The sequence below is a fragment of the Roseovarius sp. THAF8 genome (assembly GCF_009363735.1).
Lineage (GTDB): Bacteria > Pseudomonadota > Alphaproteobacteria > Rhodobacterales > Rhodobacteraceae > Roseovarius.
On sequence record NZ_CP045410.1, the window covers coordinates 3989995 to 4047238 of the forward strand.

General features: G+C 64.2%; 51 protein-coding genes (1 of these 51 cut by a window edge). 27 read left to right on the forward strand and 24 right to left on the reverse strand.

The genetic code is table 11. The annotated features are described in order from the left end of the window. Positions 1-29 precede the first annotated feature (29 nt). Both FIU85_RS19610 and FIU85_RS19615 read right to left on the reverse strand, forming a co-directional pair. A complete protein-coding gene (locus tag FIU85_RS19610) occupies positions 30-833 on the reverse strand; it encodes a ferritin-like domain-containing protein (RefSeq protein ID WP_152498333.1) in 804 nt (267 codons plus the stop codon). Positions 834-853: 20 nt separating this feature from the next. After that, positions 854-1330, reverse strand: a complete 477-nt coding sequence (locus FIU85_RS19615) for a peroxiredoxin (protein WP_254702958.1) — start codon at positions 1328-1330, stop codon at positions 854-856. A 93-nt stretch (positions 1331-1423) separates the two neighbouring features. On the opposite strand from FIU85_RS19615, the gene FIU85_RS19620 reads away from it, so the two are divergent. The 9 genes from FIU85_RS19620 (at position 1424) to FIU85_RS19660 (ending at position 13991) form a co-directional block, all read left to right on the forward strand. Then, positions 1424-4819: a DUF3971 domain-containing protein gene (locus tag FIU85_RS19620; protein WP_152498334.1), complete on the forward strand. Its 3396-nt coding sequence runs from the start codon at positions 1424-1426 to the stop codon at positions 4817-4819. Then, the gene (gene queA, locus FIU85_RS19625; protein ID WP_152498097.1) at positions 4816-5889 is read left to right on the forward strand and encodes a tRNA preQ1(34) S-adenosylmethionine ribosyltransferase-isomerase QueA; all 1074 of its coding nucleotides are present in this window, start codon (positions 4816-4818) and stop codon (positions 5887-5889) included. The genes FIU85_RS19620 and queA overlap by 4 nt, the downstream gene beginning before the upstream one ends. Further along, positions 5890-6180, forward strand: a complete 291-nt coding sequence (locus tag FIU85_RS19630; protein WP_152498098.1) for a hypothetical protein — start codon at positions 5890-5892, stop codon at positions 6178-6180. Positions 6181-6366: 186 nt separating this feature from the next. Then, the gene (locus FIU85_RS19635; RefSeq protein ID WP_152492746.1) at positions 6367-7626 is read left to right on the forward strand and encodes an MFS transporter; all 1260 of its coding nucleotides are present in this window, start codon (positions 6367-6369) and stop codon (positions 7624-7626) included. Between the two features lie 133 nt (positions 7627-7759). After that, complete coding sequence (locus tag FIU85_RS19640) at positions 7760-8347, forward strand: DUF924 family protein (protein ID WP_152498099.1); 588 nt, start codon at positions 7760-7762, stop codon at positions 8345-8347. A 148-nt stretch (positions 8348-8495) separates the two neighbouring features. After that, the gene (lpdA, locus tag FIU85_RS19645; protein WP_152498100.1) at positions 8496-9890 is read left to right on the forward strand and encodes a dihydrolipoyl dehydrogenase; all 1395 of its coding nucleotides are present in this window, start codon (positions 8496-8498) and stop codon (positions 9888-9890) included. Positions 9891-10064: 174 nt separating this feature from the next. Continuing rightward, positions 10065-10622 carry a methyltransferase domain-containing protein gene (locus FIU85_RS19650; protein ID WP_152498101.1) on the forward strand — a complete coding sequence of 186 codons (558 nt, stop codon included), beginning with the start codon at positions 10065-10067 and terminating at the stop codon, positions 10620-10622. A gap of 133 nt (positions 10623-10755) precedes the next feature. Next, the gene (gene uvrA / locus FIU85_RS19655) at positions 10756-13626 is read left to right on the forward strand and encodes an excinuclease ABC subunit UvrA (RefSeq protein WP_152498102.1); all 2871 of its coding nucleotides are present in this window, start codon (positions 10756-10758) and stop codon (positions 13624-13626) included. Further along, positions 13623-13991 (forward strand): hypothetical protein, encoded by a 369-nt coding sequence (locus tag FIU85_RS19660; RefSeq protein WP_152498103.1) that lies wholly within the window; start codon positions 13623-13625, stop codon positions 13989-13991. Before uvrA ends, FIU85_RS19660 begins: the two co-directional genes overlap by 4 nt. Before the next feature lie 33 nt (positions 13992-14024). Here FIU85_RS19660 and FIU85_RS19665 read toward each other — a convergent pair whose 3' ends face one another. The 6 genes from FIU85_RS19665 to FIU85_RS19690 all read right to left on the reverse strand — a co-directional run bounded on the left by FIU85_RS19665 (position 14025) and on the right by FIU85_RS19690 (position 19659). Then, a complete protein-coding gene (locus FIU85_RS19665; protein ID WP_152498104.1) occupies positions 14025-14357 on the reverse strand; it encodes an excinuclease ABC subunit A in 333 nt (110 codons plus the stop codon). Positions 14358-14548: 191 nt separating this feature from the next. Then, complete coding sequence (mmsB, locus tag FIU85_RS19670) at positions 14549-15424, reverse strand: 3-hydroxyisobutyrate dehydrogenase (RefSeq protein WP_152498105.1); 876 nt, start codon at positions 15422-15424, stop codon at positions 14549-14551. 14 nt (positions 15425-15438) lie between these two features. Continuing rightward, complete coding sequence (locus FIU85_RS19675) at positions 15439-16470, reverse strand: enoyl-CoA hydratase/isomerase family protein (protein ID WP_152498106.1); 1032 nt, start codon at positions 16468-16470, stop codon at positions 15439-15441. Then, a complete protein-coding gene (locus tag FIU85_RS19680) occupies positions 16467-17609 on the reverse strand; it encodes an acyl-CoA dehydrogenase family protein (protein WP_152498107.1) in 1143 nt (380 codons plus the stop codon). The genes FIU85_RS19675 and FIU85_RS19680 overlap by 4 nt, the downstream gene beginning before the upstream one ends. Positions 17610-17814: 205 nt before the next feature. Beyond that, positions 17815-18384, reverse strand: coding sequence for a L,D-transpeptidase (locus FIU85_RS19685; RefSeq protein WP_152492736.1), 570 nt, complete (start codon positions 18382-18384; stop codon positions 17815-17817). A 141-nt stretch (positions 18385-18525) separates the two neighbouring features. Next, positions 18526-19659, reverse strand: coding sequence for a carboxylate-amine ligase (locus tag FIU85_RS19690; RefSeq protein ID WP_152498108.1), 1134 nt, complete (start codon positions 19657-19659; stop codon positions 18526-18528). A gap of 363 nt (positions 19660-20022) precedes the next feature. Between FIU85_RS19690 and FIU85_RS19695 the strand changes: the two genes are divergently transcribed. Beyond that, the gene (locus FIU85_RS19695; RefSeq protein WP_152498109.1) at positions 20023-21036 is read left to right on the forward strand and encodes a Hint domain-containing protein; all 1014 of its coding nucleotides are present in this window, start codon (positions 20023-20025) and stop codon (positions 21034-21036) included. 99 nt (positions 21037-21135) lie between these two features. Here the strand turns inward: FIU85_RS19695 and FIU85_RS19700 are convergent, their stop codons facing one another. Beyond that, positions 21136-22191 carry a nitronate monooxygenase family protein gene (locus tag FIU85_RS19700; RefSeq protein WP_152498110.1) on the reverse strand — a complete coding sequence of 352 codons (1056 nt, stop codon included), beginning with the start codon at positions 22189-22191 and terminating at the stop codon, positions 21136-21138. 81 nt (positions 22192-22272) lie between these two features. Next, the gene (locus tag FIU85_RS19705) at positions 22273-23772 is read right to left on the reverse strand and encodes a CoA-acylating methylmalonate-semialdehyde dehydrogenase (RefSeq protein WP_152498111.1); all 1500 of its coding nucleotides are present in this window, start codon (positions 23770-23772) and stop codon (positions 22273-22275) included. 119 nt (positions 23773-23891) lie between these two features. On the opposite strand from FIU85_RS19705, the gene FIU85_RS19710 reads away from it, so the two are divergent. The 3 genes from FIU85_RS19710 to coaD all read left to right on the forward strand — a co-directional run bounded on the left by FIU85_RS19710 (position 23892) and on the right by coaD (position 25940). Beyond that, on the forward strand, positions 23892-24788 hold the full coding sequence (locus FIU85_RS19710) for a LysR family transcriptional regulator (protein WP_152498112.1): 897 nt from the start codon (positions 23892-23894) through the stop codon (positions 24786-24788). Between the two features lie 62 nt (positions 24789-24850). Further along, positions 24851-25288 carry a CBS domain-containing protein gene (locus FIU85_RS19715; protein ID WP_152498335.1) on the forward strand — a complete coding sequence of 146 codons (438 nt, stop codon included), beginning with the start codon at positions 24851-24853 and terminating at the stop codon, positions 25286-25288. A 157-nt stretch (positions 25289-25445) separates the two neighbouring features. Next, positions 25446-25940: a pantetheine-phosphate adenylyltransferase gene (gene coaD, locus FIU85_RS19720; protein WP_152492731.1), complete on the forward strand. Its 495-nt coding sequence runs from the start codon at positions 25446-25448 to the stop codon at positions 25938-25940. Positions 25941-25949: 9 nt separating this feature from the next. Here the strand turns inward: coaD and FIU85_RS22120 are convergent, their stop codons facing one another. Beyond that, entirely contained in the window at positions 25950-26093 is a 144-nt protein-coding gene (locus FIU85_RS22120) for a hypothetical protein (RefSeq protein ID WP_172978096.1), read from the reverse strand. Between the two features lie 137 nt (positions 26094-26230). Beyond that, complete coding sequence (gap, locus tag FIU85_RS19725; RefSeq protein ID WP_152498113.1) at positions 26231-27232, reverse strand: type I glyceraldehyde-3-phosphate dehydrogenase; 1002 nt, start codon at positions 27230-27232, stop codon at positions 26231-26233. Between the two features lie 169 nt (positions 27233-27401). On the opposite strand from gap, the gene FIU85_RS19730 reads away from it, so the two are divergent. Continuing rightward, complete coding sequence (locus tag FIU85_RS19730) at positions 27402-28373, forward strand: DUF808 domain-containing protein (protein ID WP_152492729.1); 972 nt, start codon at positions 27402-27404, stop codon at positions 28371-28373. A gap of 74 nt (positions 28374-28447) precedes the next feature. Here the strand turns inward: FIU85_RS19730 and FIU85_RS19735 are convergent, their stop codons facing one another. Beyond that, a complete protein-coding gene (locus FIU85_RS19735) occupies positions 28448-29650 on the reverse strand; it encodes a PQQ-dependent sugar dehydrogenase (protein WP_152492728.1) in 1203 nt (400 codons plus the stop codon). Positions 29651-29729: 79 nt separating this feature from the next. After that, positions 29730-31745 (reverse strand): transketolase, encoded by a 2016-nt coding sequence (gene tkt / locus FIU85_RS19740; protein ID WP_152498114.1) that lies wholly within the window; start codon positions 31743-31745, stop codon positions 29730-29732. 319 nt (positions 31746-32064) lie between these two features. On the opposite strand from tkt, the gene FIU85_RS19745 reads away from it, so the two are divergent. Together FIU85_RS19745 and FIU85_RS19750 are read left to right on the forward strand one after the other, a co-directional pair. Beyond that, positions 32065-32607: a hypothetical protein gene (locus FIU85_RS19745; protein ID WP_254701654.1), complete on the forward strand. Its 543-nt coding sequence runs from the start codon at positions 32065-32067 to the stop codon at positions 32605-32607. Then, positions 32607-32990, forward strand: a complete 384-nt coding sequence (locus tag FIU85_RS19750; protein ID WP_152492726.1) for a cell division protein ZapA — start codon at positions 32607-32609, stop codon at positions 32988-32990. Before FIU85_RS19745 ends, FIU85_RS19750 begins: the two co-directional genes overlap by 1 nt. A gap of 236 nt (positions 32991-33226) precedes the next feature. Here FIU85_RS19750 and sucD read toward each other — a convergent pair whose 3' ends face one another. From sucD to FIU85_RS19775, 5 genes are all read right to left on the reverse strand, one after another. Next, a complete protein-coding gene (gene sucD, locus FIU85_RS19755) occupies positions 33227-34108 on the reverse strand; it encodes a succinate--CoA ligase subunit alpha (protein ID WP_152498115.1) in 882 nt (293 codons plus the stop codon). Then, positions 34108-35298 carry a malate--CoA ligase subunit beta gene (locus FIU85_RS19760; protein WP_152492724.1) on the reverse strand — a complete coding sequence of 397 codons (1191 nt, stop codon included), beginning with the start codon at positions 35296-35298 and terminating at the stop codon, positions 34108-34110. Before FIU85_RS19760 ends, sucD begins: the two co-directional genes overlap by 1 nt. Before the next feature lie 258 nt (positions 35299-35556). After that, a complete protein-coding gene (locus FIU85_RS19765) occupies positions 35557-35784 on the reverse strand; it encodes an N-(5'-phosphoribosyl)anthranilate isomerase (protein WP_152498116.1) in 228 nt (75 codons plus the stop codon). A 41-nt stretch (positions 35785-35825) separates the two neighbouring features. Further along, positions 35826-36803 carry a D-glycerate dehydrogenase gene (locus tag FIU85_RS19770; protein ID WP_152498117.1) on the reverse strand — a complete coding sequence of 326 codons (978 nt, stop codon included), beginning with the start codon at positions 36801-36803 and terminating at the stop codon, positions 35826-35828. Positions 36804-36882: 79 nt separating this feature from the next. Then, positions 36883-38097 (reverse strand): aminotransferase class V-fold PLP-dependent enzyme, encoded by a 1215-nt coding sequence (locus FIU85_RS19775; RefSeq protein WP_152498118.1) that lies wholly within the window; start codon positions 38095-38097, stop codon positions 36883-36885. A gap of 330 nt (positions 38098-38427) precedes the next feature. On the opposite strand from FIU85_RS19775, the gene FIU85_RS19780 reads away from it, so the two are divergent. After that, a complete protein-coding gene (locus FIU85_RS19780) occupies positions 38428-39033 on the forward strand; it encodes a response regulator transcription factor (protein WP_254702959.1) in 606 nt (201 codons plus the stop codon). Between the two features lie 304 nt (positions 39034-39337). Continuing rightward, positions 39338-41110 carry a sugar phosphorylase gene (locus FIU85_RS19785; RefSeq protein ID WP_152498119.1) on the forward strand — a complete coding sequence of 591 codons (1773 nt, stop codon included), beginning with the start codon at positions 39338-39340 and terminating at the stop codon, positions 41108-41110. On the opposite strand, the gene FIU85_RS19790 is transcribed toward FIU85_RS19785, so the two are convergent. Both FIU85_RS19790 and FIU85_RS19795 read right to left on the reverse strand, forming a co-directional pair. Beyond that, complete coding sequence (locus tag FIU85_RS19790) at positions 41103-42323, reverse strand: glycosyl transferase (RefSeq protein WP_152498120.1); 1221 nt, start codon at positions 42321-42323, stop codon at positions 41103-41105. The two genes, FIU85_RS19785 and FIU85_RS19790, sit on opposite strands and share 8 nt — an antisense overlap. 4 nt (positions 42324-42327) lie before the next feature. Beyond that, positions 42328-43140 (reverse strand): mannosyl-3-phosphoglycerate phosphatase, encoded by an 813-nt coding sequence (locus FIU85_RS19795; protein WP_254702960.1) that lies wholly within the window; start codon positions 43138-43140, stop codon positions 42328-42330. Positions 43141-43446: 306 nt separating this feature from the next. On the opposite strand from FIU85_RS19795, the gene FIU85_RS19800 reads away from it, so the two are divergent. Then, the gene (locus FIU85_RS19800; RefSeq protein ID WP_152492719.1) at positions 43447-43767 is read left to right on the forward strand and encodes a hypothetical protein; all 321 of its coding nucleotides are present in this window, start codon (positions 43447-43449) and stop codon (positions 43765-43767) included. Between the two features lie 128 nt (positions 43768-43895). Here the strand turns inward: FIU85_RS19800 and FIU85_RS19805 are convergent, their stop codons facing one another. Then, positions 43896-45410 (reverse strand): catalase, encoded by a 1515-nt coding sequence (locus tag FIU85_RS19805; protein ID WP_152498121.1) that lies wholly within the window; start codon positions 45408-45410, stop codon positions 43896-43898. A gap of 43 nt (positions 45411-45453) precedes the next feature. Continuing rightward, a complete protein-coding gene (locus tag FIU85_RS19810; RefSeq protein ID WP_152498122.1) occupies positions 45454-46827 on the reverse strand; it encodes an NAD-dependent succinate-semialdehyde dehydrogenase in 1374 nt (457 codons plus the stop codon). Between the two features lie 174 nt (positions 46828-47001). Between FIU85_RS19810 and FIU85_RS19815 the strand changes: the two genes are divergently transcribed. Both FIU85_RS19815 and FIU85_RS19820 read left to right on the forward strand, forming a co-directional pair. Beyond that, positions 47002-48231 (forward strand): putative DNA modification/repair radical SAM protein, encoded by a 1230-nt coding sequence (locus FIU85_RS19815; RefSeq protein WP_152498123.1) that lies wholly within the window; start codon positions 47002-47004, stop codon positions 48229-48231. After that, positions 48231-49685: a UdgX family uracil-DNA binding protein gene (locus FIU85_RS19820; RefSeq protein WP_216648883.1), complete on the forward strand. Its 1455-nt coding sequence runs from the start codon at positions 48231-48233 to the stop codon at positions 49683-49685. Before FIU85_RS19815 ends, FIU85_RS19820 begins: the two co-directional genes overlap by 1 nt. Positions 49686-49708: 23 nt before the next feature. Here the strand turns inward: FIU85_RS19820 and FIU85_RS19825 are convergent, their stop codons facing one another. Then, a complete protein-coding gene (locus FIU85_RS19825; protein WP_254702961.1) occupies positions 49709-50572 on the reverse strand; it encodes a MurR/RpiR family transcriptional regulator in 864 nt (287 codons plus the stop codon). Between the two features lie 123 nt (positions 50573-50695). Between FIU85_RS19825 and FIU85_RS19830 the strand changes: the two genes are divergently transcribed. From FIU85_RS19830 to FIU85_RS19855, 6 genes are all read left to right on the forward strand, one after another. Then, positions 50696-51469, forward strand: coding sequence for an N-formylglutamate amidohydrolase (locus FIU85_RS19830; RefSeq protein ID WP_152498338.1), 774 nt, complete (start codon positions 50696-50698; stop codon positions 51467-51469). Continuing rightward, on the forward strand, positions 51466-52044 hold the full coding sequence (locus FIU85_RS19835) for a TRAP transporter small permease subunit (protein ID WP_152492713.1): 579 nt from the start codon (positions 51466-51468) through the stop codon (positions 52042-52044). The genes FIU85_RS19830 and FIU85_RS19835 overlap by 4 nt, the downstream gene beginning before the upstream one ends. Next, the gene (locus FIU85_RS19840) at positions 52044-53369 is read left to right on the forward strand and encodes a TRAP transporter large permease subunit (protein WP_152498125.1); all 1326 of its coding nucleotides are present in this window, start codon (positions 52044-52046) and stop codon (positions 53367-53369) included. The genes FIU85_RS19835 and FIU85_RS19840 overlap by 1 nt, the downstream gene beginning before the upstream one ends. A gap of 59 nt (positions 53370-53428) precedes the next feature. Next, the gene (locus tag FIU85_RS19845; protein WP_152498126.1) at positions 53429-54466 is read left to right on the forward strand and encodes a TRAP transporter substrate-binding protein; all 1038 of its coding nucleotides are present in this window, start codon (positions 53429-53431) and stop codon (positions 54464-54466) included. A 63-nt stretch (positions 54467-54529) separates the two neighbouring features. Next, positions 54530-55894, forward strand: a complete 1365-nt coding sequence (locus FIU85_RS19850; RefSeq protein ID WP_152498127.1) for a glutamine synthetase family protein — start codon at positions 54530-54532, stop codon at positions 55892-55894. Between the two features lie 3 nt (positions 55895-55897). Beyond that, positions 55898-57244, forward strand: partial view of an aldehyde dehydrogenase family protein gene (locus FIU85_RS19855; protein ID WP_152498128.1) — the 5' portion only. 33 nt of this gene lie beyond the right edge of the window; the window shows 1347 of its 1380 coding nt (coding positions 1-1347); it begins with the start codon at positions 55898-55900; its stop codon lies beyond the right edge, outside the window.

Sequence of the window (57244 nt, forward strand, 5' to 3'; positions counted from 1 at the left end):
ATTCATAAGGGGTTGATGGCGCGGATACGCTAGGTGCCGGGGACCGGACCGTTGGCTAGCGGCCAGTAGAAATCGGGCGGCAGGCCCGCCTCGGCGCGTTTCTCCTCGTTGAAAGGCGGCTTGAGCGCGCCGTGGAAATAGCGCCGGACAAGATCGTGAAAGGCGGTTTTCGGATCCATCTCGTGCCGCCCGCAAAGGAAGTGGAACCACTTCGACCCATAGGCGACATGCGCGACCTCCTCGGCATAGATTACCTTCAGCGCATCGACCGTCCGGGTCTCTTTGGCGCCTTGGAAGAGGTCGATCATGCCGGGCGTCACGTCGAGGCCGCGGGCCTCGAGCACCATCGGCACGACGGCGAGCCGGCCCATGAAATCCTCGGCCGTGTCCTCGGCGGCGCGCCACATGCCGGCATGGGCATCCAGCGCGCCATAGTGACTGCCCTTTTCCTCAAGACAGTCGCATACCAGATTGAAATGCTTGGATTCTTCGTCGGCCGCCTTGACCCAGTCGTCGTAGAACCCGAGGGGCATCTTCACGTCCGTGAAGCGCGCGATGATGTCCCAGTGAAGGTCCACGGCATTGAGCTCGATATGCGCGACGGCGTGCAGGATCGCCAGCCGTCCGGGCGCGGTACCGGGGCGACGGCGGGGCACGTCGCGCGGGTCCAGAAGCCGGGGCAGGTCGGGGCGGGCCGGACGCAGCGGCGGCGCGGCGCTGCCCACGGCCAGGTCGCGCCCGGCGGCGCGGGCGGCGAACCAGGTGGCGGCATGGCGCCGCGACAGCGCCGTCTTTTCGCGCCCGTCGGCGGCGGTGAGAACCTCCACCGCCATTTCCGCAAGGCTTTGATCGATCACAGGGCGCGCACCGCGTCCAGCACCTCCTCGGCGTGGCCGTCCACCTTTACCTTGGGCCAGACCCGGGCGACCATGCCTTCGCGGTCGACCAGCACGGTCGTGCGCTCGATCCCCATGAAGGTCTTGCCGTACATCTTTTTCTCTTTCCAGACGCCGTATTCCTCGCAGACATGCGTTTCAGCGTCAGACAGAAGGGGAATGCCCAGCTCATGCTTGTCGCGGAACTTGTCGTGCTTGGCCACGGTATCCTTGGAAATGCCGAAGACCTTGGCGCCCGCCGCGTCGAAGTCCTCGGCCAGGCCGGTGAAGGCGATGGCCTCCTTGGTGCAGCCGGGCGTGTCGTCCTTGGGATAGAAATAGAGCACGACCGGCGCGGGGCGCTGTTCGGACAGGGTGACGAGGTCGCCGCCGTCGCGCGGCAGGGCAAAATCGGGGGCCGGTTGGCCGGGTTCGAGCATGTCGGATTCTCCCATGAGCAAAAAGTGAGTTTCAAATTAACGCGTAAGCGGCAAGAATAAAGCAAAGAGGGCAGGCAAATGCGCGGCGAACGCGCGACATCGGGATTTATGAGCGACACGGCGCAGACAAAACCGCGCGGCAAGCGCCTGAAACGGTTCGGCCTCTGGAGCGTCGCACTGGTGCTGGCGGTGTGCCTGGGGCTGAGCGTGGCGGCGGTCTCGCTGCTTGGCACGCGGCTCTCGGCGCCGGACTGGGTGCGGGACCGTGTCACCCGCGAGATCAACGCGGCCGTCGAAGGCGTGTCGCTGCATTTCGGCGACATGGCCGTGGTGATGGAGGAAGGCTGGGTGCCGCGCCTGTCGCTGCGCGACGTGACGGTCCGCGACACCACCGGCCTGCCCATCGCCAACCTGTCGGACGTGCAGGGCACCGTGGACCTGAAGGCGCTGTTGCAGGGACAGTTGCATCCCAGCACGGTGCGCCTGTCGGGGGCGCAGCTGAGCTTTCGGCGCACCGACGCGGGCGAGGTGGGCGTCACGCTGGGCGAGGTGGGAACTTCCGAGCAGCAGCCGGTGACGGTGGCCGCGATGGCCGAGCGGCTGGACGTGGTGCTGAACCGGCCCGCCTTCAGAAGCCTGACGACAATCGAGGCCACGAACGTCTCGCTGCGCTACGAGGACGAGCGCACCGAGCGGGCCTGGACCGCCGATGGCGGGCGACTGGACGTGACGCGCGAGGGCGACGACATCCGCCTGCGCGGGGATTTTGCGCTGATCGGCGCGCGCGATTATGCCACCACGCTGGCGCTGAACTATACCGGCCGCCTGGGCAGTGCGGCCTCCGAGGTCGGCCTGAGCTTCGAGGACATGCCGGCCCGCGACGTGGCGGGACAATCGCCCGCGCTGGCGTGGCTTTACGCGATCGACGCGCCGATCTCGGGCGCGCTGCGCGCCTCGGTGGATGACACGGGCAAGCTTGGCCCGCTCAACGCGACGTTGCAGATCGGCCAGGGCGCGGTCAGGCCGAACGAGGCGACCGAGCCCATCGCCTTCGACTCGGTGCGCAGCTATTTTACCTACGACCCCTCCGAGGATCGCATCGTCTTCAACGAGCTGTCGATCGACAGCAAGTGGGTCAAGACCAGCGCCACGGGCCATGCCTATCTGGTGGGGGTGGAAAAAGGCTGGCCGCGCGAGATCCTGTTGCAGGTCAACCTGTCGGAGGTGGTGGCCAACCCGATGGACCTTTATGCCGAGGCGGTCACGCTTCAGGGCGCGCGCATGGATATGCGCCTGAAGCTGAACCCTTTCGCGCTTACCCTCGGCGAGCTGAGCCTGTCGGACCAGGACGAGGTGCTGCGGTTGAGCGGCGAGGCGCGGGCCGAGCCGGAAGGCTGGGATGTCACGCTGAACGGCCACATGGAGCGCATCGACCCCGACCGCCTGCTGCAGCTCTGGCCCGAACGGCTTCAGGACAAGACTCGCGACTGGATCACCGAGAACGTGCGCGCGGCGGACCTGCGCAACATCCAGCTTGCCCTGCGGTCCTTGCCCAAGCGCAGCCCTGACTTTTTCCTGGGCTTCGATTTCGAGAAGTTCAGCACGCAGTTCATCAAGAATTTTCCGGTGATCGAAGATGCGCACGGGCACGCGTCCTTGATGGACAACCGTTTCGTGGTGTCCGCACTGGGCGGGCACGTGACCGCGCCGCAGGGCGGGCGGGTCGATATCTCGGGCACCAGTTTCGACATTCCGGACGTGACGATCAAGCGGACGCCCGCGCAGGTGAACCTGCGCACACGCAGCACGATCACGGCGGCCCTGTCGCTGCTGGACGAACCGCCGCTGGAATTTCTGACCAAGGCCGGGCGCGAGGTGACCCTGGCGGACGGCATGGCGGAATTGCAGGGCGTACTTGACCTTCGCCTGCTGAAAAAGCTGTCGGTCGAGGACGTGGAGTTCGACATAGCGGGCAAGCTGCGCGATGTGCGCAGCGAGGTTCTGGTGCCGGGCCGGGTGCTGTCCTCCGCCGCGCTGGACGTGGCGCTTGCGGACGATGTGCTGACAGTGGCCGGGGCAGGGCGCATCGGGCAGGTGCCGTTCGACGGGCGGTTCGAGACCGATATCAGCCCCGGCGCGAACACCAGCACGGTGCGCGGCTGGATCGAATTGTCCGAACGCTTTGTCGAGGAGTTCGGCATCGGATTGCCGCCGGGCAGCGTGTCGGGCGCGGGCCGGGCCGACATGGAGATCGACTTTGAAAAAGGTGCGCCTGGCGTGTTCCGGCTGAGCTCGACCCTGGCCGGTGTGGGCCTGCGCGTGCCGCAGCTGGATTGGGCGCTGTCGCAGGGCGCGACGGGCCGGCTGGAGGCGTCGGGCCGGCTGGGCGAACCGCCCTCGATCGACCGGCTGGAGATTTCGGGCGCGGGGCTGACCGCGCGCGGCGCGGTCACCCTGCGCGACAATGGCCAGCTGGACCGGGCCACGTTTTCGCAGGTGCAGATCGGCAGCTGGCTGAAAGCGCCGGTGGAACTGGTCGGGCGCGGTGCGGGTGCGGCGCCGGCGGTGCGCGTGCAGGGCGGTTCGGTGGATCTGCGCCAGACCTCGCTGGCGGGCGATGGCGGCGGTGGGGGCCGACAACGCACGCAGCGCGGCGGGCCGGTGTCGCTGGCGCTGGACCGCCTGCAGATATCGGACGGAATCGCGCTGACGGATTTCCGGGCGGACCTGAACATGTCGCAGGGGGCCAACGGCAGCTTTACCGGCCGGATCAACGGCATGTCGCCGATCACCGGCCGGGTCGTGCCGCAAAACGGGCGCAGCGCCTTTCGCATCCAGGCCGAGGACGCGGCCGGGGTGCTGGTGTCGGCGGGACTGATCAAGGGCGCGCGCAACGGCAAGCTGGATGTGACGCTGGTGCCGGGCAAGGGGCCGGGCATCTATGAAGGCCGGCTGACGGCCAAGGGATCAATGCGTCTCAAGGATGCGCCGTCGATGGCCGCGCTCCTGAACGCGTTGACGGTGGTGGGTCTGCTGGAGCAGTTGGGCGGCGACGGCATACATTTCGAGTCGCTGGAGGCGCGTTTCCAGCTTTCGCCCCAGCGCGTCACGCTTTATTCCAGCAGCGCGGTGGGCGCCGCGATGGGGATCACGATGGACGGCTATTACTATCCGGAAAGCGGGCAGATGGACATGCAGGGCGTGATTTCGCCGGTCTATGTGGTGAACGCTGTGGGCTCGCTCTTTACCCGGCGGGGCGAGGGGCTGTTCGGCTTCAACTACACGCTCAAGGGGCCGGCACGCAGTCCGCGGGTCAGCGTCAACCCGCTGTCTGCCTTCACCCCGGGCATGTTCCGGGAGCTCTTCCGCCGCCCGGCACCGGAATTGCCGCAATCCAGACAGCCCGCGCAGAGCACGCAGCAGGGGGCGGACGGGTCACAGTCGCAGCCGCCGCAATCGGGCTCGCGCGTGCGCGATTTCAACAACCGTGAAGCCGGCCGATGAAGCTGTCGGATTTCGATTTCGACCTGCCCGAGACGCTGATCGCGACCCGGCCCGCACGACCGCGGCCGTCGGCGCGGCTGCTGGTGGCGCGAGGGGACACGATCACCGATGCGCGGGTCCATGACCTGGGCCGGTACCTGCGGCCCGGCGATCGGCTGATCCTGAACAACACCAAGGTCATCCCGGCGCGCCTGTCGGGGCTGCGCCGGCGTGACAGTGCCCAGGGCGAGACCGAGGCGCGGATCGAGGCGACGCTGCTGGACGCCACGCCCGAGGGCGACTGGCGGGCGATGATCAAGCCATTGAAAAAGCTTCGGACCGGCGAAGTGGTGCGCTTTGGCGCGGGCCTGGAGGCGACTTTGCTGGACAAGGAGGACGGGCAGGGCGTGCTGAGTTTCAACCTGTCGGGGGAAGACTTCGACGCCGCGCTCAACGCGGCGGGCGCGATGCCCTTGCCGCCCTATATCGCCAGCAAGCGCGCCGCCGATGCACGTGACCGCGACGATTACCAGACGGTCTTCGCCAAGGAGACCGGCGCGGTGGCGGCGCCCACGGCCAGCCTGCATTTCGACGACGCGCTGCTGGCGGAACTGGCGGCGCAGGGTATCGCCTTTACCGAGGTGACGCTGCATGTGGGCGCCGGCACCTTCCTGCCCGTGAAGGTCGAGGATGTGACCACCCACCGGATGCACGCCGAATGGGGCGAGGTCAGCGCGGCGGCTGCGGCCGAGATCGCCGCGACGAAAGCGCAAGGCGGGCGGGTCATTCCGGTGGGCACCACCGCGCTGCGCCTGATCGAAAGCGCCGCCCGCGATGGCACGATCGCGCCGTGGCGGGGCGAGACGGATATCTTCATCTACCCCGGTTTCGAGTTTCGGGTGACGGACGCGCTGATGACCAATTTTCACCTGCCCAAGAGCACCCTGATGATGCTGGTCAGCGCCTTGATGGGGCCCGAGCGCATCAAGGATATCTACACGCACGCCATCCGGAATGAGTACCGATTCTTCTCTTACGGGGATTCGTCTCTTCTGGTACCCGATGCCGTGGATGACGGGGAGGAGACCTGAATGAAACTCAACAAGGTGCCGGGCTTTGTCAGCCGCGTCATGTGGGTGGGGCTGATCACCAGTGCCGCGCTTTTGATCTTGAACTACGTGATCGCGGGGCTTGTCTGTGCGTTGATCGTCTTTGCCGCCAACCTTGCGCTCAAGCGCGAGCCGGTCAAGCTGTGGGTCTTTCGCGTGCTGACCGGGATGTCGCGCGAAGAGCTGGAGCGAGCGACGCTGGCCGATCTTCAGGCGGGTGCCACGACGTCGGACCGGGGCAGGCCGGACCCCGACGATCCGCCGGCCGGCTGACCTTCCGCCCCGGAGCGGGCTGCCGCGCGTGGTTCCGCCCATCGGCGGCTGTTGCGGCGCCGGACGCTGTTGAAACCGGCAGGAAACACTGGCAAGGCCTGCACCAGCGACGGATCGAGTCGCGTTTGAGCCAGACCTGTTGTGCGACGCCCGTCTAGACGGGCTGAAAGTCATTGGAGTTCCCGCATGTTTTCCGTTCTTTCCAGCGCCTGGGCCCTGCTTTTGGGCATGATGCTCTTGCAGGTCGGCAACGGCATGCAGGGCACGCTCCTGGGGGTGCGCGGCCAGATGGAAGGCTTCTCGACGCTGGAAATGTCGCTGGTGATGTCGGGCTATTTCCTGGGCTTTCTCTTTGGCTCGCGCATGGCGCCGGAGATGATCCGGCGGGTGGGCCACGTGCGGGTTTTCGCGGCGCTGGCCTCGATGATCTCGGCGGTGATGATCCTGTATCCGGCTTTTGCCAACCCCTGGGCCTGGGGCGTGGGGCGCGTGCTGATCGGGTTCTGTTTTTCCGGCGTGTACGTCACCGCCGAAAGCTGGCTGAACAACGCCGCCACGAACGACAACCGCGGCAAGGCGCTGTCGCTTTACATGATCGTGCAGATGGTCGGTATCGTCAGCGCCCAGGCGCTGATGCTGACCGCGGATCCGGGCGGATTCGTTCTGTTCATCATCCCGTCCGTGCTGATCTCGCTGTCCTTCGCGCCCATTCTGCTGTCGATCAGCCCGACACCGGCCTTCGACACGACCAAGCCGATGACCCTGCGCGAGATCATGCGGATCTCGCCCCTGGGCTGTGTCGGCATGTTCCTTCTGGGCGGCGTCTTTGCGGCCCAGTTCGGCATGGCTGCGGTCTATGGCGCCGAGGCGGGGCTGACCGTGGGGCAGATCTCGACCTTCGTGGCGACGTTTTATGTCGGCGCGATGCTGGTGCAGTACCCGCTGGGCTGGCTGTCGGACCGGATGGACCGGCGGTTGCTGATCCTGATCGCCTCGGCCATTGCGGCGCTTGGCGCGGTGATCGGCATGGCCCTGGGCGGCGTGTTCTGGCTGTTGCTGGTGGCGGCCTTCCTGGTGGGCGGCATGTCGAACCCGCTTTATTCGTTGCTGATCGCCTATACCAACGACTTCCTGGGGACCGACGACATGGCGGCCGCGGCCGGCGGCATGGTGTTCATCAACGGGCTGGGCGCGGTCTTTGGCCCGATCATCACCGGCTGGATCATGGGCGTGGTGGGGCCGAGCGGGTATTTCCTGCATATCGCGACACTGTGCACGATGATGGCGGCCTATGCCGCGTACAGGATGACCCAGCGCGCGGCGCCCGACGACACCGATCGCTACACCGCGGTGGTGCCGGGTGTGTCGCCCATGGCGGTGACCTATGCGCAGGAAGTTGCCATGGAGGCGGCAGAGGAAAATTCAGAGGATGGACAGGCCGCGTGAGATTGCCCATATGCGCGGCAGAAACGGGACGATGTCACGAAACATTGCCTTTGTTGCAATTCTTTACTGTCCACCGGGCAGGGGATGTCGTTAACCTGTTACATATGAGTGCTGCCCACTACGGGAGGATAGGATGACAGCGCCCGAGGATATTTTGAATTTTTGGCTTGACGAGGTCGGGCCGAAGGGCTGGTACGAGGCGTCCGACGATCTGGACGAGACGGTGCGCGACAGGTTTCTCGATGCCTATCACCGCGCCTGTGACGGGACCAACGGGCTGTGGCTGACCTATCCCAGCGGCACGCTTGCCTATATCATCCTGATGGACCAGTTTCCGCGCAACATGTTCCGCGACCAGGCGCAGGCCTTCGCCACCGACAAGTTCGGACTGGCCGCCGCCAAGGCCGCGATCAACAAGGGTTGGGACACGCGCATCGACGAACCCGCGCGACAGTTCTTCTACCTGCCGCTGATGCATTCCGAGAACCTGTGCGACCAGGACCGCTGCGTACGGCTGATCTGCGAGCGGATGCCCGAGGGCGGCGACGACAACCTGCTTCATGCGCGCGCGCACCGCGAGGTGATCCGCAGCTTTGGCCGGTTCCCGCACCGAAACGACGTGCTGGGGCGCGGCAGTTCGGACGCCGAGAAGGCCTTCATGAAGAAGGGCGGCTACGGCGGAGTGGTGCGCGAGCTTCAGGACGCCGACGCCGCCGCATAGCGCAAGCGGTGCGAGCTATTGGAATTCATGGACAAACCGGGCCGGCCCGTGGCATCTTGTTGCGGGAGGCTTAGCTACGTTGTGGTCGTCTCCGAGATAGTTTAATATCAAACTATATTATGAAATCGACCTGGAAACGGAGCATCGCATGGCCGCGCAATCCTATGACATGATCGTAATCGGGGCAGGGCCGGGCGGCTATGTCGCCGCCATCCGCGGCGCGCAGCTGGGCCTGAAGGTGGCCGTGGTCGAGCGCGAGCATCTGGGCGGCATCTGTCTTAACTGGGGCTGTATTCCGACCAAGGCGATGCTGCGCTCGTCCGAGGTGTTCCACCTGATGCACCGCGCCAAGGAGTTTGGCCTGAAAGCCGAGAAGATCGATTACGACCTCGATGCGGTGGTCAAGCGGTCGCGCGACGTGGCCAAGCAGCTGACATCGGGTGTCGGTCATCTGATGAAGAAAAACAAGATCACCACGATCATGGGCGAGGCCAAGCTGACGGCCAAGGACAAGGTGTCGGTCAAGACCGAGAAGGGCAGCGAGGAGCTGACCGCCAAGACCATCGTTCTGGCCACCGGCGCACGGGCACGCGAACTGCCGGGGCTCGAGGCCGATGGCGATTTGGTGTGGACCTACAAGCACGCGCTGAAGCCGCCGCGGATGCCGAAGAAACTGCTGGTCATCGGCTCGGGCGCGATCGGGATCGAGTTCGCCAGCTTCTACAACACGCTGGGCGCCGAGACGACGGTGGTCGAGGTGATGGACCGCATCCTGCCGGTCGAGGATGCCGAGATCGCGAAATTCGCGAAGAAGGCGTTCGAGAAGCAGGGCATGAAGATCATGGAGAAATCCACGGTCAAGCAGCTGGACCGCGCCAAGGGCAAGGTGACTGCCCATATCGAGACCGGCGGCAAGACCGAGAAGCTGGAGTTCGACACGGTGATTTCCGCCGTGGGGATCGTCGGCAATACCGAGAACCTGGGTCTGGAGGATCTGGGCATCAAGGTGGACCGTAGCCACGTGGTGGTGGACGAATACTGCCGTACCGGCGTCGACGGCATCTATGCCATCGGCGACCTGGCCGGCGCGCCTTGGCTGGCGCACAAGGCCAGCCACGAGGGCGTGATGGTGGCCGAGCTGGCCGCCGGCGCACACCCGCATCCGGTGCGCCCGGACAGCATCGCCGGCTGTACCTATTGCCACCCGCAGGTGGCCAGCGTCGGCCTGACCGAGGCCAAGGCCAAGGAGGCGGGATACGAGGTGAAGATCGGCAACTTCCCCTTTATCGGCAACGGCAAGGCGATTGCACTGGGCGAGGCCGAGGGCATGATCAAGACCGTCTTCGACGCCAAGACCGGCGAATTGCTGGGCGCTCATATGGTTGGCGCGGAAGTGACCGAACTGATCCAGGGCTATGTGGTGGGCCGCCAACTGGAGACCACGGAAGAGGACCTGATGCACACGGTCTTCCCGCACCCGACGCTCAGCGAGATGATGCATGAAAGCGTGCTGGATGCCTATGGGCGGGCGGTGCACTACTGAAATGAGCGCCTGCGGCGCGCAGGTTTGGTAAAAGCGGGGGCGCTGCCCCCACGTTGAAACGACGTTTCAACGTTCCCCCGGGATATTTTCGGCCAGAGGAAGCGGTGCGGGGCTTTTCGCATTGGGCCGCATCTGAGATGGTGCGCGTGTCGATGACATTGGAAGTGTAGCGGAATGGCGAGCCTCAACCGTATCGTGATGTACAAGAGTTCCCGCGCCTGGTTCGAGGAACTGGACCTGGCGTCGATGGAGGCCGCCGAGGTGTCGGGCAAGCATGGCCGGCGGTATGAGTTCAAGAGTTACGAGCGGTTCCGCTACCCGGCCCATGACATCTGCGCGGGGCCTTATACCGGCGAGGACGGGACCGTGCGGCAGTTCGATATCGTGCTGGCCAACCAGGTGTGGGAGCATCTGGACCGGCCTTATGCCGCGACGCGCAACGTGATCGAGATGCTGCGCCCGGGCGGATATTTCTGGGTCGCGGTGCCGTTTTTCATCCCCTATCACGGCGATCCGGTGGATTGTTCGCGCTGGACGGCGCGGGGGCTGAAGAACCTGCTGATCGAGGCCGGGTTCGACGAGGGCAGGATCCGTTCCGAGCAATGGGGAAACAGGCTGGCGGGACTGCGGAACCTGGGTGAAGACTGGCCGCCGGATTACGACCCGGAGCGCGACAATCTGGACAACGACCCGGCCTTTCCGATCTGTTCCTGGGCGCTGGCCCGGAAGTGATCGGCAAATAAACTGTGGATAAAGCAGGCGCTGCTGACAGGGTCTGACCCGTGTTCGCGCTATGTTCCGTTTTTCCTCTTGGAAGAATTGGCGGCGTAAACTATCTGTCAACGGGTGAGAGACCGGGGGCAGTATGGCCGAGCTGAAGAACATCGAAGTACGGGGCGCGCGCGAGCATAACCTCAAGAACATCGACGTGGATATTCCGCGCAACGAGCTTGTGGTGATCACCGGCCTGTCGGGGTCGGGTAAGTCGAGCCTGGCGTTCGACACGATCTATGCCGAAGGGCAGCGGCGCTATGTCGAAAGCCTGTCGGCCTATGCGCGGCAGTTCTTGGACATGATGGAAAAGCCGGACGTGGACCATATCAGCGGTCTTTCCCCGGCGATTTCGATTGAGCAGAAGACGACCAGCAAGAACCCTCGCTCGACCGTCGGCACGGTGACAGAGATCTACGACTACCTGCGGCTGCTGTTCGCGCGGGTCGGCACGCCCTATTCGCCCGCCACCGGCAAGCCCATCGAGGCGCAGCAGGTGCAGGACATGGTCGACCGGGTGCTGGCGATGGAAGAGGGCACGCGCGCCTTCCTGCTGGCGCCCATCGTGCGGGACCGCAAGGGCGAGTATCGCAAGGAGTTTTTGGAGCTGCGCAAGCAGGGCTTTCAGCGGGTGAAGGTGGACGGCACGTTCTACGATCTCGACGAGCCGCCGACACTGGACAAGAAGTTCCGCCATGACATCGACGTGGTGGTCGACCGGATCGTGGTGAAGGACGGCATCGGCACGCGGCTGGCGGACAGTTTCCGCACCGCGCTGGACCTTGCCGACGGCATCGCGATTTTCGAGACGGCGCCGAAGGAGAGCGAGCCGGAGCGGACCACGTTCAGCGAGAATTTCGCCTGTCCGGTCAGCGGCTTCACCATTCCCGAAATCGAGCCGCGGCTGTTTTCGTTCAACGCGCCGTTCGGGGCCTGCCCGGATTGTGACGGGCTGGGGATGGAGCTGTTCTTTGACGAGCAACTGGTGGTGCCCGACGCCGCTCTGAAGCTTTATGACGGCGCGCTTGCGCCATGGCGCAAGGGAAAAAGCCCTTATTTTCTGCAGACCATCGAGGCCATCGCGCGGCATTACGAATTCGACGCCAACACGCCGTGGCGCGATCTGCCGGCGCATGTGAAACAGGTGTTCCTGCATGGCTCGGGCGACGAGGAAATCCAGTTCCGCTATGACGAGGGCGGGCGCGTCTACCAGGTGTCCCGCGTGTTCGAGGGGGTGATCCCCAACATGGAGCGGCGCTATCGCGAGACGGATTCGAGCTGGGTGCGCGAGGAGTTCGAGCGCTATCAGAACAACCGGCCCTGTGGCACCTGCGGCGGCTATCGCCTGCGGGAAGAGGCGTTGGCCGTGAAGATCGGCAAGCCGGATGACCTGCGCCATATCGGGCAGGTGGTGCAGATGTCCATCCGCGAGGCGTTCGACTGGTGCGAGACGGTGCCGGACGCGCTGACGCCGCAGAAGAACGAGATCGCGCGGGCGATCCTGAAGGAGATCCGCGAGCGGCTGGGCTTCCTGAACAACGTGGGGTTGGAGTACCTGACGCTCAGCAGGAATGCCGGCACGCTGTCGGGCGGGGAAAGCCAGCGGATCCGGCTGGCCAGCCAGATCGGGTCTGGTCTGACCGGGGTGCTCTATGTTCTGGACGAGCCCTCCATCGGGCTGCATCAGCGCGACAACGGGCGGCTGTTGCAGACGCTTCAGAACCTGCGCGACCAAGGCAACACGGTGATCGTGGTCGAGCATGACGAAGAGGCCATTCGCACCGCCGATTACGTCTTTGACATCGGCCCCGGTGCGGGTGTGCATGGGGGCGACGTGGTCAGCCATGGCAAGCCCGAGGCGGTGGCGGCCGACAAGAACTCGATCACCGGGCAGTACCTGTCAGGCATGCGCGAGATTGCCGTACCCGCAGAGCGCAGGCCGGGCAATGGCAAGCAGATCAAGATCATCAAGGCCACCGGCAACAACTTGAAATCCGTCGATGCCGAGTTTCCGTTGGGCAAATTCGTCTGCGTGACCGGCGTGTCCGGTGGCGGCAAGTCCACGCTGACCATCGAGACGCTGTTCAAGACGGCCTCAATGCGCCTGAACGGGGCGCGGCAGACGCCCGCCCCCTGCGAGACGATCAAGGGGTTGGAGCACCTGGACAAGGTCATCGACATCGATCAGAGGCCCATCGGGCGCACGCCGCGTTCGAACCCGGCAACCTATACAGGCGCCTTCACGCCGATCCGCGACTGGTTTGCCGGACTGCCCGAGGCCAAGGCGCGTGGCTACAAGCCGGGGCGGTTTTCCTTCAACGTCAAGGGCGGTCGCTGCGAAGCGTGCCAGGGCGATGGCGTGATCAAGATCGAGATGCATTTCCTGCCCGACGTTTACGTGACGTGCGAGACCTGCAATGGCGCGCGCTATAACCGCGAGACGCTGGAAATCCAGTGGAAAGGCAAGAGCATAGCGGACGTTCTTGATATGACGGTCGAGGATGCGCAGGAGTTCTTCAAGGCGGTCCCGAGCATACGCGAGAAGATGGATGCGCTGATGCGCGTGGGACTGGGCTATATCAAGGTGGGCCAGCAGGCCACGACCTTGTCGGGCGGCGAGGCGCAGCGGGTGAAACTGTCAAAGGAACTGGCCAAGCGGTCCACGGGCCGGACGCTCTATATCCTCGACGAGCCCACCACGGGGCTGCATTTCGAGGACGTGAAGAAACTCTTGGAAGTCCTTCATGAGCTTGTGGAAAGTGGCAATACGGTCGTGGTGATCGAGCACAATCTGGACGTGGTGAAGACCGCGGACTGGATCGTCGATATCGGCCCCGAGGGCGGCGATGGCGGCGGCGAGATCGTGGCCGTGGGCACGCCCGAGGATGTGGCCGAGGTCGAACGCAGCCACACCGGACGATACCTCAAGGACATGCTGGCGGCGCGCAAGGTGGCAGCTGAATGAGGCGGTTTGCCTTTGTCCTGCTGGGGCTGATGCTGCCCTGCGGGGCGTGGGCGCAAGGCGGACCGGATTGCGGATTTGCGGAAGAGCCGTGTTTCTGCGGCGGGCTGTTTGCGGTTTTGGAACTCGCCGACGATGATGCTGCGTTCGAGGCCGAGCTGCGCCAACGGGCTGCGGAGATGCGAGCACGTGTGCAGGCGTTCCATGGGGAAACGGCAGGCAACAAGCTATTCGATGGCTGGGTTGCGGCATGGCGCGGCCTGCCGCAAGGTATGGAGGGGCAGGTGATGCTGGCCAACGGCTTGGCGCGGTGCGAAGGTTACGTCACCGGTGTGGCGGGGCGACCGAGCGTATCGGTTGGCCCTTAAAGGCAATAAGTACCAGATACTTGCACACTGAATTTAATTCAGGATGCGCGCGGCGGCCCCGATCAGGTCGAGCACTTCGCGATCGACGCGCAGAACCTGATCGCCAACCCGGTAATAGGTGCCGTAGGGGTCAAGACCATAGCGGCCCGGATCACGGATTACGATATAATCGCCTTCGATGACGTCGCCCCGGCGGTACCCGTCATAGCGATCATGCCCATACCCCGAGTGCTTCTTGGCCTGTCCCGGCGGGACGCACGGCACGGCTTTCTTGGCCAGCCCGGGAGGGCAGCCGTTCGACTTGGCCGCCACGGGTCCGGCAAGCGACACGGCGACGATGGAGGCGGTCAGGACGGGTTTCCACATATGGTTTCTCTTTCTGCTTTGGCGGATAACACCTGGGCAGAAGGAGCGTTACTGAGAGTCAGGTGCGCCGGCGGCTTCATGCCGGTTGCGCCGGTGCGTGGATACCGGGCCGGGAAAGGGGGCGCTGCCCCCGCGCCGAAACGGGGTTTCGACGCTCCCCCGGGATATTTTCGGCCAGAGGAAGAGGCGGTTCAACTCTCGTGCCCGCGTTTCTCGAACCGGGGCAGCATCGCGCTGAAATCGCGGCCATTGCCGTCTTCGTCCTCGACGAAGCGGCGGTAGAGGTCGCGCGCGGCCTGGCCGATGGGCGTGTCGGCGTCGGCGGACTCGGCGGCCTGCATGGCCAGAGTCAGGTCCTTCAGCATGAGTTCGGCGGCGAAGCCGGGCTTGTAATCGTTGTCCGACGGCGATTTCGGGCCGATACCCGGGGCGGGGCAATAGGCGTTCATCGACCAGCTGTAGCCCGAGGAGGTCGAGACCACGTCGAACATCGCCTGCCGGTCGAGGCCCAGCTTGTCGGCCAGCGCGAAGGCCTCGCAGGTGACGATCATGGTGGCGCCGAGGATCATGTTGTTGCAGATCTTGGCGGCCTGGCCGTTGCCCGAGGGGCCGCAATGCACGGCCTTCTGGCCCATGATGTCGAAGAGCGGCTTGGCGGTGGCAAAGGCGCTTTCGTCGCCGCCCACCATGAAGGTGAGCGTGCCGCCCTGCGCGCCCCCGATGCCGCCAGAGACGGGCGCGTCTAGCGCGCCGAGGCCGGCCGCGTTGGCCTGTTCGGCCACGGCGCGGGCGCTGTCCACGTCGACAGTGGAGCAATCGAGCAGTACGGCGCCCTGTTTCATCGCCGGGATCACCGTGTCGGCCACCTTGCGCAGGATCTGGCCGTTGGGCAGCATGGTGATGACGACGTCGGCATCAGTTGCGGCGGCCTCGGCGGTGTCGGCATTGGCCACGCCCTCGGCGGTGGTGCCGGCGGTGTCGAAGCCGGTCACCTCGTGTCCGGCGGCGGCCAGGTTGGCGGCCATGGGCGCGCCCATGTTGCCCAGTCCGATGAATCCGATCTTCATGTCAGGTCCCTCCCTCAGGTCTTGAATGTCATTGCGTCGGGCCCCAGTGGCAGGAGCATCTTCTCGGCGGCCGCGGTGGGCGGTGCGGCGAGGTCATGCTGCCAGTCGGGGCTGCGGTCCTTGTCGATCACGGCGGCGCGGATGCCTTCCAGAAAATCGCCTTGTTCCATGGCGCGGAAGGTGAAGCGGTATTCCAGCTCCAGCGCGTGGCGGATATCGCCACCCGCGCCGCGCAGGCGGTGCAGGATTTGCACCGTGGAGGCCATCGAGAGGGGCGAGTTGCGGCGCATGGATTTCAGGGCGGAGGCGGCGAGGTCGCTATCGGACGCCTCCAGCGCGGTCACGATCGCGCCCAGGTCGGCACCGTCGAAGAGCGCGTCGATCTCGGGCTGCTGGTCGCTCAGCGTACCCTGTGGGGGCGTCTCGCTTTTGATGTGGTGGACGTCGCCGGTGTCTTCGAGCTTGGCGATCAGGTCTGGCCACTGGTCCTGCGGGATGTAGGTGTCGGCGAAGCCTGCATAGATCGCATCGGCCGGGCCCATGCGGGATGTGGTCAGGCCGAGATACTCGCCCAGCCGTCCCGGCGCGTTGGCGAGGATCAGCGAGCCGCCCACGTCAGGCACGAGGCCGATGCCGCATTCGGGCATGGCGATCTGGCTGCTGTCGCAGACGATCCGGTGCGAGCCGTGGCAGGAAATGCCGACGCCGCCGCCCATGGTGAAACCTTGCATGAAGGCGATGTAGGGTTTCGGGTATTCGGCGATCTTGGCGTTCAGGCGATATTCGTCGCGCCAGAAGGTCCGGCCATAGGTAAAATCGCCCGCGCGTCCGGTGTCGTATAGCTGCTGGATGTCGCCGCCTGCGCAGAATGCCTTGTCGCCCTCGGCGTCGATGATCACCAGGGCGACCTCTTCGTCTTGGGCCCAGTCGTCCAATGCGGCCTCGATGGCGAGGCACATGTCATAGGACATGGCATTGAGCGCCTTGGGCCGGGTCAGGGTGATGCGGCCCGCGCGGCCGGTCTTGCGGATCGAGATGTCGCTCATTGTTCCGCCAGCATGTGCCGCGCCACGATCAGGCGCATGATCTCGTTGGTGCCTTCGAGGATCTCGTGCACGCGCAGGTCGCGGACCAGCTTCTCGATGCCGTAATCGGCAAGGTAGCCGTAACCGCCATGCAGTTGCAGGCACTGGTTGACGATCCGGCTGCCCGCTTCGGTGACGAATTTCTTGGCCATGGCGCAGTATTTCGTGGCGTCGGGCGCCTTGGTGTCCAGCTTCCAAGCGGCCTGGCGCAGAAAGACGCGGGCGGCCTGCAACTCGATTTCCAGGTCGGCGAGGCGGAATTGCAGCGCCTGGAACTGGTCGATGCTTTGCCCGAAGGCCTTGCGCTCGCGCATGTAGGCCTTGGTCATGTCGAGCGCCTGTTGCGCGGCGCCGAGTGAGCAGGCAGAGATGTTGAGGCGGCCGCCATCCAGCCCGGCCATTGCGTAGCTGAAACCCTTGCCTTCTTCGCCGACGAGGTTCTCGGCGGGAATGGCGCAATCGTCGAATTGCACCTGCGCCGTGGGTTGGCTGCGCCAGCCCATCTTGTCCTCGAGCCCGCCAAAGCTGAGACCCTTTGCGCCGTCCTCGACATAGACGGTGGAGATGCCCTTGGGACCATCTTCGCCGGTGCGGACCATGCAGACATAGGCATCAGAATAGCCGCCGCCCGAGATGAACGCCTTGGTGCCGTTGAGCGTGTAGCCCTCGTTGGTGCGCGCGGCGCGGGTTTTCAGCGCGGCGGCGTCCGAGCCGGAGCCGGGTTCGGTCAGGCAGTAGGAGAGGACCGTCTTCATCGGGATCACATCGGGCAGGATGCGGGCCTTGAAATCGTCGCTGGCGAAATTGTCGATCATGCGGGCGCACATGTTGTGGATCGACAGGAAGGCCGCGACCGAGGGACAGGCCATGCTGAGCGCCTCGAAGACCAGCGTGGCATCCAGCCGCGAAAGGCCGGCACCGCCGGACTCTTCGCTGACGTAGAGGCCGCCAAAACCCAGTTCACCCACTTGCGGCCACAGCTCTTTCGGGATGGTGCCCTGTGCCTCCCAGTCGCGGGCATGGGGCGCGATGGCGTCCTGTCCGAAGGCATGGGCCATGTCGAAAATGGCGGTCTGTTCCTCGCTGAGCGCGAAATCCATCGCGGGGTCCTCCTCGTCTTACCCGGGTGAGTAATTGAACGTGCGTTTAATTAACCTGTTCGCGGCGGCGTCGCAAGGTATGATCCGAGGGTCGCGCAGAACGCGGCCGGGAATCAAGCGCTGTCGGTTTCCGCACCCTCAAATGAAAAGGGCGCCGCACCCCGGTGCCGCGCCCTTTCCCGAATGTCCGATGTTGCCCTTGGGGTCAGAGGACCAGAACCTTGGTGCCGACCTCGGTCTTGGCGAACAGCTCTGCGATGTGTTCGTTGTAAAGGCCGATGCAGCCCGAGGACGAGCGGCGTCCGATCTTGCGGGTGTCGTGGGTGCCATGGATCAGGTAGGCGGGCCAGGCGAGGTACATCGCATGCGTGCCCAGGGGGTTGCCGGGGCCGGCATCCATGAAATCGGGCAGGCTGGGGTCGCGCTCCTTCATGCTTTCGGTCGGCGTCCAGGTCGGGCCGACCTTCTTGCGCACGATCTCGGTATAGCCGCGGCGGGTCAGCTCGTCGGTCATCGGAACCGAGGACGGGTAAAGCGAATAGACCCCGCTTGCGTTCCAGTGATGCACGGCGCGGCTGTTGATGTCGCAGACGATGCGGCCCGTGCCCAGGCTGTCGAAATAGTCGTTCCAGTCGCGGGTCGTGAAAGAGGACGCGTTGCGCTTGACCGACGACGACAGCGGCGCGTTGTCCTGCGCGAGCAGCACGGACGGTGCGGCAAGGCCCGCTGCGGCCCCGAGAAGCGTTGCGCGGCGTGTGAGACGTGTCTTGGACATTGGGGTGCTCCGTAATGCGTGTATTCCCGCTGTATTTAAACGGATCGGCAGAAAGGTTAAGGGAAATCCCGCGTGATTTTGCCGGCTCACGCAGGTTTGAAGGCCGGGGCCGGCGGTATGGCGCCTATCGGTGCGGTGATGTCACAGGTCGGCGTGAAATTCCTCGACAAGGTGTTCGACCACGGCGCGCAGGGCGGCCTCCGGCGCGGCGCCCGCGTCTGTTGCCGCTTCAAAGGTCCGGCGCTGCCGGGTCGAGGACGTGCCGGTGCGCATCACTTCGCGCAGGGTTTCGACCTCGGAGATGCAGGCGAAATAGCGGGCGTCCTCGTCGATCAGCTCCAGCAGTTCTTCGGCCAGTTCGGCCATCGGCACGATCGCGCCGCGGCCGAAATCGATCAGGCCCTCTCGGGTGCCGTAGCGTTGTGCGCGCCAGCGGTTCTCGTCCACCAGGAAGCGGTCGTAGATGCGCCAGCGCTGGTTCTTCGTCGCCAGCCGCCACAGCATCCGGGTGATGCATTGCGTCAGCGCGGCCAGCATCAGCGTGTGTTCCATCCGGGGCTGGACATCGCAGATCCGCGACTCGATGGTCGGAAACTTGGAGGACGGGCGCAGGTCCCACCAGATCTTGCTGGCGTCCTCGATCACGCCCAGATCAGTGAGCGAGCCGACCGAGCGTTCGAACTCGGCAAAGCTTTCCATGCGCGGGGGCAGGCCGGTGCGGGGCAGGTTGTCGAACACCGTCAGGCGGTAACTGTCGAGGCCCGTGTCGTGCCCCTGCCAAAACGGCGACGAGGTGCTGAGCGCCAGCAGATGCGGCAGGAAGTAGGTGAGCTGGTTCATCAGGTCGACGCGGCGGTCCGGGTCCTCGATGCCGACATGGACGTGCATCCCGCAGATCAGCATCCGTTGCACGACGCCGGCAAGGTCGTCGCTCAGGGTGTTGTAGCGGTCCTTGTCGGTATGCGGCTGGTCGCGCCAGTCGGAAAACGGATGGCAGGAGGCGGCGATGGGCACAAGGTTGTGCGCGGCGGCATGTTTCGACACGCAGGCACGCAGGCGCTTGAGATCCTCGCGCGCCTCGGAGACGTCGCGACAGACCTTGGTGCCGATCTCGATCTGGCACTTCAGGAACTCGGGCGCGACCTGGTCCTGCAACTCCTCGGCACAGGCGTCCATCATCTCGGACGGTGCCTCGGCCAGGGCGAGGCTGTCGCGGTCCACCAGCAGGTATTCTTCCTCGATGCCGATGGTGAAATCGGGGCCGTCTGGGGTCATGGCTACCCTCCCTTTTAATCAATACCAGCAGCAAACTGTATGAGTTGGCAAGTGTTCGGCGATCGCGCTGTGCAGTAAAAAGAATTAGCGTCGCCAAAGGCTGCGCGTCGCAAGCGAAAGTGGCCTTACGCATAAGGGGCCGATTCGGACCTATTATTCTCCTGTGGAAATTTATTTCATTTTGGTGAATTAAGGCACGCTTAGGTAGAAATTAAAACAAACTGTTTCTAGAAAAAAATCATAAAAATAAGGTTGATTCTATTAGCAATATTTTTTTATTAACGAACAATAAGTCTAGCTAAAGATCTCTAAGGTTGTTTTCGACGCGGGCTGCAGCATACTGAATTTGTGTGGGGGCACTTCATGAGAGGTGCCAAGTTGCCTAGTTCGTCGATTACTGTAATCCCTTATATCGGCTCGGTGCTCGCGGCTGATCTGCTCGCCGGTTCCACGACCTTGGTCCTTAGTAACTTTGGCTCGCCCCAGAGCGGGACGCTTTCAGACAACGATGGACTGCTGGAAAATGCAGACGACGGTGTCGCAACCTTCAACGGGGCGCCGATCAATTACATCGGTAGCGGCAGCGCTACAGGTGGCGCAGAAGTGGCCGGTATATTCATCGGAGTGGGACCGACAGTCGACGTCGTCGTGTTCGAGGCCGCTGGGCAGATATTCTTCCATTATCCTGATGGACAGCCCGCTTTGGCTCAGCTCTTGCTGAACGTGAATATATCCGCAGCACCTTACGAGGTGTTCACACCGGTATGCTTTGCTGCTGATACGTTGATACTGACCCCTGACGGCGAGCGGACGATTCAGGAACTGCAAGTTGGCGACTGGATCACCGATTTCTACGGCGAGGAGCACGAAATCATCTGGACCGGGTCGCGTAAGTTGTCGATCCCACGAGCCGAAGCGTTCAAAAAATGGCGGCCGGTCGATATTGAGCGCGACGCCTTGGGCGAGGGCATGCCCTTCAGGATCACCAGGGTATCACAGCAACACCGGATCGTGCTGGCCGACTGGCGCGCCCAGCTATGCGCTGGACAGGACGAGGTGTTTGTGCCTGCCGTGCATCTGGTCAACGACTGTGACATTCGCATCAACAATGGGCTTGATGAAGTGGAATACTGCCATGTCATGTGTTCCGAGCATGTCGTGCTGTCGGCAAACGGGATGCCTGCCGAAAGCCTGTTTCCAGGGGCTGTCGCGCTGGAGGGTCTCGGACGGGAGGCGCGCCACGAACTGCTGGATCTCTTCCCCGAACTCGCCGAAGGAGGGCTTCCGGAAAGTTACAAGCTGGCACATCCTTCGCTGAAACGAAACGAGGCGCGATTGCTCTCGCAGCTGACGGTCGGCAAGTCGCGGTATCATTGAACAGACACCTGTAAATCAGGCGTGAACGCGGAGCATGAGACCCCCGTTGGTCGCGGCGCGTTTGAAACAATGAAGTGGCTTGCGGTTCGACCCGTGACGTCAGCGCCTGGCCCCCATCGTTTCCAGTGCCGAACTGACGAGCGCTTCCAGCCGCGTTGCAGCGTCGCCCGATGGGGCCAGCGCCGCGCTTTGGCCGTAGAGCGAGAACTGGTGCGCCGGGCCGTCGGCCTCGAGCAGGGGGCGGCTGTAGTGATACATCAGCGGGAAGGGAGCCGCGTCGACCCCGGCCATTGCGTCGATCCACGGCGTGCGGTGCGCCCGCGCCGGGCGGCCCGAGCCGGCCCGTGTCACGCGGGTGCTTTCGTCGATGCCGGCCTCCACCGCCTCGGGGTGGTGCGGCTTGCGGTTGGCCTCGTCCGCGGTGATGAAGGCCGTGCCGATTTGCACGCCCGCAGCGCCAAGCGCGAAGGCGGCAGCGATCCCGCGCCCGTCGGCGATGCCGCCCGCGGCGATCACCGGCACATCGACCGCGTCCACCACCTGCGGCAAAAGCGAGAAGAGACCCACCTGCGCGTCATTCTCCAACTCAAGGAACAGCCCCCGGTGTCCGCCGGATTCCCAGCCTTGGGCGATTACCGCATCGACGCCCCGCGCCACCAGCCAGCGGGCCTCGGCCACGGTGGTGGCCGAACACAGGATCTTGCAGCCCTTGTCCTTGAGCGCCGCGATGGCGGCGTCCTCGGGCAGGCCGAAGTGAAAGCTGACCACCGACGGGGGCCGTTCCAGAAGGCAATCCAGCTGCGCCGCGCCGAAAGGCAGGAAAGAGGGGGTCGGCATCCCTTCGGGCAGGGTGGCGCGGGCGGCGTCGTAATGCGGGTGCATCGCGTCGAGCAGTGCGGCGTGATGATCTTCGGAGATGTCCTGCGGCGCGTGGCAGAAGAAATTCAGGTTCACGGACCGGTTAGTGGCCCCCGCCAGAGCCTCGATATCCTCGGCCAGCTTTTCCGGTGATAACGTCGCGCAGCCATGCGAGCCGAGCCCGCCTGCATTCGACACCGCCGCCACCATCGCCGGGGTCGTGGTGCCCGCCATGGGGGCCTGGATGATGGGATGGTCGATCCCCAGTAGGTCGCAAAGCCGTGTGTCGGGCCACATGTCCTGTTCCTCCTTCCAAAACGAAACCGGGCCGCGGCGGTTTGCCCGCGCGGCCCGGTCAGTATCCTCAAGGCAGATGGATCAGTCCATCGCCTTGAAGTTGAACTCGCCGCCTTCCTTGATGCCGCTGGGCCAGCGGGCCGTGACGGTCTTTGTACGGGTGTAGAACTTGAAGGCGTCGGGGCCGTGCTGGTTGAGGTCGCCAAAGGCCGATTTCTTCCAGCCGCCAAAGGTGTGATAGGCCAGCGGTACCGGGATCGGGACGTTCACGCCGACCATGCCGATGTTGATGCGATTGGCGAAGTCGCGCGCGGCATCGCCGTCGCGGGTAAAGATCGCCGTGCCGTTGCCCATCTCGTGGTCCATGGCCAGCTTCAGCGCCTCGTCGTAGGAACCCGCCCGCACGGTCGACAGGACCGGGCCGAAGATTTCCTGCTGGTAGATGTCCATGTCCGGGGTCACCTTGTCGAACAGGTGCGGCCCGACGAAAAAGCCGTCCTCGTAGCCCTGCAGCTTGAAGTCGCGGCCGTCGACGACCAGTTCGGCGCCTTGCTGCACGCCGCTTTCGATCAGGCCCAGGATCTTTTCCTTGGCGGCGGCGGTCACGACGGGGCCGTAATCCACGTCATCGCCCGCGGTATAGGGGCCGACCTTCAGCTTTTCGATGCGCGGCACCAGCTTTTCGATCAGGCGGTCGGCCGTCTCGTCACCCACCGGGACGGCCACGGAAATGGCCATGCAGCGTTCGCCAGCCGCACCGTAGCCCGCGCCGATGAGCGCGTCGGCGGCCTGGTCCATATCGGCGTCGGGCATGACGATCATGTGGTTCTTGGCGCCGCCGAAGCACTGCACGCGCTTGCCGTTCGAGCAGCCACGGCCATAGATGTACTCGGCAATGGGGGTCGAGCCGACGAAGCCGATCGATTGCACGGTTTCGTTGTCGATCATCGCGTCCACGGCTTCCTTGTCGCCGTTGACCACCTGCAGCAGACCCTTGGGCAGACCGGCCTCTTCCAAGAGTTCGGCCAGCATGATCGGCACCGAGGGGTCGCGCTCGGACGGCTTGAGGATGAAGGCGTTGCCGCAGGCGAGGGCGGGTGCGAACATCCACATCGGGATCATGGCGGGGAAGTTGAAGGGCGTGATGCCGCCCGTGACGCCCAGCGGCTGGCGCATGGAATACATGTCGATGCCGGGGCCGGCGCTGTCAGTGAACTCGCCTTTCAGAAGTTGCGGCGCACCGATGCAGTACTCCACCACTTCAAGACCGCGCTGCACGTCGCCCTTGGCGTCGGGGAAGGTCTTGCCGTGCTCGGAACTCAGCGTCTCGGCCAGCTTGTCCATGTCGCGGTTCAGCAGGCGGACGAATTCCATCATCACCCTTGCGCGCTTTTGCGGGTTCATGGCGCCCCAGGCGGGCTGCGCCTTGGCCGCGATTTCGACCGCGTGGTCGAATTCTTCCTTGCTGGCCAGCGGGCAGCGGGCCTGCACTTCGCCGGTGGCCGGGTTGTAGACGTCGGAAAAACGGCCCGACTGGCCGGGCACGCGGGCGCCGTCGATGTAGTGAGTCAGCTCTTTCATGTCGGTTCTCCTCGGGTTTGGGCGAAGGTTACCGTTGCGTTTTTGATGGGAAAAGAGGCAATATTCCAAAAGGGCTTTGCAGGAATGCAAAGCAACATGCGGGATCGAAGGGCAGGGGCATGGTATCGAACTGGGACGACCTGCGGGTGTTTCTTGCCGTGGCGCGCACCGAGAGCCTGTCGGCGGCGGGCCGGGCGCTGAAGCTCGACCCCGCCACGGTGGGCCGCCGCATCGCGCGGCTGGAGGCGGATACTGGCGCGCCGCTTTTCGCCAAGTCGCCCACCGGCTATGCGCTGACCGACGCGGGCCAGCGCCTGATGGGGCATGTGGGCCGCGCCGAGACGGCGATGCGCGATGCCGACGAGGAAATGGCGGGGCAGGCGGGCGGCCTCTCGGGGCAGATCCGCATCGGGGCGCCGGATGGTTGCGCCAATTTCATCCTGCCGCAGGTCTGTGCCCAGATGGCCCAGGACAACCCGGACCTCGATCTGCAGATCGTGGCCCTGCCGCGGGTCTTCAACCTCAGCCGGCGCGAGGCGGACATGGTGATCGCCGTCAGCCCGCCATCGGCCGGGCGCCTGAGCGTGCAGAAGATCACCGATTACAGGCTGCACCTGGCCGCAGTGCGCTGGTACCTGCGCCAGGCGCCGGAGATCCGGTCGGTGGACGACCTCGCTGCGCATCGGATGGTGGGCTACATTCCCGACATGATCTTCGACAAGGAACTGGATTACCTGGGCGAGACCGGGGCGGACCGGGTGGCGCTGGCCTCGAACTCTGTCTCGGTGCAGGCCCATTGCATCCAGCAAGGCGGCGGTGTCGGCATCGTGCACGACTTCGCGCTGCCGTTCTTCCGCCGCCTCGACAAGGTCCTGCCCGACGAGATCAGCCTCACCCGCAGTTTCTACCTGGTGCGCCACCAGGACGACCGGCGCCTGGACCGGATGAACCGTTTCGCCACCGCGCTGTGCGACGGTGTCCGCGCCGAGGTGGCGCGGCTGGAGGCCGAAGCTTGACAGAAAAACGGTTCTGGGGGACGCTGGACGTCCGGTTGAACATCAATGAACGAGGGCCCCGGATGATCGTCCAGCAAATTCTCAAATCGAAAGACAGCGACAGGGTCATCACCGTGACGCCCGACACCAAGGTGTCCGAGGCCGCAGGGATGCTGGCCAAGCACCGGATCGGCGGCCTGATCGTGTCGGTCGATGGCACCACAGCCGACGGCATCCTGTCGGAGCGCGACATCGTGCGCGGCCTTGCCACGTCGGGCTCGGGCTGTCTGAACGACAAGGTGTCGGACCTGATGACCCCGAAACCCGTCTGCTGCACCAAGCAGGACAGCGCCGACACGGTCCTGGTGCGCATGACCGATGGCCGCTTTCGCCACATGCCGGTGGTCGACGAGGACGGCAAGCTGATCGGAATGGTCACCATCGGCGATGTTGTAAAGGCCCGTCTGCAAGAACTGTCGATGGAAAAGGCCGCGCTGGAAAGCATGGTGATGGGGCACTGAGGCCGACCGGCGCGACCCGAGTTTTCGACCGATAGCGAAAGCGCGGCGCGCGCCCTCGGGTCTCATCGTTCCAAAAATACGCCGCTTGGCGCTGTCGCTTGCAATTCCCCAACGTTTGTAGTTGCTTGCAGGTCGTCACGACACGAAGGAAGACCCCATGCGCATCGGTCTCTATCCCGGCACGTTCGATCCGATCACCCTGGGTCATACGGATATCATCGCCCGCGCGGCGACACTGGTGGACCGGCTGGTCATCGGCGTCGCCATCAACCGCGACAAGGGCCCTCTGTTCACGCTGGAAGAGCGCGTGGCGATGGTCGAGGCGGAATGCATCGGCATCAGTGCCGCCACGGGCACCGAGATCGTGGCGCATCCGTTCGAAAACCTGCTGATCGACTGCGCCCGCGACGTGGGCGCCAGCGTGATCATCCGCGGCCTGCGCGCCGTGGCGGATTTCGAGTACGAATTCCAGATGGTCGGCATGAACCGCGCAATGGACGACCGGATCGAGACGGTGTTCCTGATGGCCGACGCGCGCCGGCAGGCGATTGCCAGCAAGCTGGTCAAGGAAATCGCGCGGCTGCACGGTGACGTGACCCGCTTCGTGACTCCTGCCGTCAAGGAGGCGCTGGAAGAGCGTTTCCGGGACTAAGGGCCCGACCTAGCGCCAGAAGGCCAGCCATTCGATCAGGTCGACTGTCTTGCGGGCCAGGAAGAACGACGCCTGCATGTCGTTGTAATAGTAGTCCCAGCCAAGTCCCGCGATGATCAGCAGGGCGAGGAAAAGCGCGATCTTGTTCGTCATGTGCCGCTTTCGTGTCTCCGCCCCGGACCCACGCCCCGTATGCCTCAGCCGGGGTGCGTCATGCAAGGGGGATGAAAAAGCCCCCCGGCATGTGCGCTGCCGGAGGGCCTGACCGTGTCACTGCCGCCTGGGTGGCTTCAGGCGAGACGGGCCATCGCGACGGCCACGTCGGCCATGCGGCACGAAAAGCCCCATTCGTTGTCGTACCACGCCAGAACGCGCACCAGCCGGCCGCCGGTCACGCGGGTCTGGTCGGGGGCGAAGATCGAGCTTTCCTCGGTGTGGTTGAAATCGACCGACACCTTGGGTTCGGGATCGTAGCCCAGAACGCCCTTCATCGGACCTGCCGCCGCTTCGGCCATGATGGCGTTCACGTCGTCCGCGGTCACGTCCTTTTTGGCGAGGAAGGTCAGGTCCACCGCCGACACGTTCGGCGTGGGGACGCGGATGGCCGAGCCGTCGAGCTTGCCCTTGAGGTCGGGCAGAACTTCGCCCAATGCCTTGGCGGCGCCGGTGGAGGTGGGGATCATCGACATGGCCGCGGCGCGGGCGCGGTAAAGGTCCTTGTGGCGGCGGTCGAGCGTCGGCTGGTCGCCGGTATAGGCGTGGATCGTGGTCATGATGCCGCTCTCGATGCCGATTGCCTCGTGCAGGACCTTGGCCACCGGGGCAAGGCAATTGGTGGTGCAGGAGCCGTTCGAGATCATGCGTTCGCCGGCCTGCAATTCGCCGTCATTGACGCCGAACACCACGGTGCGGTCGACGTTCTTGCCGGGCGCGGACAGCAGGACCTTGCCCGCGCCGCGGTCGAGGTGCTTCTTGGCCTTCTCGCCGTCATTGAACTTGCCGGTGCATTCCAGCACCACGTCGACGCCGGACCAGTCCAGTTCGTCCATGTCGTAGGTCGAGAACATCTCCATCGGGCCGCGGCCCAGATCCATCGTGCCGTCGCCCAGGGTGATGTCGCCCGGAAAGCGGCCATGCACGCTGTCGTATTTCATCAGGTGTGCCGCGGTTTCCAGCGGGCCGGTGGCATTGACCTTGGCGACCTTGATGTCGTTGCGCGTGCTGGCCGCGATATGGGCCAGGGTGCAGCGGCCGATCCGGCCGAATCCGTTGATGCCGACGGTGACGGTCATTTTGTTCTCCTATCCGGGTGTTGGGGGCGATATAGACCCAAGGGCGCGCCGCTGAAACCCTTAAAACGCAGGGGTTTGGCGTGTTAGCGTTAACCGTTTGCGCAAACCCGCTGCCACGGGGCATGATTGCGCCAACAATACTCGACGAAGCGTAACGAGAGGCAAGAGCATGAGTGGACTTCTGGCATTGCTGGACGATGTGGCGAGCCTGGTAAAGCTGGCGGCGGCATCGGTCGACGACGTGGCGGGTCAGGCGGCCAAGGCGGGGGCCAAGGCGGCGGGCGCGGCGATCGACGATGCCGCCGTGACGCCGAAATACCTGCGGGGCTTCGCGCCCGCCCGTGAATTGCCGATCGTGTGGAAGATCGCGCGCGGGTCGCTGTTCAACAAGCTGGTCTTTCTGTTGCCGGCGGGGCTGGCGCTTGCCAACTTCGCGCCGTGGCTGATTCCGCCCTTGCTGATGCTGGGCGGCGCATACCTGTGCTTCGAGGGGGCTGAAAAGGTGGCCCATGCGCTTGGCGTGGGCAAGCATCACGGCGGGCCGGACGGCAGTCACCAGACCAAGGATCCCGCGCATCTGGAGGAAAAGCGCGTGCAGGGGGCGATCAAGACGGATTTCATCCTGTCGGCCGAGATCATGACCATCGCGCTGTCGAACATTCCGCCCAGCAATTTCTGGATGGAGGCCGCGACACTGGCCGTGGTCGCCGTGGGCATCACCGTGGTCGTCTACGGCGCGGTGGCGCTGATCGTGAAGGCCGACGACGCGGGGCTTTTCATGGCGCAGAACGGCAATTTCGGCGTCACGCGCGCCCTGGGTCGCGGGATCGTCAAGGGGATGCCCTATTTCATGAAGCTGCTGATGATCGTGGGCACCGCGGCGATGCTCTGGGTGGGGGGCTCGATCATCCTGCACAGCCTGGCAGAGATGGGTTGGTCGATGCCCTATGACACGATCCACCACTGGGCCGAGGACGCCGCCCATGCGGTGGATCGGTTCCAGGGCCTTGTCGCCTGGGGGGTGCAGGCGGCCGTGGACGGCGTGATCGGGCTGGCCCTCGGGCTGGTGCTCATTCCGATCGGCACCAAATTCGTCGCGCCGGTCTGGGCGTCGGTGTTCGGAAAAGGCGCGGCCCACTGAGCCGCGCCTGACATCGCAAACCCTCGATAGGGCGATGGCCCACGATCACGCTCGGGGGGGCGGGATGCCCGGCCTCAGCCGCCCGCGCCGTCGGTCGTAATCCGCACAAGGCGTCCGTCGGCATAGTCCGTGATCGCCAGGATCGACCCGTCGCCGTCCACATCCACGTCGCGCACGCGGCCCAAATCCATCGCCAGACGCTCTTCGGCGGCAACCTTGCCGTCGGCGTCCATTTCCAGGCGGACAATGCCGCCCGGCTTCAGCGACCCGATCAGGAAATCACCGTCCCAATCGCTGAACACGCCGCCGTCATACGAGGTCATGTCCCCCGGTGCGATCACCGGGTCCCAGAAATAGACCGGCTGCTCCATGCCGTCGCGCTGTGCCTCGCCCGAGCCGATGGGTGCGCCGCCATAGGTCTCGCCGTAGGAAATGACCGGCCAGCCATAGTTCTTTCCGGGTTCGGGCCGGTTCAGCTCGTCGCCGCCCTTGGGGCCGTGTTCGATGGTCCAGAGCTTCCCATCGCGCATCGTGGCCCCCTGCACGTTGCGATGGCCGTAGGACCAGATGCTGTCGATGGCGTCTTCGTCGCCCACGAACGGATTGTCCTGGGGAACCTCGCCGTCAAGCGTCATGCGGACGATGACGCCAAAGGTGTTGGACGTATCCTGCGCGTAGTCGCGGTATTCCATCGAGGAATGCTCGCCGGTGGTGATGAACACGTGCCCCGCGTCATCGAAGACGAGTCTCGAGCCGAAATGCTTGTCCACGGTGGCGCCCGGCTCCTGCACGAAGATCTCCGTCAGGTCGGTCACCTCGGTCATGTCCTCGCTCAGCGTGCCATAGGCCGCGGCGGTCGCCATCAGACCGTCCCCGACCGGCTTGGCGTAGCTGATATAGATCCGGCGGGTCTCGGCGAAATCGGGGGACAGCACCACGTCGAGCAGCCCGCCCTGACCCTGGGCCGCGACCTCGGGCATTCCGGCGATGGGGTCTGACAGCGTTCCGTCCTCCGCCACGTGGCGCAGGCGGCCGGGGCGTTCGGTCACGATGTAGCCGCCGTCCTCCGGCAGGATCGCGATCCCCCAGGGATGTTCCAGCCCGGTCGCGATATCGGTGACCAGAAGGTCCACGTCGCTGGTGTCGAGCGGCGCGCGGAACTGGCCCTCGAAGGCCGGTTCGAGATCGGTGTTGCGCGGTTCACGCTCGAATTCCTGCCCGAAGGCGGGCAGGGCGACGACAAGAGCGGTTCCTGTCAGGATCGGGCGAAATGTCATGTGGGGGATCTCCTCTGATGCATCGAGGAGAAAACCCGCGCGCGCGAGGGCGGTTCCCGCGCGCGCGATCACAGATGCGTCAGAGCAGCGACTTGGCCTTCTCGGCCACGGCCTCGGCGGTGATGCCGAACTGCTCGTAAAGGACCTCGGCCGGGGCGGACGCGCCGAAGCCGTGCATGCCGACAAAGCCCGATTTCTCGCGCTTGCCGCGCTCGCCGAAAAGCCAGCGGTCCCAGCCGAAGCGGATCGCGGCCTCGACCGCGACGCGGACGGGGCCGGCAGGCAGGACCTTGCGGCGGTACGCTTCGTCCTGTTCCTCGAAAAGCTCCCAGCAGGGCATCGAGACGACGCGCGTGCCGATGCCTTCGGCCTGCAAGAGGTCCCGCGCGGCCATGGCAATCGCCACTTCCGAGCCCGTCGCCATCAACAGCGCCTGGCGCTTGCCCTCGGCATCGGCCAGAACGTAGGCGCCTTGCGCGGTCAGGTTCTTCTGCTTGTGCTCGGTTCGCAATGTCGGCACGCCCTGGCGGGTCAGCGACAGGACCGACGGCGTAGATTTCGAGGTCAGCGCCAGTTCCCACGCCTCGGCGGTTTCCACCGTGTCGCAGGGGCGGAAGACGTTGGTGTTGGGCGTCGCACGGCTGATCGCCAGGTGCTCGATCGGCTGGTGGGTTGGGCCATCTTCGCCCAGACCGATGCTGTCATGGGTCATCACGAAGACGCTGGGCACCTTCATCAGCGCGGCTAGCCGCATCGCGGGGCGGGCATAGTCGGTAAAGCACATGAAGGTGCCGCCATAGGGACGAATGCCGCCATGCAGAGCCATGCCGTTCATCGCCGCCGCCATGCCATGCTCGCGGATGCCGTAATGGATGTAGCGGCCCCGGCGGTTGCCCTCGTCGAAGACGCTCATGTCACCCGACTTGGTGTTGTTCGAGCCCGAAAGGTCGGCCGAGCCGCCGATGGTCTCCTGCATGATCGGATTCACGACCTCCAGCACCATCTCGCTGGATTTGCGGGTGGCGACCTTGGGCGCTTCCTCGGAGATCTGCTTTTTCAGAGCGCGGATGCGCGAGGCCAGCGATTTCGGCACGTCGCCATCCATGATGCGGGTGAACTCGGCCTGGCGGCGGTCGCTCAGCTCGCCCATACGGGTCTTCCACTCGGCATGGGCCTCGGCGCCGCGCTTGCCGATGGCTTCCCAGGCTTTCTTGATGTCGGCGGGCACCTCGAATGGGCCGGTCGTCCAGCCATAGGCCTCTTTCGCCGCCGCCATCTGGTCGGCGTCGGTCAGCGCGCCGTGGCCTTTCGACGTGTCCTGTGCCGCGTGCCCCAGGGCGATATGCGTCTTGCAGGCGATCATCGTGGGGCGACGGCCGGTTTTGGCCTTGGTCAACGCCGCGTCGATCTCTTCGGGGTCATGCCCGTCGATCTCGATCACCTGCCAGCCTTCGGCGCGGAAGCGCTTCACCTGGTCGGTGCGGCTGGCCAGATCGACCTTGCCATCGATGGTGATGTTGTTGTTGTCCCACAGCACGATCAGCTTGCCCAGGCCAAGCCGCCCGGCGAGGCCGATCGCCTCGTGACTGACGCCCTCCATCAGGCAGCCGTCGCCGGCGATGACATAGGTATGGTGATCCACCGCCTTCTTGCCGAAGCGCGCGCGCAGGGCTTCCTCGGCGATGGCGAAGCCGACGGCGTTCGAGATGCCCTGGCCCAGCGGGCCGGTCGTGGTCTCGATTGCGTCATGCAGGAAGTTTTCCGGGTGGCCCGCCGTGATCGCGTCCCACTGGCGGAAGTTCTTGATCTGGTCGAGCGTCATGCCCTCGTAGCCCGTCAGGTAGAGCAGCGAGTAAAGCAGCATCGAGCCATGGCCGGCGGACAGGATGAAACGGTCCCGGTCGGGCCAGTTGGGGGCGCTTGCGTCGAATTTCAGGTGCTTTTCGTAAAGCACGGTGGCCACGTCGGCCATGCCCATGGGCATGCCGGAATGGCCCGAATTGGCCGCGTGGACCGCATCCAGCGTCAGCGCGCGAATGGCGGCGGCCTTGTTCCAGTGATCGGGATGAGCAGAGCGCAGGGCAGCGATATCCACGGGGCAGCGTCCTTTTGGAAATGGCATTCGGGGCCGTGCATACCAGCCCCGAAGCAAAGATCAAGCGCCCCCGCGCCGCCCCAAAGCGTTTCGCCTTTGACCCGAGGCATCATCCAATGGCGAAACGCAGGCAACGATTGGCTGTCGTGCCGCGTTGCGCGGGTAGCTGCACCTCAGGTCTGTCGCGAAACGCCTTGGGTTGCAGTATCACGTTAAGGGGCGCAATTTCTGTAACCATTGGTTAGAGTTGCAGCACATGCTTAAGGCGGGCGATTCGCGCACTCTTCGGCACTCGTGCCGATGTGCAGGGTGCCGATCCATGACCTGCCGCGACGGGCAAAGCCAGACGGGGACCGAGGAGATGAGCGAGATAGTGGAATTGGAGCGGCGGATCAACGCCGCGTTGGACCGCATCGGGCGTGGGCTCGAGGCGGGCGCCGGGGCCGCGGTGGACCCCGCCGAACTGGCCGAGGTGAAGCAGGCCCTTGCAGATGAGAAGTTGGCGAGCGAACAGCTTGAAGAGCGGGTCAAGTCCCTGCGCGACAAGCGCAACGCGCTGGAGGAGGAACTGGAGGCGCTGCGCGAGCAGAACGCCCAGTCGCTGTCACGGCTCGATGGCGAGCTGCAATCCCTGCGCCGGGCCAATCAGCAATTGCGCGACAACAACGTCGCCCTGCGCGAAGCCAATGCCGCCGGCGTTGGCGAGGCGCACCTGATCAACAAATCCATGATGGCGGAACTGGAAAGCCTGCGCGCCAACCGCGCCGCCGACCGGGCCGAGACCAGTGCCATCCTGTCGGAACTGACCGCCGTACTGGAAGGCGCGGCCAGGCCCGACACATCCAATGCGGAGGACGCCTGATGCCCGAAGTCGAGATCGAGATCGGGGGACGCACCTTCGAGGTCGCCTGCCAGGACGGCGAAGAACACTATCTGCATGCCGCCGCGAAGATGCTGGACGAAGAGGCCAGCGTGCTGTCTGCCCAGATCGGCCGCATCCCCGAGACGCGCATGTTGCTGATGGCGGGCCTGATGCTGGCCGACAAGACCGCGGGCGTGCAGGACAAGCTGCGCGAGGCCGAGGACAAGATGGCCGAGAAGGAAGCCGAACTGGACCAGCTGCGCAATGCGCCCCAGCCCGAACCCGAACGCGTCGAGGTGGCGGTCATCCCGGAACAGGTGACGGAATCGTTGGCCGAGATCGCCGCCCGGGCCGAGAGCCTTGCAGACCAGATCGAGCGCTGACCCAAAGCGTTTCGAACGACGTGGATCACGGCTTTCGGCGCTGCGCAGTGCAGGGCCTGGCCTATGCAGGTGCCCCGCATTTATCTGATGTGTCAGGTTAAGGACCGGACGCTTCGGATCAGCTTTGCGGCGCAGGCCCCTGGAAAGAGTAAGCCCCGGCACTTGACATGCCGGGGCTTCGTGATGGCCCAGGTTCGGCGCAACGCTTGGGAGAGTGCGCGCCGCCCTGACGTGGGTCAGGCCACCATTTTCTCGACCACTTCCCCGAAGGACGACGGCGTCGGCACGATGGTCACGCCCGCCTGTTTCAGGATGTCGACCTTTTCCTGCGCCGACTCGCCGAAGGCCGACACGATGGCGCCCGCGTGGCCCATGCGCCGCCCTTTCGGGGCCGACAGGCCCGCGATATAGGCCGCCACCGGCTTGGTCATGTGATCGCGGATATATTCCGCCGCCTCGGCCTCCTGCGGGCCGCCGATCTCGCCCACCAGAACCACCGCGTCGGTATCGGGGTCGGCCTCGAACAGCTCCAGAATGTCTTTGAAGCTGGATCCGTTGATCGGATCGCCGCCTATGCCGATCGACGAACTGACGCCGATGCCATGCGCGCTCATCTGGCTTGCGGCCTCATAGCCCAGCGTGCCTGAGCGGCCCACGATGCCAACACGCCCCGGCTTGTAGATCGAGGGCGGCATCAGCCCGGCAAAGGCCTGTCCCGGCGTGATGATCCCGGCGCAGTTGGGGCCAATGAGGCGCATACGCTTCTCGGCCTTGTAGCGGCGCATGTAGCGTTTGACGTCGATCATGTCCTGCGCCGGAATGCCGTCGGCGATGCAGACGCAGGTCCTGATGCCCGCATCCGCCGCTTCCATGATCGAATCCGCGGCAAAGGGCGGGGGCACGAAGCTGACAACCAGTTCGGCATCGGTCTCTGCGACGGCGCCCTTGACGGTGTTGAACACCGGCAGGCCCAGATGCTTGGTGCCGCCCTTGCCGGGCGTCACGCCGCCCACGACGTTGGTGCCGTGGTTGATCATGTCCTGGGCGTGAAAACTGCCGATCCTGCCGGTGATCCCGGTGACCAGAACGCGGGTATCCTTGTCGATGATGATCGCCATCAGCTTGCCTCCGCATATGCGCTGTCGGTGGAGCGCCACGCGGCCACCACCTTGTCCGCCGCCTCCGCAAGAGAAGAGGCCGTCTCAATGTCCAGCCCGCTGTCGGCCAGAAGTTTCATGCCTTCGTCCACGTTCGTGCCCGAAAGGCGCACCACCAGCGGCATCTTCAGGTCCAGTTCCTTGACCGCCAGGATCACGCCCTCGGCGATCCAGTCGCAGCGGTTGATGCCGGCGAAGATGTTCACCAGGATCGCCTCGACATTTGGGTCGTTCAGCACCGACTTGAAGGATTGCAACACCCGCTCGGGGCTGGCGCCGCCGCCCACGTCGAGGAAGTTCGCGGGCTCGCCGCCGGCCATCTTGATCATGTCGAGCGTCGCCATGGCGAGGCCGGCGCCGTTGACGATACAGCCGATCTGTCCGTCGAGGCCGATATAGCTGAGGCCACGGTCGCCCGCGTATGTCTCGCGCGGGTCCTCTTGGCTCTTGTCGCGCAGCTCGGAAATATGCGGGTGCCGGAACAACGCGTTCTCGTCAAAGCTGACCTTGGCATCCAGCGCCACGATCTCGTTCGAGCCGGTCACCACGAGCGGGTTGATCTCGACCATGTTGGCGTCGGTCTCCCACATCATCCGGTAGCAGCCCATGATCGTCTTGGCCGCCTGGTTGATCAGCGCGGGATCAAGGCCCAGAGAGAACGCGATCTCGCGCGCCTGGAAATTCTGCATACCCACGGCGGGGTCCACCACCGAGCGGATGATCGAGTCGGGTTCGCTTTCCGAGATCTCCTCGATCTCCATGCCGCCTTGGGCCGAGGCGACGACCACCACGCGCTCCAGCTTGCGGTCCATCACGAAGCCCAGGTAGATTTCCTGCGCGATGTCGGTGGCTTCTTCCACGTACAGACGGCTGACCAGCTTGCCGTTCGGGCCTGTCTGGTGGGTCACGAGCTTGCGGCCCAGCATCCACGAGGCCGCATCCCAGACCTCTTCCTCGGACTTGCAGACGCGCACGCCCCCCGCCTTGCCACGGGCGCCGGAATGGATCTGCGCCTTGACGACCCAGCTTTTGCCCGACAGTTCCGAACAGCGATAGACCGCCTGTTCCGGGCTGTAGGCGATGCCACCCCGCGGTATGTTCACGCCGAAGCCGCTCAGCAACTCCTTGGCCTGGAATTCATGGATGTCCATGCACATGCCCTCCTCGCATCGTGTTGTCCCATTCTGTCCTGCAATCCGCCCGCGCGATACTTTCGCACGGGTAGCAATGTGCACCCCGGGTTGGGGGAGGGGCCGGAACGGGTAGGGCGGGCTACCCGTGGCAGGGGCCGCGGAATGCGGCGGGATGCCGTCAGGGCACTCGTATCAAGGTCGAGGCGACCGGAATTTTCGAAAATTCCGGATTGGAAAATAGCAATTTTCCAATCCGATTTTTTGCGAAAAATCGGCTCAGAGCACCCGGCGAACCGGTTCTCGATTGCAGAAGATCACAAGCTGACCGGCGTTTTCCATCGCCTGGAAACCTCGTCTTTCGAGTTCGCAAAGAAATGCGGCGCGACCTACATATCGGTCGATATCGCGCAGACGCCGGCGGATGATGCATCCGTCTCTGGCAGCTTTCGCGCGAAAGACATCCGCCATCCACGCATCGGGGGTGATCGGGCCATTCTGACTCATGGCCCGATCCTTTGCACACCTTGGTTAAGGCGCGGTAAACATCACTTCGGAGTCACGAGGTCGCCGGGCGTGTCGCCCTTGAGAAACGCTTCGAGGTTGTCGATCGCGCGAAAGCCCATGGCCTCCCGCGTGCCATCCGTGGCGCTGCCCAGGTGCGGGGCCAGCACGATGTTGTCGTATTTCAGGAAACGCGGATCGAGCGCCGGTTCGTTGTGATACACATCCAGCCCCGCTGCCGCCAGTTTGCCGGACTCGAGCGCATCGAAAAGCGCGTCTTCGTCCACCACGTCGCCGCGGGCCGAGTTCACCAGGATCGCGCCTGGTTTCATGGCGTTGAAGATGATGGCGTTGATCATCTTGTAGGTGTCTGCGCCGCCGGGGCAATGCAGCGACAGGAAATCGGCCTCTGCCGCGACCTCGACCATGCTGGGCAGCTGTTCGGCGTTGCCGTTGGCGCTCTTGATGTCCTCGGGCACCTCCCAGGCGTCCTGGAACACGACCCGCATCCCGAACCCGTTATGCGCCCGGCGCGCCATCGCTTGCCCGATGCGGCCAAAGCCGATGATCCCCAACGTGGCGCCGGTGACTTTCTTGCCGATCATGTGGGTGGGCCGCCAGCCTTCCCAGCCGCCCGCGCGGGTCTCGCGTTCGCCTTCGCCGATGCGGCGCGCGGCCGCCAGCAAGAGGCCCATCGCCAGGTCGGCGGTACAGTCGGTCAGCACGTCCGGCGTGTTGGTCACCGTGATGTCGTTCTCCGCCGCCGCGTCGATGTCGATATGGTTGAAGCCGACGCCATAGTTGGCAAAGATCTTCACCTTGCCCTTGGCCGCCGGATAGAACTCCGCCGGGATCTTGTCGGACACGGTGGGCATGATCACGTCATAGGTCTTGGCCGCGTCCATCCACTCGTCATGGCTCATCGGCGTGTCGGGGTGGCGTAGCGTCACCTCGCCCAGCCCGGCATTGGTCAAACGGTCCTCGGTCGCCTTCGGCCAGGCGCGCGTTACCAGAATTTTCATGATGTCTCTTCCCTTGTCGTGATCCGCCCTTGGCGCAGAATGGGCCAAGGGCAGGGCAGTTGCAATCAACCCTTTGGGATCACGCCGCCTTGGCGGGGCTGGCCTTGGCATTGTCGGGTGTCGTGTCGCGGTAATGCGCCTGCGCGGCGGCCACGCCCGAGCCGGGCTCGATCTTGGCGCCGGCATCGACCAACGCCATTTCCGCCGCCGAGATCGCCCCGCACAGCATCACCGGGTTTAGCGAACCGAGGTGCCCGATGCGGAACGCCTTGCCCGCCAGCTTGTTCAGGCCCGTGCCCAGCGAGGTCTGGTACTTGTTGTAGGCCGTCGAGATCACGTCGCGGGCGTCCACGCCCTCGGGCGCGTAGATGGCCGAGACCGTGTCGGATTCCCATTCAGGCCCCCGCGCCACCAGCTCGCAGCCGTCCCACGCCTCGACCGCGGCACGCACGCCTTGGGCCAGCCGCTTGTGCCGCGCCCAGATGCTTTCCATCCCGGCGTCCAGGATCATGTCCAGCGAACAGCGCAGCCCGCGCAGAAGCTGCGTGGCGGGTGTGTAGGGGAAATAGCCGGTATCGTTCAGCTTGATCATGTCCTCGAAGCTGAAATAGCAACGCGACATGCCGGAATTGGCCAGCCGCTTGTTGGCCTCCAGCGCCTTGTCGCTGACCCCGAGAAAGCCAAGTCCCGCGGGCAGCATGAAGCCTTTCTGCGAGCCCGATACAGCCAGATCCACGCCCCATCTTTCCATCTCGAACTCGATCGAGGCGATGGAACTGACGCCATCGACGAACAGCATCGCCGGGTGGCCCGCATCGTCCAGCACCTTGCGCACGCCCGCGATGTCCGAGGTCACGCCGGTCGCGGTTTCGTTCTGGGTGGCGAAGACCGCCTTGATCTCGTGGTTGGTGTCCGCCTCCAGGTGTTTGGCGTATTCCTCCAACGGCACGCCCTTGCCCCACTCCACCTCGCACAGCACCACGTCGAGGCCCAGGCGCTCGGCCATGTCCACCCAGAGCAGCGAGAACTGACCGAAGCGCGACATCAGAACCTTGTCGCCGGGTTGCAACGTGTTCTGGATGGCGCTTTCCCACGCCCCCGTGCCCGAGGACGGGAAGATGAAGACCCGGCCATTCTCCAGCCGGTAGGCCTTTTTCATGTCGGTCAGCAGGCCGGTCACCAGGTCGGGGAAGTCGGGTGCGCGCATGTCCTCCATCGGCACGTTCATGGCCTGCCGCACGGGTTCCGGCACATTGGTGGGGCCGGGGATGAAAAGATGCTGGTAACCGTTCATGATGCTCTCGCTCCCTGTCACATGACTTGACGCAGGGTCGTAGCACGCAATTCGTGTCTGTGAAGACCCGTTCGCGGCAAAACAGGGAGGAAACCGCCCATTGGGTAGGTAATTCCTACCCGCCCGGGTGACATATCGGGCGGTATGGCGCCTCGGCATACACCGGCATACAGAAATTTCCTTTGATTTCAGTCATTTCTACTGGTGTTATGACTGAACGAGGTCCGTCTGTTGGGGAGCTGACGGTGAGGAGGAACAAGGAGCTGGCGCATGAAAGCTGCCCCCGGAACGATCATGACATCAGCTGAAAAAACAAGTCATACCACGGCCTTGCCGCAGGTTATCGTCGCCGACCGGCAGCTGATCGTCTGCCAGGGAATCGGGTCGCTGGTGACGCAGATTCCCGAGGTCGAGCTGGGGCATTACGCGACCGACAAGGCCAGCCTGCGCAAGCACCTCGCCCATGCCACCGGCAAGACCATCCTGATCCTCGGGGTGCGGCTGGCCGATGGCGATTTGACGCAGGTCCTGTCGATCGTGCGCAAGGACTATCCCGACGTGATGGTTGTGGTGGTGGCCGAGGAAACCGAGTTCGCCTTCATCCGTACGGCGATCAAGGCCGGGGCCAACTCGGTTTGCATGATGGGCCAGATCCTCACCAGCCTGCCGCGCATCCTGGGCAAGCTGATCGAGGGACATTCCATCGTCCCGACCGAGATCCTGCGCCGCCTCACGTCCGAGAACACCGACGCCCTGTCGCGACGCGAGCACGAGATCCTGGCGCTTCTGGGCGACGGGCTGACCAATTTCCAGATCTCCGCCCGGCTGGGCCTCAGCGAGAACACGGTCAAATATTACCTCAAGGCGATCTACCAGAAACTGTCGGTCAACTCGCGCGGTGCGGCCATCGCCAAATACGTGGCCGGGAATTACTGATACCGCCCAAAATGATATCTTGCGAGCCTCCGCGCGCCGTATGATCCGGCCGTCCGGCGGATGACCCGCGACCAAGACAGCGGGTCGCATCGCCGGGGAGGTGTCGCGGTGATCGAGGCGGCCCGTCGCCCAGGCAGGCACAGCCGTGGTCACCAACTGCCCAAAATCCGGGCTAACAGGGCTTCCAGCTTGAACAAACTGTGCTGTGCCGCTTTCATCGTGCCGGCTGATATGCTCAATACGGGGGCGGACCTGGCCCGATACCGCCGGGCCCGCGGGACAAGGTCAAGGGGAACATCCGGGCGTGCACCAGGAACACAAATTGCTGAACGCGCGGCTGCGCGAGCTTCTGTCCCGAATCTATCCCGACGAGTCCGCACCGGACCTTGCACGCGCCATCATCGCCGCGTTCTGGCCCGAAGGCTCGGTGCCCCGCAAACGCGCCCGCACGCCCAGCAACCGGCTCTGGTCGGAAAAGGACGCCTTCCTGATTACCTATGGCGACACCATCATTGACGGCGCGCACAAACCGCTCGACCTGCTGGAGGATTTCCTGTCGCGCTACATGGGCGGCGTGGTCGACGGCGTTCATGTCCTGCCGTTCTTTCCGTTCAGCTCGGATGACGGCTTTGCGGTGACGGATTACTGCGCCGTCAATCCGCGCCTGGGCGAATGGAGCGATATCAGCCGCATCGCCTCGAATTTTCACCTGGTGTCGGACCTCGTGCTCAATCACGTCTCCAGCCAGGGCAACTGGTTCAACCAGTACCGGCAGGGCAACGCGCCCTATGACAAGTTCTTTTACGAGGCGGACCCCGACCAGGACCTGAGCGCGGTCGTGCGTCCGCGCACCACGCCGCTATTGCAGAAGATCGAGACGCGGAACGGCGACCGCCATGTCTGGTGCACCTTCAGCCACGACCAGATCGACCTGAATTTTTCCAACCCCGAGGTGCTGTTGGAGATGCTGCGCATCATCCGGATGCATATAGACAAGGGCGTGCGCACCCTGCGGCTGGACGCCGTGGCCTTCATCTGGAAGGAGCCGGGCACGTCCTGCATCCACCTGCCGCAGACCCACGCCATCGTGCAACTGATCCGCCTGCTGGTGGATTACACGTTTGAAACCGTGGTGCTGCTGACCGAAACCAACGTGCCGCGCAGCGAGAACCTCAGCTATTTCGGCAATCGCAACGAGGCGCACGCCGTTTACAATTTCCCCCTGCCGCCGCTGATCCTGCACGCGATGCAGTCGGGCTCGGCGGAATACCTCAACCGGTGGCAGGCCACGATGCCGCCCGCGCAGCTGGGCTGCGCCTACCTGAACTTCACCGCCAGCCATGACGGGATCGGGATGCGCCCGGCCGAGGGCGTTCTGCCCCTGGACGAAAAGACCCGCATGATCGAAACCGCCCAGGCGGCGGGCGCGCTGGTGTCAATGCGCACCATGCCCGACGGCACCGAACAGGCCTACGAGTTGAACTGCTCGCTGTTCGACGCAATGCGCACGACCTTCAAGGGCGAGGATGACCACCATTTCGACCGCTTCATCTGCTCACAGACGATCCCGATGTCGCTCGAGGGCATTCCGGCCTTCTATATCCATTCCTTCCTTGCCACGCCCAGTGATCACGAGGCTGTGGACCGTCGCGGCATGAACCGCGCGATCAACAGGCATCGCTGGCACTACCCCGACCTGCTGGAACGGATGGAAGACGAAAGTTCGGACCAGGCGCGGGTGATGAAGGCCCTGTCGGAGCGTCTGCGCATCCGCGCCCGCCAGCCGGGGTTTCATCCAAACGCCACGCAGTTCACCCTGCGCCTTGATCCGCGGCTCTTCGGGGTCTGGCGGCAAAGCCTCGACCGCTACCAGTCGATCTTTGCCATCCACAATGTCAGCGACGAGGCGGTGACCGTAGACCCTGCGGACCTCAACATGATCGAGGATGACACCTGGCGCGACCTGTTGTCCGGCGACATGATCGACTTTGACGCCGAAACGGTCTCCTTCGCGCCTTACCAGTGCCGCTGGATTTCCAATCGCCGCGGAGCGGCAGAGCGCAACGCCCTCAGCTGAATTCCTCGGTGTCCTGAAACGCCGCCGCCTTGAGATCCGACAGGAATTCCGGATCGGCGGCATGGACACGGCTCCATGTCGGGATGAAGGGCGTCGCCTGCGGGTTTTCCAGGAACACGGTACCGGCGCGGATGATGTTCTCGGCGAAAAGCTCGACCGATTTCTCTTCCTTGTGGCGGTCCACGTTCAGGCCGTTCATCTTGGCATCGGCGTAGTAGCTTTCCAGCAGGTCCAGCGCGATGCGGTAATAGGTGGCCTTGAGCGTGCGGAAGAGGTTGGGGGTGAACACCGTCCCGTCCGAGGCCAGCTTGCGGAAGATGGCCTTGCAGATATCCGTCGACATCCGGCTCAGGCCTTTCGAGGCGTCCTCGGGCGACAGGTCCTGGTGCTTGTGGTCGTAGGCATCCGAAATCTCGACCTGGCAGACCGATTGCGGCGCCAGGTTGCGCCACGCTTCGGACAGCACGCCGATCTCAAGCCCCCAGTCCGAGGGCACCCGCAGGTCAGGAAGCATCGGCGTACGCATGGCAAACTCGCCCGACAAGGGATAGCGGAAACTGCGCAGGTAATCGAGGTAATCGCGATCCCCGATCACCTTCTTCAGCGCGATCAGGAGCGGGCTGACCAACAGGCGCGTCACGCGCCCGTTCAGCTTGGTGCCGTCGACGCGCGGGTAGTATCCCTTGACCATCTGGTAGCGAAAGCCGGGGTGGGCGGCGGGATAGATCAGCCGCGCCAGCAACTCGCGGTCATAGGTCAGGATATCGCAATCATGCAGCGCCATGACGGAGGTATCGGCACAGGCGATCAGGTACCCCATGCAGGTCCAGACGTTCTTGCCCTTGCCCGGCTCTTCGGGGGCGATGCCCTTGTCCTCCAGCCGGGCGCCAAGCGCCTTCATCCGGGGGCTGTCGTTCCACAGAACCATGTGCTGCTGCGGCAGGCGGCCGAAGAACTCGATGGCGTGGCGGTACTGCGCCTCGTCGGCCTGGTCGAGCCCTATGATGATCCGGTGCAGATAGGGCACCTCGCGCAACTCGTTGATGATGTGGTGCAGCGCGGGACCTTCCAGTTCGGAATACAGGCTGGGCAGGATCAGCGAGATCTTCCGCGTCTCGGCAAACGCCGTCAGCTCGTAGGTCAGGTCGTCCAGACTGCGGGTGCGAAGGTTGTGCAGCGTGGTAATATTTCCGTTCTGATGAAAATCGGCCATGTGGTCAGGGATCTTTCGTGGTGGTTAACTCGTCCAGAAGCGCGGTCATGGCCTCGGCCCAGCCTTGGGGGCCGGGCAGGCGGGTGCGCCGGATGCGGCCCGCGTCCTCTCCGGGCAGGGGCGGGATGCCTGGTGAGGCCGGGTTGGCCACCACGACGCCGAAATCGGCCCGGTTCAGCATCTCGACATCGTTCGGCGCATCGCCCAGGGCCACCGTTCTGGCCGGGCGATACTTGGCGATCAACGCATCCATGCGATCGGCCTTGGTGCCGCCGAAGGACAGGGTCAGAAACCGCCCGCCCTGTTGCGCCGCCAAGCCGGCTTGTCGCGCCTTGTCGATGAAAATCTCTCGGTCCGCGTCGTTGCCTGACCATAGCCCCGGCTCGCTGAATTGCCGCGCCCGCGCCAGTTCGGCAGCCTTGGCCGACAGCCCGGTATGCGCCGCGGTGTCCTGAGATGTCATGTCGCCAAACCCGGTAAACCCTGTCGGCAAACGCGCGATTGCGGCACGAAGTTCCCGGTAGGCGGCGTCGTCGCCCGTGCCGTCCGCGCCCGGATCCAGCACGCCGCTGCCGTTTTCCACGATGGCAGGCCAGTCACCCAGACCCATGGCGTCGCGCAGGGGGGCGATCTCGGCCGCGGTCTTGCTGCTGGCCAGGATCACGCCGCAGCCCGCAAGCTCCAGCCGCCTCAGAACTCCGGCTGCCGGCTGCCAGGAATAGCTTGCGTGATCCAGAAGCGTTCCGTCGAGATCCGAGAAAACAAGAAGGCGCGGGCCAAGGGTCATGCCGCGACAGTAGAACACAAATTTCGGCATGGCGACCGCATAGCGCAGGACGGGCCCGCAAAACCGCCCCGGTGCCGCGAATTCAGGCGGGGCCTTTTCCCGGGCGGTTTTCGCGGGCAATCTTGCTTGGCGCACAGGCGGCGGTTGGGCCTGTGGCACACAAGTCCGCTTTGCCGCCGTGACCCGATGGCAAAGCCGACCCAGCGCCCATCAGCGAATGAACGCCAGTCATAAAAAAGTTGATTGAACTTGCATCTTACGGTTCTAGCCTTACACGTCAGGTGCTACGGCTTTATGCCGTCGTGCGGACACGGAATGACAACAAAGCGAGTGATTATGAAACGTATTCTCGGAACGACTTGCGCTATCGCGTTCAGCGTGGTCCTGCCGCTTCAAGCGGCGGCTCAACAAAGCGGTCCTCCGCTTCTTCCTGGTGAAACCGCCCAGGCATATGCCGTCCGCGTCAACGCATGTGGTGGCGCGGAACTGCTCGGCGCGCAATTCGGCGCGGGCGGCGACGTCGTGCAAGCACGCTGTGCCAGCGCCGGCATGGGCATGGGCCAAGGCCCGGCGGCAGCCGCGGCAGCTGCGGCCGGGGTCGGGGTTCTGCTCATCATTGCACTCGACGGGTCGAGCAGCACCACCACGTCGAACTGACGCGACCACGACCTACCCGGCCATCTGCGAAGGTTGGCCGGGTCCGCCATTGAACTGCCGACAAGAAAAGGCCACGTCCTGCCCGGACGTGGCCTTTTCTTATTGCTGCGCGGTTTCCGTGACGAAGGCTATTCGGCGGCTTCCACCGGCGTGTCGTCCGTCACCGGCAACGACGGCTCACCGTGATTGCCGGTCTCCAGCGCCTTGCGCACGCCTGCCTCATAGTCGGGATGCACCTTCTTCAGGACGGCCAGCCAGCGTTCCTTGACGTCCTCCGACACGGGCGCCATGCCGCCGGCCATGTTCTTGTGCAGGCGGTCGCGCTCTTCGTCGCTCAGCACCTCGGCATAAAGCGCGCGGGGTTGAACGTAATCGACGTCGCTTTCCTCCTGCTTGAACCGGCCCACCACGGCCTCGGGGTCGATCCGCAGGGGCGGCTCCTCGGCGCTTTCGTCGGCCACGGGACCGTCATACTGGTTCGGCTCGTAATAGGCGTTCGGATTGCCGAAATCGTTGCTGAAGAACCGCATCGCGCCGTCCTTGTGATAGTGGCGAACTTCCGCGTTCTTCGGCGCGTTCGCCGGTAGCATCTCGTAATGCGTGCCAAGGCGATAGCGGTGCGCGTCGGCATAGGCAAAGAGCCGCGCCTGCAGCATTTTGTCGGGCGAAAACCCGATGCCTGGCACCACGTTGTTGGGGCTGTACGCGGCATTCTCGACCAGCTGGAAATAGTTCTCGGGGAAGGTGTGCATTTCCAGCTCGCCCACCTCGATCAGCGGAAAGTCATCATGCGGCCAGACCTTGGTCAGGTCGAACGGGTTGAACTCCGTCTCCAGCGCCTGTTCCTCGGTCATGACCTGGATGAACAGCGTCCACTTGGGATGGTTGCCGTCCTCGATCATGTGCCACAGCTCTTCCTGGTAGCTTTCGCGCGTCTGCCCGATGATCTCGGCGGCCTTGGCGTCCGACAGGGTTTCGTGGCCCTGGTGGGTGCGGAAATGGAACTTGACCCAATGCCGCTCGCCCTTGTCGTTCCACATCGAGAACGTATGGCTGCCATACCCGTTCATATGCGCCGGGCTGCGCGGAATGCCGCGATCTGACATCAGGATCGTGACCTGGTGCACGCTTTCAGGCTGCGCCGACCAGAAGTCGAACATCGCCTCGGGCGAGCGCAGGTTGGTCTTGGGGTGGCGCTTTTGCGTGCGAATGAAGTCGGGAAACTTGTAGCCGTCACGGATGAAGAAGATGGGGGTGTTGTTGCCCACCATGTCCCAGTTGCCATCCTCGGTATAAAACTTCAGCGAAAAGCCCCGCACGTCACGCTCGGCATCCGCCGCTCCGCTTTCGCCGGCGACGGTGGACCAGCGCGACAGCACCTCGGTCTCCTTCCCGACCTCGGAAAACAGCTTGGCGCAAGTGTATTGCGTGATGTCCTTGGTCACGGTGAACGTGCCTTGCAGGCCCCAGCCCTTGGCGTGCACCACCCGCTCGGGGATGCGTTCACGGTTCTGGTGCGCGAGCTTCTCGATCAGCTGGTGGTCCTCCAACATCACCGGACCCCGCGCACCGGCTGTGCGCGAGGTCTCGTTGGTGGTGTAGGGGCTGCCCGAGGTCGTGGTCAGTGTTTTGCGTTTGGTCATTGTTACTCTCACGTGTTCGTTTCGGTTGGGGCGGCGGGCCGGATCAATCCAGCCAGATGCCCTTGATGTTGACGAACTCGCGCACGCCGAAACCGCCATGCTCGCGGCCATAGCCCGAGTCCTTCACGCCGCCGAACGGCATGTTGGGATGTGCGGCGCCAAAGCTGTTGATCCGCACCATGCCGGTGTCGAAATACTTCTTCGCCATCTCGGTCGCGCGCTCGGTGTTCTTCGAGAAGATGCCGCCGCCCAGGCCGTACCGGCTGTCATTGGCGATGCGCATCGCATCCTCGTCGTCCTTGGCGCGGATGACCGAGGCCACGGGGCCAAAGATCTCGTCGTCATAGGCCGGCATTCCGGGCGTCACATCACCCAGCACGGTCGCGGGATAATACGCACCCTCGCGGTCCAGCTTCTTGCCGCCGCAGAGGATCTTGGCGCCTTTCTTCACGCTTTCCTCGACCTGCTCCATGACAGTCTCCAACTGGCCCTGGCTGCTCAATGGGCCAAGCTCGGTGTCGTCGTCGTCAGGCGCGCCCACCTTGATCTTGTCCATGGCGGCCACGTAGGCGTCCACGAACTCGTCGTAGACCTTGTCCGTCACGATGAACCGCTTGGCGTTCACACAGGTCTGGCCGTTGTTGTAAAGCCGGCCCTGAACCGACAGCTTCACCGCCAGGTCCACGTCGGCATCCTCCAATACGAGGAAAGCGTCGTTCGACCCAAGCTCCAGCACGGTTTTCTTCAGCGCCTTGCTGGCGACCGAGCCGATATGGCTACCTGCGGCATCCGAACCGGTCATGGTCACACCGCGCACCTTGTCATGCTCGATCACTTTGTCAGATGTGTCATGGTCGATGATCAGTACGCGAAAGATATCCTTGGGCAGGCCAGCGTCGATGCAGATTTCACGCAGACGCAGGGCGCTGCCGGTGCAGATCTCGGCGTGTTTTAGGACGCATCCGTTGCCGGCCATCAGCGCAGCCGCCAGAACGCGCACCGGCTGATAGATGGGAAAGTTCCACGGCTGAATCGAGTAGATTACGCCGATCGGCTGATACGTCACCAGCCCCTTGTTACCGTCTCCCAGATCGCGGGTTTCGTCCTCCAATTGGCCGGGGCCATGCTCGGCGGTGTACTCGAAAATCTGCGCGCACAGCTCGATTTCGTCTTTGCCGTTCGACGAAAGCTTGCCCATCTCGCGGGTCATCAGCTCCGACAGGTCGTCGGTGCGCGCACGGAGTGCTTTGGCGATGGCCTTCAGAGTCTCGCCGCGCTCTTCAAAGCTTTTCTCGCGCCATTCCAGAAACGCTGCGTGGCACGCCTCGACGGCCTCGAAGGCCTCGGCGTCGCTCATGGTTTCATAATCCGCGATTTTCTCGGCGGTGGCGGGGTTGATCGTCTCGATCTTGGACATGCTGACCTCTCATTGAATGTGTGATGAACTTGTTCGATCAACACGGGCGGATCGCTACATGTTCCAGCCCCTGTGCGCGGATGCCGCGGCGGTGGCTGGTCTGCGCCGAAATGTCCACACCGCGGCGCGTTAACCGATCTTGCATTTCCGTCAGCATGTTCTACTTTCGTTCACATGCGCAAAACCCTGTCCGACAAACTCGCCATTCTCGCCGACGCTGCCAAATACGACGCCTCCTGCGCGTCGTCGGGCACCACCCGCCGCGATAGCCGCAATGGTGGCATCGGCAGCGCGGGCGGCAGCGGGATCTGCCATGCTTACACGCCCGACGGGCGCTGCATCAGCCTGCTCAAGATCCTGATGACGAATTTCTGCATCTACGACTGCGCCTATTGCATCAACCGCGTCAGCAGCGGTGTGGAGCGCGCCCGCTTCACCCCCGAAGAGGTCGTGACCCTGACGTTGGAATTCTACCGCCGCAATTACATTGAGGGTCTGTTCCTCAGCTCCGGCATCATCAAGAGCCCCGACGACACCATGGCCGACATCACCCGCATCGCCCGGATGCTGCGCGAGGATCATGGCTTCAAGGGCTATATCCACCTCAAGACCATCCCCGAGGCCAGCCAGGAACTTATCGACGAGGCTGGGCGCTATGCCGACCGCCTGTCGGTGAACATCGAGCTGCCCAAGGACGACAGCACCCGGACGCTCGCCCCCCAGAAACGCCCCGAGACGATCCGCGCCGCGATGGCCTCGGTGCGCCTGAAACAGCAGGCCAGCAAGGAACGCTCGCACACCGGCAGGCGCGCGCCCAAGTTTGCGCCGGCGGGGCAGTCCACGCAGATGATCGTCGGCGCGGACGGCTCGAACGACAAGGCGATCCTGACGACGTCCTCGCGGCTCTACACCGGCTACAAGCTGCGCCGTGTCTATTACTCGGCCTTCTCACCCATTCCCGACAGTTCCGCCATGCTGCCGCTGATCAAGCCTCCCCTGGTACGCGAACATCGCCTCTATCAGGCTGACTGGCTCTTGCGCTTCTACGGCTTCGACGTGGACGAGATCACCGACGTGGCGCCTTCGGGCAATCTCGTTCTCGACATCGACCCGAAACTCGCCTGGGCGTTGGCGCATCGTGGCCAGTTTCCCGTCGACGTGAACCGCGCCGGGCGTGACGTGCTGTTGCGCGTGCCGGGGTTCGGCACCAAGACCGTCAATCGCATCCTCACCGCCCGCCGCTCCGGCGCATCGCGCTATGCCGACCTTCTGCGGATCGGCGCGCGGATGGGTATGGCCAAGTCGTTTGTCACCACGCCGGACTGGTCTCCCGGCGGCCTGACCGACAGTGCCAACCTGCGCGCACGCTTCGCGCCCGCGCCGGAACAGTTGAGCCTCTTCTGATGTACCGCGTTGCGCTCCCGACTCTCGGCTTTTTCGAGGCGTGGCGCGACGCTGCCCGACGCCTTCTGACCCACGCCGTGCCGCCGGACCAGGTGGAATGGGGCAGGGGCGAGGACACCAGCCTGTTCCCTGCCGATCCGCTGCCCGAGGCGGATGGCCCCCATACCGTGACCACGACCAAGGAATTTCTGTCTCTGGCCAAGACCGCGCTCTGCCACACCGGCACCGAGGCGCCGACGCTGCTCTACCAGGCGCTGCACCGTCACCAGACAAACCGCCGCGCGCTCGCCAACCCCGCCGATCCCATCGCCCGCAAACTCTCGGTGCTGCAAAAGGCCGTGCGCCGCGACATCCACAAGATGCACGCCTTCGTCCGCTTCCGCGAGTTGTCCACCGAGGGCAATCGCCGCAGCTTCGGCGCATGGTTTGAGCCCGATCACCACATCCTGGAAACCGGCACGCCCTTCTTTGCCAAGCGTTTTGCCGACATGGACTGGATGATCGCCACGCCGCAGGGCGTCGCCCGCTTCGAGGATGGCACCCATACGTTCCACCCGCCCGCGGCGCGCCCCGACTTGCCCGAAGACGCGTCCGAGGCGCTTTGGGGCACCTATTTTGCCAATATCTTCAATCCCGCGCGCCTGCATCTTCAGGCCATGCGCTCGGAAATGCCGCTGAAATACTGGAAGAACCTGCCCGAGACCGACCTCATCCCCGGGATGCTCGCCGACGCCGAGGCGCGGGTGGAAAAAATGCGTGCCGCCATGCCGACCGAGGTGCCCACCCATGCCGAACGCATCCTCAGCCGCCTGCCGCAGCCGAGCGTGCCCGACCTGCCGAAAACCATGGACGAGGCCCGCGCCGCCGCAATGCACTGCAAGCGTTGCGGGCTGTGCGAGGCGGCCACCCAGACCGTCTGGGGAAGGGGGGACGCCCAGGCCGACCTGATGATCGTCGGCGAGCAGCCCGGCGATGCCGAGGATCTGGCTGGCACGCCTTTTGTCGGTCCCGCAGGCAAGCTGCTGACCGAATTGATGGACGAGGCCGAGGTCGTCGACAGCTGGATGACCAACGCGGTCAAGCACTTCAAATTCCGCCCCACAGGCAGGCGCCGGATGCACCAGAACCCGAACCGGCACGAGATCGACCATTGCCGCTGGTGGCTCGACCTGGAACGACGGTTCGTGAAGCCGACCCTGACTGTCGCGCTTGGCGGCTCGGCGGCCTACGCGCTGACGGGCAACGACGCGCCGCTGAAACCGCGCCGTGGCAAGATCGAGACCGCACATGACGGCGGCGCGGTTCTGGTGACATGGCACCCGAGTTATATTTTGCGGCTGGATGGCCCCGCCGCAGCGACAGCGCGGGCAGAGTTGCTCGACGACCTTGCCGCCGCGGCTGATGTCATCCGGGCGGATCTCTCGCGTCCGCCGACGGCGTCGTCTCATGTGTGAGGATGCGGACGAGGGTCAGGCCCCTATTTCCTGAAAATCCGCGTGGAACGGAACATGTCCTCCAGTTCCTCGATCCGGTCGCGCGCCTTGTCCTGGCGCCGGGTCTGGATCGCGGCGATCAGCGCCTCGACGATCAGGTTGATCCCAAGGGTCGAGTCCCAGCTTGACGGCACCTCGACCAGCGCGTTGATGACGTGATCGGCGGTTTGCGAGATCGGCGAGCCCCACTGGTCGGTAAAGAGCACGATAACCACGCCGCGCTCCCTGGCGAGGCTAGCGAGCGTGGCCAGGTCCGCCTCGTAGCGGCGGATGTCGAATATCACCAGGACGGATCTCGGCCCCATGTCGATCAGGTATTGCGGCCACACGTTGGGCGAGGGGGACAACAGCGTCACGCCGGGCCGGACGATCTGAAGGTGATTGAAGAAGTAATCCGCGTTCGAGCGCGTGATGCGCCCGCCCAGCAGGAAGATGCTGCGCCGCGTGTCGGCCAGCACCTTGGCCAGCGCGTCGAACGTGGCGGGGTCGAGCCGCTCGATCGTCTGGTTGAGGTTGTCGAACACCGCTTCGGCGAAATTGCGGAAGGCGGGGGAATCGTTGCGCCCCTGCGGCCATCCCTCGCGCTTCAGGATCGGCTTCTTGATCTGGGCCGAGGCTTCTTCGCGCAGCGCGGCCTGCATCTCGGGAAAACCGTCAAACCCCAGTTTCCGCGCCAGCCGGATGACTGTCGGCGTCGACACGCCCGAGGCCTCGGCCAGCTTGGTGATCGATTGCAGCCCGGCCATGGGATAGTCGCGCAAGAGCGTGTCGGACAACAGCCGCTCGGCCGGGGTCAGCGCACCGGCCATGTCCTTGAGCCTGTCCTTCACGATGACGGTGCGTGCCACGGATGCCCTCTTTGAAAGCAGTTGCCAAAAGTTTGAAGCAATTGTTACAAGCTACCCCGGAGTCGTAATTTCGTCTACGGAAATTTCTTGACAGTTTTCCGGTCGCCGCCACTAATGACCCGTGTGAGCGGATCGACAGCATACCAGATTCTGGCCCCCGACCATGGGCCTGTGGCCGAGGTGATCAACCCGGGCGGACAGGCGCCTTTGTGCCTCGTGTGCGAACACGCCAGCGCCGTCATTCCGGCCTCGCTTGGCACGCTGGAACTGGCGCCCGAACACCGTCACGCCCACGCCGTCTGGGATATCGGGGCCGAGGCGCTGGCGCGGGAGCTTTCCACCCGGCTGGATGCGCCGCTCGTCGTCGCGACGGTCTCGCGGCTGGTCTATGACCTGAACCGCCCGCCCGAGGCGCCGGATGCGATGCCGCACCAGAGCGGCGAAATCCCGGTGCCGGGCAATCGCGACCTGAGCGCCGCCGAGAAAGCCGCCCGCACAACACAGGTCTATGATCCGTTTCATCAGACGCTATCCGACGTCCTCGATGGCTTCCAGACCCCGCCCACGCTGGTCACGATCCACAGTTTCGCGCCGGTCTGGCATGGCACGCCCCGCAGTACGCAGCTGGGCCTTTTGCACGACGCCGATGCGTCGCTTGCCGAGGCGATGCTGAATGCCGCAGACGACACGCTGGTCACCCGCCTGAACGAGCCATACTCGGCCAGCGACGGGGTCACCCACACGCTGGCCCGCCACGCCACCGCGCGCAGTTTGACGAACGTCATGATCGAGGTCCGCAACGACCTGCTGAGCGAGGGGTCTGACGTGGACCGCATCGCCGCCTATCTGACGCATCTGTTGAACACAGCACTGGCCCCGAAGGCCGCGACCGCATGACCGCGGCAATGCTGAAATACGTGGCTGTGGTCGACCGCATGAACCGCTGGATCGGGCGGATCGTCATGTACGGGATCTTCGTGATGATGGCGATCCTGCTGTGGTCGTCCTTTACCAAGCTGGGCAGCGATATCGGGCTCGATATCAACCCCTCGCTCTGGACGCTGGAAATGGCGCAGTTCGCGATGGTCGCCTACTACATCCTCGGCGGTCCCTATTCGATCCAGATGGGCTCGAACGTGCGGATGGACTTGCTTTATGGCGAGTGGAGCGACCGGCGCAAGGCGCAGGTCGATGCGTTCACCGTGCTCTTCCTGATCGTCTATCTTGGGTTCCTGCTGTGGGGCGGCTGGGACAGCCTGATGTATTCCTTCCAGTACGGCGGCGAGCGCAGCAACAGCGTCTGGCGGCCCTACCTGTGGCCGATCAAGCTGATCATGGTCGTGGGCATCTTCCTGATGCTGCTTCAGGCGGTCAGCGAATTCTTCAAGGATATCCTGCGGCTGAAGGGGCACGACATGGGCCCCAAGGACGAGGACAGTTCTGACGCCCGGCCCGATGGGACCCGCACCTGATGCCCTACGAAGCCATCGCCGCGCTGATGTTCGCCTCCATGATGCTGATGCTGCTGACCGGGCAGCGGGTCTTTGGCGCCATCGGATTCGTGGCTGTCGTTGCGGCGTTTTTCCTCTGGGGCGACCGGGGCGGCTATGACCTCGGGTTTGCCGCCGCGATCAAGCTGATGAAATGGTACCCGCTGCTGACGCTGCCGATGTTCATCTTCATGGGCTATGTCCTGTCGGAAAGCCGCATCGCAGATGACCTATACCGCATGTTCCACGTCTGGATGGGCGGGCTGTCGGGCGGGCTTGCCGTGGGGACGATCGGCCTGATGGTGCTGATCTCGGCCATGAATGGGCTTTCGGTCGCGGGCATGGCCATCGGCGCCACAATCGCTTTGCCGGAACTCTTGAAGCGGGGGTACGACAAGCGGATGGTCACCGGGGTGATACAGGCGGGCTCATCGCTGGGCATCCTGGTGCCGCCGTCGGTCGTACTGGTGCTTTATGCCATGATCGCCCGCCAGCCTGTGGGGCAACTCTGGCTGGCAGGCGTGTTGCCGGGGCTGATGATGGCGGGGATGTTCGTGCTCTACATCGTGATACGCTGCCGCCTGAACCCGACGCTTGGTCCGATCCTGCCCAAGGAAGAGCGTGACATCCCGATGGGCGAAAAGATCCGCCTGCTGGGCGCGGGGCTGCTGCCGCTCTTCATCTTTTTCACCATGATGGTGCCCTTCGTGAACGGCTGGACATCCCTGGTGGAATCCTCGGCCATCGGCGCCATCGCCGCGTTCCTGGCCGCCGTCGTCAAGGGCCGCATGACGCGGCAGGTGTTCGAAACCTCGGTACGCAAGACGCTTGGCATCTCCTGCATGTTCATGTGGATCATCCTCGCCGCGCTGGCCTTCGGCTCGGTCTTCGACGGGCTGGGCGCGGTCAAGGCGATCGAGAGCCTTTTCACCGAACAGCTGGGCCTCAGCCCGTGGATGATCCTGATCCTGATGCAGCTGTCGTTCATTCTGATGGGCACGTTCCTCGACGACACCGCTATGCTGGTGATCGTCGCGCCGCTTTACGTGCCGCTTGTGGGTGCGCTCGGCTTCGACCTGATCTGGTACGGCGTGCTTTACACGATCACCACGCAGATCGCCTACATGACGCCGCCCTTCGGCTATAACCTGTTCCTAATGCGCGCCATGGCGCCGCCCGAGATCACGCTGAAGGACATTTACACCTCGATCCTGCCCTTCGTGCTGGTGATGGTTGTGGCCCTGTCGACGATCATGATCTTCCCCGAAATCGCGCTTTGGCTGCCGGGGTATGTCTATGGAAATTAAACAAAAGACCTTGGTCACAAGGCGTTCGAGCAACCGAACCTAACAGAGAGGGTATTAAGATGACGACAAGACGTAATTTCCTGAGAGCGGCCGGTGTGGCCGTCCCCGCGACGCTGGCAAGCCCGGCAATCGTCAAGGCGCAATCCGCGATCAAGTGGCGCTTCCAGACCTATGCCGGCAGCGCGCTTGGCGAGCAGGTGACCAAACCGGCCATCGACTACATCAACGCCAACGCCAATGGCGAGCTGGAGATAGAGCTGTTCTACGCCGACCAGATCGTCCCCACCGGCGAGCTTTTCCAGGCGCTTCAGCGCGGCACCATCGACGGCGTCCATTCGGATGACGACTCGATGGCCTCGCCTACGCCGCTGCGCATGTTCGGCGGGTATTTCCCCTTTGCCACCAAGCACATCCTCGATGTGCCGGTGCTGTTCAACCAGTACGGCCTCGCCGATATCTGGCGCGAGGAATACGGCAAGGTCGGCGTGCAATGGCTGTCGGCGGCGGGGCAGGATCCCTGCAACTTCAACACCAAGAAGGAAATCACCTCGGTCGATGACCTCGACGGGCTGAAACTCTACACCTTCCCCACGGCGGGCCGGTTCCTGGCGAAATTTGGCGTCGTTCCGGTGAACATCCCCTACGAGGATGCCGAGGTCGCCGTGCAAACCGGCGAGCTTGACGGCATGGCCTGGTCGGGCATCACCGAGGACTACACCGTCGGCTGGGCGGACGTGACGGATTATTTCCTGACCAACAACATCTCGGGCGCGTGGATCGGCTCGTGGTTCGCCAACCAGGAACGCTGGGCCGAACTGCCCGATCACCTGAAATCGGTCGTCATGGCTGGGATCGAGGCCGGACACACCTATCGCAACCAGTGGTACTGGGGCGGCGAGGCCGCGCTGCGCGCCAACGGCGACAAGCTGGAACTGCGCTCGGTGCCCGCGTCCGAATGGGCCGAGGTCGAGAACGCCGCCAAGGAGTTCTGGGACGAGGTTGCCCAGGAAGGCGAGGTTCACGAGAAGATCGTTGGCATCTTCCGCGAGTACAACTCGGTCATCAACCAGGCCGGCGTGCCCTACAACTTCGAATAAGCCTACACGACAACGCGGAGCGCCTTATGCCAAGGCGCTCCGTTCATTTCACGGAGACAGACCATGACCGCCAACCTCACCTTCACCGACCTGAAAAAGCTTGCCTCCAAGGGCGAGATCGACACGGTGCTCGTCTGCCTCGTGGACATGCAGGGCCGGCTTGCGGGCAAGCGGTTCCACGTGTCGAACTTCCTCGAAAGCGCCCATGAGGAAACCCATTGCTGCAACTACCTGCTGGCCACGGACCTCGAGATGGCGACACCCGACGGCTATGCCGCGACCTCGTGGGAAAAGGGCTATGGCGATTACGTGATGAAGCCGGACCTTGGCACGCTGCGCCTTGTGCCGTGGCTCGAAGGCACGGCGATGGTGCTGTGCGATATCCTGGACCACCACACCCACGCGCCGGTGCCCCACAGCCCGCGCCAGGTCCTCAAGGCCCAGATCGAACGGGCCGAGGCGATGGGCTTTACTCCGATGATGGCCACCGAGCTGGAGTTCTTCCTGTTCGAGAAATCCTTCGACGAGATCCGCAAGGAAGGCTTTCGCGGCCTGACGCCCTTCAGCGGCTACAACGAGGATTACAACATCCTTCAGACCACCAAGGAAGAGCATGTCATGCGCCCGATCCGCAACCTGCTCTATGCGGCGGGCGTTCCGGTCGAGAACACCAAGGGCGAGGCCGAGACCGGGCAGGAGGAGCTGAACATCCGCTATGCCGACGCGATGCTCTGCGCCGATCACCACACGATTGCCAAGCAGGCCGTGAAGGAGATCGCGAACCAGCATGGTCACGCCGCCAGCTTTTTGCCAAAGTGGCACGCCGACAAGGTCGGCTCCGCCGCGCATATCCACCAGTCGCTTTTCAAGGGCGACACGCCCGCGTTCTATGACGCGGACGCCGAACTGACCATGTCGGACACGCTGAAAAGCTACGTCGCGGGCCTGCTGAAATACTCCCCCGACATGACGTATTTCATGGCGCCCTACATCAACAGTTACAAGCGCCTGATGCCTGGCACCTTCGCCCCCACCAAGATCGCGTGGAGCATCGACAACCGCACCGCATGTTACCGGCTGGTGGGGGATGGCACCAAGGGCGTGCGCATCGAATGCCGGACGCCCGGATCGGACATCAACCCGTACCTTGCCTGTGCTGCGCAACTGGCCGCCGGGCTGTGCGGCATCGAAGAGGGGCTGGACCTGTCGCCCCCCGTCACCGGCGACGTCTACAAGATGGACGATGTGCCGATGCTGCCCCACACCCTGCGCGCAGCCACTGAGCTGTTGCGCGGCTCCGACATGCTGCGCCGGGTCATGGGCGACGACGTGGTCGATCACTACACCCGCACGGCGGAGGTTGAGCAGGAAACATTCGATGCCGCGGTGACCGACTGGGAAATCGCGCGCGGATTTGAAAGGGCCTGAGGAATGAGCAAGACGGTTGACCTGATTTCGCCGATCGACGGATCGGTTTATATCACGAGGGATGTGCTGCCCCGCGACGCGGCGGTGGCCGCGACCGAAAAGGCCCGGGCGGCGCAGGCGGGCTGGGCTGCAAAACCATTGGCCGAGCGCGTCGCCGCCCTGCGCAAAGCCGATGAGATCATCGGGGCCGACACCGACCGCATGGCGCTTGAACTGGCGCATCAGATGGGCCGCCCCGTGCGCTATGGCGGCGAATATGGCGGCTTCAGCGAGCGGCTGTCCTACATGGCCGACGTGGCCGCCGAAGGTCTGGCCGAGGACGTAATCGAGGACAGCGACACCGCCCGCCGCGTCATCAAGCGCGTGCCGTGGGGGGTCGTCCTTGTCGTCGCGCCGTGGAACTACCCCTACATGACGGCGATCAACACGGTGGCACCCGCGCTGATCGCGGGCAACTCCGTCATCCTCAAACATGCCAGCCAGACCTTGCAGGTGGGCGAGCATCTGGCCGAGGCGCTGCACGCGGCGGGCGTGCCGAGGGACGTGTTCCAGAACGTGGTCATCGACCACGACACGACCGACGCGCTGATCGCGGGCCGCCACGTTGATTTCGTGAACTTCACCGGGTCCGTCGGGGGCGGGCAGGCGATGGAACGCGCCGCCGCCGGCACCTTCACGCCGGTCTCGACCGAACTGGGCGGCAAGGACCCCGGCTACGTGCGCGCCGACGCGGATCTCGACGCGGCCGTCGATGGCCTGATGGACGGCGCGATGTTCAACGCGGGCCAGTGCTGTTGCGGGATCGAACGGATCTACGTGGCCGAACCCCTGTTCGACGCCTTCGTGGAAAAGGCCGTCGCCTGGGTCAAGGCGCAGAAACTCGGCAATCCTCTGGACGCCGAGACGACGCTTGGCCCGATGGCCAACATCCGCTTCGCGCGCGAAGTCCGCGCACAGATTGCCGAGGCGCTGGAAGACGGGGCGCAGGCCCATATCGACCGGATGCAGGCCGATGACGGCGACAACACCTTTGTCACGCCGCAGGTGCTCACGAATGTCACTCACGACATGCGGGTGATGCGCGACGAATCTTTCGGCCCCGTGGTCGGCATCATGTCCGTGCCCGACGACGACACCGCGATCCGCCTGATGAATGACAGCCGCTTCGGCTTGACCGCCTCGGTCTGGACAAGCGACGCCGCTGCTGCGGAAAGCATCGGCGACCGCATCGAAATCGGCACCGTCTTCATGAACCGCTGCGACTACCTCGACCCCGCCTTGTGCTGGACCGGATGCAAGGATACCGGCAAGGGGGCGGGGCTGTCGAAACTCGCCTACCAGGCCCTCACG

Coding starts and splice junctions, on each gene's coding strand:
- FIU85_RS19610 (WP_152498333.1), bottom strand. CDS start 833: ATGGCGGTGGAGGTTCTCACCGCCGCCGACGGGCGCGAAAAGACGGCG.
- FIU85_RS19615 (WP_254702958.1), bottom strand. CDS start 1,330: ATGGGAGAATCCGACATGCTCGAACCCGGCCAACCGGCCCCCGATTTT.
- FIU85_RS19620 (WP_152498334.1), top strand. CDS start 1,424: ATGAGCGACACGGCGCAGACAAAACCGCGCGGCAAGCGCCTGAAACGG.
- queA (WP_152498097.1), top strand. CDS start 4,816: ATGAAGCTGTCGGATTTCGATTTCGACCTGCCCGAGACGCTGATCGCG.
- FIU85_RS19630 (WP_152498098.1), top strand. CDS start 5,890: ATGAAACTCAACAAGGTGCCGGGCTTTGTCAGCCGCGTCATGTGGGTG.
- FIU85_RS19635 (WP_152492746.1), top strand. CDS start 6,367: ATGTTTTCCGTTCTTTCCAGCGCCTGGGCCCTGCTTTTGGGCATGATG.
- FIU85_RS19640 (WP_152498099.1), top strand. CDS start 7,760: ATGACAGCGCCCGAGGATATTTTGAATTTTTGGCTTGACGAGGTCGGG.
- lpdA (WP_152498100.1), top strand. CDS start 8,496: ATGGCCGCGCAATCCTATGACATGATCGTAATCGGGGCAGGGCCGGGC.
- FIU85_RS19650 (WP_152498101.1), top strand. CDS start 10,065: ATGGCGAGCCTCAACCGTATCGTGATGTACAAGAGTTCCCGCGCCTGG.
- uvrA (WP_152498102.1), top strand. CDS start 10,756: ATGGCCGAGCTGAAGAACATCGAAGTACGGGGCGCGCGCGAGCATAAC.
- FIU85_RS19660 (WP_152498103.1), top strand. CDS start 13,623: ATGAGGCGGTTTGCCTTTGTCCTGCTGGGGCTGATGCTGCCCTGCGGG.
- FIU85_RS19665 (WP_152498104.1), bottom strand. CDS start 14,357: ATGTGGAAACCCGTCCTGACCGCCTCCATCGTCGCCGTGTCGCTTGCC.
- mmsB (WP_152498105.1), bottom strand. CDS start 15,424: ATGAAGATCGGATTCATCGGACTGGGCAACATGGGCGCGCCCATGGCC.
- FIU85_RS19675 (WP_152498106.1), bottom strand. CDS start 16,470: ATGAGCGACATCTCGATCCGCAAGACCGGCCGCGCGGGCCGCATCACC.
- FIU85_RS19680 (WP_152498107.1), bottom strand. CDS start 17,609: ATGGATTTCGCGCTCAGCGAGGAACAGACCGCCATTTTCGACATGGCC.
- FIU85_RS19685 (WP_152492736.1), bottom strand. CDS start 18,384: ATGTCCAAGACACGTCTCACACGCCGCGCAACGCTTCTCGGGGCCGCA.
- FIU85_RS19690 (WP_152498108.1), bottom strand. CDS start 19,659: ATGACCCCAGACGGCCCCGATTTCACCATCGGCATCGAGGAAGAATAC.
- FIU85_RS19695 (WP_152498109.1), top strand. CDS start 20,023: ATGAGAGGTGCCAAGTTGCCTAGTTCGTCGATTACTGTAATCCCTTAT.
- FIU85_RS19700 (WP_152498110.1), bottom strand. CDS start 22,191: ATGTGGCCCGACACACGGCTTTGCGACCTACTGGGGATCGACCATCCC.
- FIU85_RS19705 (WP_152498111.1), bottom strand. CDS start 23,772: ATGAAAGAGCTGACTCACTACATCGACGGCGCCCGCGTGCCCGGCCAG.
- FIU85_RS19710 (WP_152498112.1), top strand. CDS start 23,892: ATGGTATCGAACTGGGACGACCTGCGGGTGTTTCTTGCCGTGGCGCGC.
- FIU85_RS19715 (WP_152498335.1), top strand. CDS start 24,851: ATGATCGTCCAGCAAATTCTCAAATCGAAAGACAGCGACAGGGTCATC.
- coaD (WP_152492731.1), top strand. CDS start 25,446: ATGCGCATCGGTCTCTATCCCGGCACGTTCGATCCGATCACCCTGGGT.
- FIU85_RS22120 (WP_172978096.1), bottom strand. CDS start 26,093: ATGACGAACAAGATCGCGCTTTTCCTCGCCCTGCTGATCATCGCGGGA.
- gap (WP_152498113.1), bottom strand. CDS start 27,232: ATGACCGTCACCGTCGGCATCAACGGATTCGGCCGGATCGGCCGCTGC.
- FIU85_RS19730 (WP_152492729.1), top strand. CDS start 27,402: ATGAGTGGACTTCTGGCATTGCTGGACGATGTGGCGAGCCTGGTAAAG.
- FIU85_RS19735 (WP_152492728.1), bottom strand. CDS start 29,650: ATGACATTTCGCCCGATCCTGACAGGAACCGCTCTTGTCGTCGCCCTG.
- FIU85_RS19745 (WP_254701654.1), top strand. CDS start 32,065: ATGACCTGCCGCGACGGGCAAAGCCAGACGGGGACCGAGGAGATGAGC.
- FIU85_RS19750 (WP_152492726.1), top strand. CDS start 32,607: ATGCCCGAAGTCGAGATCGAGATCGGGGGACGCACCTTCGAGGTCGCC.
- sucD (WP_152498115.1), bottom strand. CDS start 34,108: ATGGCGATCATCATCGACAAGGATACCCGCGTTCTGGTCACCGGGATC.
- FIU85_RS19760 (WP_152492724.1), bottom strand. CDS start 35,298: ATGGACATCCATGAATTCCAGGCCAAGGAGTTGCTGAGCGGCTTCGGC.
- FIU85_RS19765 (WP_152498116.1), bottom strand. CDS start 35,784: ATGAGTCAGAATGGCCCGATCACCCCCGATGCGTGGATGGCGGATGTC.
- FIU85_RS19770 (WP_152498117.1), bottom strand. CDS start 36,803: ATGAAAATTCTGGTAACGCGCGCCTGGCCGAAGGCGACCGAGGACCGT.
- FIU85_RS19775 (WP_152498118.1), bottom strand. CDS start 38,097: ATGAACGGTTACCAGCATCTTTTCATCCCCGGCCCCACCAATGTGCCG.
- FIU85_RS19790 (WP_152498120.1), bottom strand. CDS start 42,323: ATGGCCGATTTTCATCAGAACGGAAATATTACCACGCTGCACAACCTT.
- FIU85_RS19795 (WP_254702960.1), bottom strand. CDS start 43,140: ATGCCGAAATTTGTGTTCTACTGTCGCGGCATGACCCTTGGCCCGCGC.
- FIU85_RS19800 (WP_152492719.1), top strand. CDS start 43,447: ATGAAACGTATTCTCGGAACGACTTGCGCTATCGCGTTCAGCGTGGTC.
- FIU85_RS19805 (WP_152498121.1), bottom strand. CDS start 45,410: ATGACCAAACGCAAAACACTGACCACGACCTCGGGCAGCCCCTACACC.
- FIU85_RS19810 (WP_152498122.1), bottom strand. CDS start 46,827: ATGTCCAAGATCGAGACGATCAACCCCGCCACCGCCGAGAAAATCGCG.
- FIU85_RS19815 (WP_152498123.1), top strand. CDS start 47,002: ATGCGCAAAACCCTGTCCGACAAACTCGCCATTCTCGCCGACGCTGCC.
- FIU85_RS19820 (WP_216648883.1), top strand. CDS start 48,231: ATGTACCGCGTTGCGCTCCCGACTCTCGGCTTTTTCGAGGCGTGGCGC.
- FIU85_RS19835 (WP_152492713.1), top strand. CDS start 51,466: ATGACCGCGGCAATGCTGAAATACGTGGCTGTGGTCGACCGCATGAAC.
- FIU85_RS19840 (WP_152498125.1), top strand. CDS start 52,044: ATGCCCTACGAAGCCATCGCCGCGCTGATGTTCGCCTCCATGATGCTG.
- FIU85_RS19845 (WP_152498126.1), top strand. CDS start 53,429: ATGACGACAAGACGTAATTTCCTGAGAGCGGCCGGTGTGGCCGTCCCC.
- FIU85_RS19850 (WP_152498127.1), top strand. CDS start 54,530: ATGACCGCCAACCTCACCTTCACCGACCTGAAAAAGCTTGCCTCCAAG.